A 57,671-nucleotide genomic window follows, 5' to 3' on the forward strand; every position below is an offset into this window, starting at 1 on the left:
CTACCGTATACGTTGGATTCGTTGCTTTCGTTATCACAAGCTGGGGCTTATATGTTGCATGTGTACTAGAAGCATAATATAAGAGATTTCCCGAATCGTTTCCGTTACTTGTTGTATTTCCTGTTAATACAAAAGTTGCTTCTTTATTCCCCAACATTTTTTGTTGAATAAAACTAGTAACATCAAACTCTACCCAACTATCATCAGGTAAATTAGTAATATCTCCTGACAATTCCTCATCTTGACTAGGAATTGCCGTAGTCGTACTAAGCCAATTGTCATCATCTGAACCCCATAATTTTATAAATAACGGACTAGGATCTGCTTCGAATTTTGCCGCAACGAATATCCTAAATTTCGCGTCAACTACATTTCCTGTTACACCCGATAGATCAAATTTAGTAGCAGATTTAGTAAGACCAAAAGAAGATTGTGGGGGGTGTTCATATTTATAAAAGCCAACAATCATAACCGGTCCCTCTCCAGCTAAACCCGTGTCACTCCCATATAATCTTCCACCTGGAAAATGACCATCCAGGTTAATAAAAGTATCCATTTCAGGATAAAGTGTTACTGGGCCGTTCGCCATTACTGGATGGAATACACTAAACGGAAAAATATTTAAAAACAAAATAATCACTAAAAACAAAGATGTTTTTCTTACCATTCATCTCACCTCAAGAAGCGTATCACTGTCGACCTAACAATAAATATTTAATCGGGGATACTCTATCAATCTTGTTTAATTGGGTAAACTCCTTCTAAAGAAATAATAAAACGCAAACTTAAATAAGGTTGCATATTATTATGTGGTCTCCCACCTCCATTAGTACTAATGGCATTCAAACTCATTAATGCGTTTTCAGTATTAGAATATATTGAAGGTGCTGATGGTGCTGGCAGTGGTGGTGGTGGCGGTGGTGGTGCTGGTGAACTTGCCCACACCGCATTGACTGGATTGATTTGATTTTGATTTACTGTTTTCTGACAATTCACAGCATGATTATGGCTAGGCATTTGTAATTCGTTAAGAGTTACTGTAGCATCTCCACCTTTTTCAGCAAAAGTTCTTGGAGTTAAACCTTCTCCAGTCCCTTGATGCATAGGGATTCTGCCTTTAAAATCAGGCAGTGCAAATGTGCCTTTTTTTAGATCTCCACCAAATTGATTTCCTATAACCGTATAGAGTGCTTGATACTGTTGAATTAAATATATTGAGCCATCACATAAAGCCCAGCCAGCAGGAACAAATCCCCCAGCAAATAATCGGATTTCACCTATATAAGGATCCATGTTTTTATCCCTCTTTTCTTTTATTGTCTTGGAGGCCAGTATCCAGTAGTAGCAATACAGTAATTTAAAACTAAGTATGGCTGCATATTGGAGTGTGCTTGACTTTTTCCACTTACCTCTAAAGAAGATTGGCTCATTTGACTATTTGGAGTAGGTGAATATGCCTTAACATTAGATAGTCCCCATACATTCCCGACTGGAGTTGCAGCTGTAGCATTAGTTCCCCCAACTACTTGGTGCGTATGAGGAGGTATTTCACTAATCGTTAACGAATGGCTCTCTGCACCACCAGCTTGACCTACATTAAGTCCATAATCCATTTGAATAGGTACCCTTCCTCTTAAATCTGGCAATGCAAATGTTGACTTACCATCTCCACCATATACATTACCTATAAGGGCAAATAAAGCTTGATTTTGACTTACGTTTAACATTTGTCCGTTGCATTGAGCCCACCCTTTTGGAACTCTTCCAAAAGAAAATAAACGAATTTCAGCTAAAAATGGTTCTGCCATTAAATAAACCTCCATTTCATTATTTTTTATCATGTAAGTGATTAATTAAAATCTGGATACATACCTTGCAATGCAATAATATACGTAAGGGTTAAATAAGGCATCATATTTTCATGAGCTTGATTACCACCTACAGCAGAAACCGCCGAACTTTTCATCTTTGCATCAGGGTTAGCTAGCGAATATTGCTGAACAGAACTTTTAGCCCAAACATTATCTTGAGGGCTATTACTTGTTCCTCCATCAGATGCACACTGAATCCCATGGCTATGATTTGCAAGCTGGTCAAGAGTTAATGTTACTTTTTCAGTACCATCCTTTTGACCTAATGAATAATTCGTCTTGGTCGTAGAAATTTCACCTTGATGAATTGGTATACGTCCTTTTAAATCTGGTAACGCAAATGTAGAAACACCATCCCCGCCATATGTTGTTCCAATTAAAGAATAAAGCGCCTCATTATTGCTAATCTTCATTTCTCTTCCATCACAAAATGCCCAACCTTGCGGAGCATAGTTTCCTGAAAACATTCGAATTTCCCCCAGATATTGATCACTCATTTAATCAACTCCTTTTTCTTTTATAAAATATTTTTGTTGTAAATATAATTATCCAGACTCTTGATCTATTATTTTTCTTCCTATTTATTAAATCTTTACTGCCAATCCACTCCATAACAGCATAGAATGTTTCTCCCTCTTAACAACAAACCCACATCTCTCATACAACCTCTGTGCAGGATTCCCCATCAACACAGTTAATTCTATTGGCAATCTAGATTCAGCAGCTACATGCTGAAATTCCCTCAATAGCACTGTACAGATTCCTCTACCTCTATATTCAGGAAGTATGAAAATATCAATCAGACGTATTGCTTCTTGCTGTACCTCGGTTATTAATCTACCAATACCTACACCTTCATACATTATGATTTCATATTTAGCATTAGGAAATTGTTGCTGATAAGAAGCTTTTTGAGCATCGTATTGCATACGTAATAAACCTTCTATTTGTTGCTCATCCAATTCTAATATGGCAAATTCATTTTTTCTTGTAGATACAAATAATGAATAAAGGGTATCTTCCTCTTCACTTAATGCCACTCGCAATTTCACTTTATCTTTCATTTTTGCTTTGCCACTCACCTCTTTCCTGAAATTTCAAACAATATTAAGCAACACTCGCTAAAATATCCTTATTTTCTTCTTGTATAGCTTCGATTTCTTGAATTTCCATTTCTAAAACTCTTGCTATCTCGGATGGTGTATGCTTTGTAAATAACATATACATAGCTTTTATTTTCTTTGCTTGATCTCCAGAGACTTTTAAAATATTGGAGATTTCAGCTAAATCCGTATGGTTCTCAATCAAATACGAACCTAATAAAGTATTAGTGACTTTTTGTAACTCATTTTGGTCCACAACGTTTTTACATAATGCTTCTGCAGCTATACTCGCTGCTACGGATAAATCCATCCCTTTTTCATGCATCCGTTTCATAGCATTAAATTGATCCGCCCATTTGCGTAATGTATAGTTTTGTTCCTTTACTAGGAAAACAAGCTCTCGATGATTTACATCCGTATCGTGTAAAAGTCCCGTCTCCTTAAAAGTCTTTGCAAGATCCTTAAAGAAAGCATTAACTTGACTTTGGCCACGATTAATCTCTTCTTTTGTCTTAGTTAAATCCTCTTTTGCCTTATTCGTTTCTGCTTGAATATTTTCAAAATACTCTTTGCGTAATTCCCCTTGAATAATTCCTGTAATAAGATAAAGGACAGCTGCTATTGCGCCAAGCGTACCAAGTTTTGCTACTAAGCTATCCAGCACTTTTATTTTTCCAATCCATTGATTAACAACAAATAATGTAAGCGCGACATATTTATCTAAAGTGATTTTTTTATAAGAAGGCACAACGATTGATAAAGAAATCAATGGCAACGTATTTTTAAAGCACTTTCTCCATTCTAGGAATTCCATTAGCAAACTATTTAAATCATCTTGGATATCATGCTTTAAAATATTTAAGTCAATTGATGTTCCACTTAACTCACTTTTCAGCCCTTTTAAAAGCTTAATTGCTTGTGCCTTTCGCTCTGGGTTATCTGTACGAAATACATTGTCCCCAAGCCATGCACTAATTTCTAAATCCTCGTCCAATAGCTTAGAAATGATACTATCAATTCCCTCTTTACATTCAGCCAGCTTGTCTTCTACCTCATAAATATTTTTTAGAGTAGGCTGTAATTCTTCTACATAGGTTGCTAATGTCGCTTCTGTAATCGCCATATTATCCATCCATTCTAAAATTATTTTTTAGCTAACAATTGCTATTAAATCGCTATTTGTCTCTTGAATTGTCATGACCTCGTTTACATCCATTTCCAAGACTTGTGCAATTTCATCTGGTGTATGCATTTTAAATAACATGTAGGTTGCTTTTACTTTTTTAATTCTTTCTAGGGACATATCAAGCTTTTGAGAAACTACACTATTTTGCTCTCCCATTTCAATAAGGTAGGCACCCATTAACAGTTTGCTGTAATTGTCTAATTCATTTTCATCATCTTGTTTATTTACTAGATTTGCAGCAACAACTTCTGCTGAAAATTCAATATCTAAGCCTTTATTAATCATTCGCTTCATCGAATCATATTGATCCGACCAACGTCTTAATGTGCCAGCCTGTTGTTTAACGAACGATACTAGCTCCTGATGGTTTGTATATGGCTTTGTTAACAAGCCTGTTTCTTGAAAGCTCTTTGCCACATCTTCAAAAAAGGCATTTACTTGCACCTGCACATCATTGATATCCTGTCTTAACTTTTTAACATCCTCCATCGCAGCCTTTGTTTCTTTTTGGATATTTTCAAATAGCTCCATTCTTTTTTCGCCTTGAATTATTCCATCTATTAACACCACCACAACAATAAGACCTACGACACCTAACCCTAATACCTCAAATATTGGTAGTAATATATCTTTCAATACGACGGTTAATACAAACCCTAGCATTAATCGATGAAAGGGATTAAAAGCCTGGAATTTAGGTACAGCTATGGAAAACGCAATAAATGGTAATCTATTATCAAAGTAAGTTTTCCATTCCCCATACTCTTTTAATAAAGTATTTAATTCATCTTGGATATCATGCTTTAAAATATTTAAATCAATTTTTGCATTACTTAATTCATTGTTTAAGTCATTTAACAGTTGAATAGCTGTTTCTTTCCTTTTCGGGTTATCTGTCCGAAATAGATTGTCACCAAGCCATGCACCTAGGTCAAATCCTTCATCTTTTAATTTAGATAAAATACTGTCTATATCTCCACCGGCTTTTCCAAGCTTGTCTTCTAGTTCAATTATATTTTTAATACTGGGTTGAAGTTCCTTTACATAGTTGTCTAATTGATATTCCGAAATTGGCATAGCATTTTCTCCTTTCTGATTAGGAAATAATTAAAGAAAATAATTCTTTATTTTCTTTATAAAAAGCTTCAATCTCCATAAATTCTAAATTCACTTGTTCAGCAACTACTGCTATGCTCTCTTGGTTAAGCAATAAGTATGCTGCTACTAACAGCTTTGCCTGTTGTTCTGATAGCTTTACATCTTGTGCTAATGTCATATAGTTCGCACCTGTTTCGAGTAGATAAGCTCCTTGTAAAACTCTCTGGTTTTGATAGATTTGTGCTGGTTCCTCTAAACTTTCGCTTAATACTTTTGCCGTTAAATGTATAGCTTCTTGGAATTCCATATCTTTTTCAAACATTGTATGAAGCATTTGATAATGGTCCGCCCATATTTTCAACTGCTCTCCCTTGCTCTTAATCTCAGTAATGACATCCTGTTGCGTATAGGGCGATTCTGACAACTTATCACTTTGATTTAAATTAGAGACGACATCGCCAAATAGTTTGTCCAATTCATTTTCAGTATCCATTATGATTGACATTAATTTAGCAACACTGCTTTTTGCTTCATTTATTTGCTCTTTTATGTTCACATCAAACTTGTCTAGGGTTACTATTATTTCATTTACTTGACTCGATTCAATTGTTGCAGTTAGAAGGGGTAATTTTGTTACTATCTCTTTTTCAATTAAGAGGGACAGCAATATGTTGAATTGAACATTTGAAGAAAAACTTGTCTCAAAAGGGATGCTTGATACTGCAAATGGAAGTAGGGGAAGCATTTCCTTAAAAGTTTGCTGTAATTCTCTGTTATTTTTTTGCAAAGTGTTTATTTCATTGACAAGTAGCTGTTTAATATGTGCCATACCAATTAAAGATTTTTGTAAATCCGATTGTAGTATTCTTACTTCTTCGAGATGTTTTTCTTTCTTTTTACTTGCTAATAAAAATCTCCTTTCTTTTTTTTGAATATAGTTTTTGATACTGCTGTCAATGTGTACAATGACACTTTCGATTTGTCCCTCTAAATTAAAAAAGTACTGAATCGTTTGCCGTAAATTTTCTTCATATGTCTGTAAAGCCGAATTTGATATTGGCACTTCACATTCACCTCTCTTTAGTCTTTCATAATGGACGGGAATCAGCTTTAAAAGACTTGATACGTTTATTGCCACCTCATTTTTAAATAGAGTTCATCAGTTGACACTACATGAAATCCTAGTCTCTCATATAGATTTCTTGCAGGATTTGTATGAAGAACTTGTAATATCACTGGTTTATTTTCTTCTTTTGCCTTTTGCTGAAGATTGCTAATGAGATAAGATCCTACTCCATTACCTTGAAAACTTGGCAAAATAGAAATATCAATTATATGTAGTCGCTCAGGTAAATCTTCTGTTAACAATCTCCCCACATATTGCTCATCTGAAGTAATAATACAATGGCTTGCATGTGGAAATTGTTGTCTATATGAGGTTTGCTGTGCGCACCACTGCATTTCTAAAAAGTGCTGTATTTGTTCAGCAGACCATCCCCATGAATCTATTTCTTTCCTACGAGAAGAAGCATAGACTTCGTAAAGGAATGGCTCGTCGTCTTTCGTAATAGCCTTAAGCTCTACTTCCATCCTCTCGCCCCCTTCTTTTCTTGAATAGCTTACTAATTATAGAGTCATATCATATATCTCCTATACTTCATTTATCACAAAATTCAGATTTTTAAAATCCTAGTAATAAATAATACTTAATACCCAAATAAAAAGTCTATCATTGCATTTATTTTGTGGCTTTTAGCCTTTTTTTCATTATATTATAGGTCAATAGATTTCACTATGAATTTATTCCATTTTTTAGGTTAATTTTTCTTAACCTTTTATTATGATTAGTGATACTAGTAGCTAAAGTATAGTTATTGGCTTCTTTTTAACTATCAAATGGATTTAATTCCATTATACTTACTTTCCTGTAGGTGAGCGCTGATCCGCTTCCATTCCATGCAGGGTTCGCCTGTCTCGCTATCCCACCGGAGTCAAGTAGCCTTCCAATCCGCCCCACAAAAGTGTTACCTTTTTAGCAAAAGGTTTTCAAATAAGGTGGAGGTCTTCACTACTCTTTATGAAGAGGTGTTGTCACCCATCACTTCTCTGCAATGAAAAAAAGCCTATTCTTTCTCTAGTAATACAAATAATGGGCTATTTGTTCACTACAGCTAAGTATGAAAGATAAGGAAAAGTTGACATCATCTTTTTTCAACAACATGAAGAATCTGCTAGAAAGCTAGCAGATTCGTTAGTTCAACTTATTAATCTAATTGGAATCGGGAAAAGATCTTCCATACTAGCTCATTCCGATTCGAGACATTTACTTTTTGAAAAATTACCTTTAAATGATCTTGTACTGTGTAAGTTGAAATATCAAGATTATGAGCAATTTCTTTTGTAGGAATCCCTTTAATAATTTCAAACACTACTTCCTTTTCTCTAGGGGTAAGATTATAGGCCGTTATTAAAAAATTGAGCATTTCTCTTGATGATGCTTCATTTATTAATAAAGCAATTTGCTTTTCTTGTTGGCTTGTCAGCAAAAGTGATGCCCGAATAGCAATATAGCCTGTATCTTTGATAGGTACTATTAAAGAAGTATTTGAATTGTAATTGTCAGCTAGTAGCTTTGCGCATATAGCTTGAATAGGCTTAGGTACTTGTATATCGGCTAAACTTTCATACTTTCTTAAAATAGAGAGCAATTCACAAGCTTTGGTATTACTTGAAAGAATTTTTAAACTTTTATCAAAAATAACAATGCCTTGTTCTCCTTCTACAGCTGGAATCCTCTCCTCAATAATATAATGATGGAACTCCTTTAACGATTGCCCCATAATTGGCATCAGTATTTTTATAAGCACTAGATCTTGATCTTGAAATAAAGGCTGCTCATTTTCAGCTCTTTTGAAAAGTGTTAAAAACCCATAGCATTGTCCTTGATAGGTTAATGCAGCTCTTATTTCATCACTAAAACCATTGGGCATAAACACTTTTTTATAACGGAAGCTTTGACTTGACGAATCGCTTAACCTACCTATGTTTTGACCACTTTGAACTAAGAATCCATATTTATTTACATCTTCTGTCGTATATTCCAACTCCATAATCTTCTGATGAATCGCCTCTATTGATTTTTCTGTGACTGCTCCTACTGAAAAAAGTGTATGTGCATCCGTTAATGTACAGCAATACGCATCAAAATTTATATGTGTTCTTAGAGCTTCTATCATCAATTGACGATATTCAAATGAATTTTTGCTGTGCTTGAAGCATTGGTCAGATTTTCGTTGCCAATATTGTGCTTCCTTCATAAACACCTACCTCCCCCCAGAAATATGGGATAGTTCTTTTTTTCCGAAAGTTTATAATTGAGAATAATTCTTAATTGAATTGTACAGAAGTTCAACAAGTAGGAATACTATTTTGAAGAAAATTTTTACTTTTTATTTTCTTGCTAGCTACTTCCGTTATTAGTGGCTGCTCAGAGAAATCGTCTCAAGCAATTGTGGGTGGTGAGAATTCAGATTAAAGCTACTATTAGTGCCCCTAACTCGCCTGCTATTTTTCCAAGCATCCTGTTGGCAGAACAAAAGAGGATATTGAACTTATTACCTGGGAAACAGTAGATACCCTTTTAGCTCAAATACAAAAAAACCCAGCACAATTTATGGTACTTCCTCTTAATATGGGAGCTAATCTATATGCAAAAAGAGTGCCATTACAACTTATAGGAGGTCTAGCACATCAAACTATTTTCATGCCTACTTAAGGTGGTCCACCAGATATTTTTAGGGAATAGTCCTACACAGATACTAGGTGACTTCACTAAACAGTCATCAGCCTTTCATCAGAATGATTGCTTAAAGATGAAGGAATTGCTCTCGAAATTTTAACGTATAAAAATAAATTGCTTTGGAGGTATTTTAATGAATAGATCTATACATAGCTGGGACAGTCCTTCTGTCAACAATTATCAACAGTCCATTCGACAAAAAATCATAGGCTATGATCTTATTTATGACATGATGGTCAATATACTTCAGAATTTCACTCCTGCAAATAAATTTTTAGTGGTAGGTGCTGGAGGTGGACAGGAATTACTCACTTTAGGCAAATCATTTCCTTCTGCCCATTTCACAGCAGTCGATTCCTCAAAGGAAATGCTGGAGCTGGCTGCTAAACAAATTGAATCGCTACCACATCGACCTACTATTATGTGGGTTGAGAAGGATCTACTATCCTTAAGTGTAAATGAGGTTTTCGATGTAGTTAGTTGTCATTTGGTTTTGCATTTCATAAAAAGCCTTGATCAAAAGAGAACAATGCTTCAAAAGATTGCGGATAGCTTAAAAGAAAATGGAGTGTTATTTATTTCATCGATAAATGCTGATTTAACTTCACAAACGTTCAAACATGAGCTTTGTTATTGGCGAAGCTCCATGCTTCATAACGGAATAGGTGAGGATCATTGGCAACGCTTTGAGCAATCCTTTAGCGTCACAACCCATCCGATTAATCTTGAATTGCTTATTAATTTACTGAAAGAGGCTGGCTTTACAACAATCCTTCCCTATTTTAAAACACATATGATTGACGCTTTAGTCGCTATTAAGGGAGAAACTACTATATGAAAAATGGGAATATCTTAATCATCGGAGGCTATGGTGAAGTGGGAGGGAAAATTGCAAAATTATTGTTGCAAAGCTATCCCAACAGAATATGGATTGCCGGAAGAAATATAGAAAAGGCTAAGGATTTCTGTGTCGAGCACAAAAACTTAGTAAGACCTCTTCAATTGGATGTGTCAGAAAAAGTGCATCCAGAGCAATTAGAAAATGTAGCACTGGTTATTATGTGTCTAGAGCAAAAGGATACTGCATTTGCACAGCTCTGCTTAAATGAAGGGATTATCTATATCGATATTACTGCAAGCTATACCTTCCTTAAAAAGTTAGAGGCACTCCACTCACTAGCTGTACAAAAACATTCTACAGCCATTTTTAGTGTTGGTATGGCTCCAGGATTGACCAACTTAATGGCCATGCATGCTGCAAGGCAGTTATCCTCCCTCGAGAAGATGCATATTTCCATCTTACTTGGGGCAGGCGATACACATGGCACCGCGGCAATTCTTTGGATATTGAAACAATTAAATAAACCCTTTAGTAGCTACAACAATCAGAAGGTTGCTAATTTTACTAATAAGAGAACAGTGAAATTTAAAAAGATTGGGAAACGAAGTGTGTATCAATTTAATTTCTCTGACCAGCATACATTAACAAAGCATTTCCCTTCAATTCCTATCGTCACAAGATTAGGCTTTGATGTTGAGCCACTCAATAAATTTGTATCCTTTTTACAAAAGAGTAGAATTGCTTGCCTATTAAAATTTAACGGAATACAAATCTTGCTCGCTTCACTTATTCAAAAAATTAAAATTGGTTCTGATGTGTGTGGCATACAAATAGAAGCCATTGGGACAAAACATCACAAAGAAGTAAGCTTCACATTAGACTTTCTTAATCGCGATGAATCACTTGTAACAGCGAAAGTTGCAGCATTTATAGCTAACGAGTTTCTTAACAATAAACATCCAGCAGGAGCCTATCATATTGAGGAATTATTTACATTAGACACCTTACAGACTCAATTTGATATGTCCCTTCAATAAAAATGGCATTTAGCTCTCATCTAACGGAGAAGCTAAATGCCTGTTGTTTTATTATAAAACCTTCTCTAAAAAATCCTTTGCACGCTGTGTTGATGGCGCTGAAAAAAACTGTTCTGGAGGAGCATCCTCAATGAGCTTGCCGCCATCAAGGAAAAGAATACGATCAGCAACCTCACGAGCAAAGCCCATCTCATGTGTCACAATCAACATGGTCATCCCAGAATCTGCGAGGTTTTTCATAACAGCCAATACCTCTTTAACCATTTCAGGGTCAAGTGCCGATGTAGGCTCATCAAATAATATAACTTTAGGGTCCATGGCAAGTGCTCGCGCAATAGCAACACGTTGCTTTTGTCCTCCCGATAAACGATTTGGATATTCTAGACGCTTCTCAAACAGACCTACTTTCTTTAGTAACTCTTCTGCTTTGTTGATAGCTGTAGCCTTATCCAAACCCTTCACATTGATTGTCGCATATGTTAAATTTTCAAGCACAGTTTTATGAGGGAAAAGATGAAAATGCTGAAATACCATACCTACTTCTTCACGTATTTTCATTATATTTGTCCCTTTATCTGTCAGGACATCCCCTGCAATCGTTACCTTCCCACTTGTCGGAGTTTCTAATAAATTTAAGCAACGAAGAAATGTCGATTTACCTGATCCTGAAGGTCCAATAATAGCAATTACTTCTTTTTCTTTAACTTCAGTTGATATACCCTTTAATACTTCATTCTGCCCATAAGATTTGTGTAAATCTTCAATTTTAATCACTTTTTCTCATTCCTTTCTCGATTCGTTTACCAAGGAACGTTAAAACAAGCGTCATGATGTAATAGATTACCCCTGCAAAAAGTAATGGCTCAAGATAACGGTATGTCGAACCTCCTACAATGTAGGCACGACGCATAATATCTAATGCACTGATTACTGTCACAACTGCTGTTTCTTTATTTAATGTAATAAATTCATTTACTAAGGATGGTAAAATATTTTTTACTGCTTGCGGAATAATAATATCCTTCATCATTTTTGCATATGGAATCCCCAATGCTTGTGCAGCTTCCATTTGTCCTTTATCAACTGCATTGATACCAGCACGGATAATCTCTGAAATATATGCACCTGAGTTTAAACCAAAAGCAATAATAGCTGTTGGAATAGGCTCAATTTGTATATCTAGTAATTGCGGTACTGCATAATAAATAATTAGTAATTGTAATACAAGAGGTGTACCGCGGAAAATCGACGTATAGAAATCAGCAAACCAACGTAAAAAATTCACTTTACCAATTTTACATAATGCTAAAAGTATACCTACGATAAAACCAATGATGGATGCACCGATTGCAATTTGAAGTGTAACACCTATCCCTTTTAAAATATAAGGAATAGAGGGAACGATAGCTGTAAAATCTAAATTCACAGCGCTCCCTCCTTTCTTTTTCATCATGATGTAGCTTTGTTTTTTGTACCAAACACAAATTTAGAAGAGGCTTAAAGGATAATAATGAAAAGCACAAGCGATAGCCCAAAAGTAGAGCTATCGCACGCAATTATTATTCAACTTTTTCTAACCATTTTTCTTCTAACTCTTTGATTTTGCCTTCTTCAGCTAGCTCTTTTAAAGCTTTATTAATTTTATCTTTTAAATCGCTTCCTTTTGGAACAGCGATTGCTTTGAAATCTTCAGGCTGTTCTTCCACTGGGAAAGCCTCTAATTGATCATTCGTTTTTAAATAGCCTTTCGCAACGCCACCCTCTAAAATACCTGCGTCTAAACGTTTAGACATCATATCTTGCACAATCTCAGGGATTCGCGTACGTCCTTCTACTGTTACATCAACCTTTTTCGCAATTTCATTACCTAAGTTTTCCTGAATAGATGCAGTTTGTACACCTATTTTTTTACCAGCTAAGTCAGCTTCTTTTTTAATACCGCTATCCTTTTTAACAAGGATTACTTGCTCTGTTTCATTATATTTATCTGAGAAATCTACCACTTTTTCACGCTCTGGATTCGGTGTCATACCAGAAATAACGACATCAATTTTCCCTGCTTGAAGTGCTGGCACTAAACTGTTAAAGTCCATATCTTGCACTTGCATATCAACGCCTATTTTTTCTCCAACTAATTTGATTAGATCAATATCAAATCCAATAATTTCTTCGCCTTTTGCTGCATCCACATATTCAAATGGCGCATAGTCAGCTGATGTACCAACTTTTAATACTTGCTTACCATCTGTATCCGTAGTAGATCCTGTATCGCTTGCATTATTGTCTTTAGTGCCACATGCTGCAAGTACACCTATTACTAGTACCAGCATCATGATAAATAACTTGTTCTTCATAAATTGTAACTCCTTTTATTTATAATTTATTGTGTATGAGAATACATTTCTCGAATATAGTTGATTGGATATTTATTCATGTTGAAGAATAAAAAATCTATCTGCTAATTAAGATATACTCTTTTGAAATAATAATCAAGATAAACTAAAAAAATTTTAGCTAAATATTATATGCATAATTTTCTGATAAGTCAATTTATTTTTGTTTTCATTCATTTTACAAAGTAACTTTACTATTTTCCGTTTTAGCATTATTTATTCCTCCATCATAAAAACAACTTAATTTCAACAGTTCAGAGATAGAGATTATCGCCATCCTTTAAGCTCGCAATATTTAGATTTCATCGCTAGTAGGAATTTTGTATTAATGCCGTAAGTTATCTTGTATAATCCAAATAAATCATTTGAAAGGGATTTTTACGATGAAAAAATTATCGTTATTGTTCGCAATTATTATTGGCTCAGTGCTGATAGCAGGCATTACCTTTTTCTTAACTCAACCTAAGTCGCATGGGCCGCAAGCGATTGAAGGTGTGATGGATTTACGTCATCATTCATTTCACGATAATACGCCTATCAAATTAGATGGGGAGTGGGAATTTATCCCGAATCATTTAGTGGACGGTGAAGCCTTTGATTCCTATCAAAGCTATCTTGTTAATGTCCCTTCAGCTTGGACAAAATATACAATTGATGGGCAACAAATACCTGTATTTGAAAGTGGGACTTATCGTCTCAAGGTTTTAATCGATGATACCGAAGATATTTTAGGAATTAAAACGAGTAACATTCGAATGTCGAACGCATTGTATATTAACGGAAAGCGAGTTGGACATAGTGGAGAGCCCGCTGAGGATAGCAGCTATATACCCCACAATACCCCATATACCGCTTATTTTTCGCCTGATAAAAAAGAACTTGAATTGATTGTTCATGTAGCCAATTTTGATTATGCACCAGGAGGAGGAATTATTAGCTCCATTTTTTTGGGGGATCAATCTAGTATTGCAAAGCTTCGAGAGGGTGCCATATTCTACGATTTAATTACCTTAGCAGGTTTTTTAACAATGTTTATCTACTTTTTTGGCTCATATCTTTATTCAAAATTTGGTATAGAACAGCTTTACTTCTCTATATTTTGTTTCGCAAGTGGGGTTTACACCCTTACTCATGGCGAAAAGTTATTACTAGACTTTATAAATATTTCCTATGCTCCATTTCAGAAAATGCAAATGATCTCTAGTATAGCTGTAGGCCTTTTTATATTGTTGTATTTTTATCGTGCTCTAATAAAACATATGAATCGTTTAGTTGTGAAAGTGTTTTGTGCAATAGGTACCCTTCTAATGCTGGTTGCATTGCTTCCAACATCCATTAATTCACTATTTCAGAATATCAACTCATTGTATGTATTCGCAAATATTGTTTATATCTTCTATGTACAAATTATAGCAATTTACAAACGTGCTACTGGAGTAATGTATTTAACGTTAAGCTCTCTAGCCATTTTGCTTTATTTTATCGTTGCTACTTTAAATACAAATATTAATCTTGAACTGAGTGCTCTACCACCATTGTTGCCATTTATTTGCCTGACAATGCTTTCCCTATATATTTCTCATCGTTTTGCAGATTCTTATTTAGAAAAAGGCAAGCTAACGGAGGCACTGATACGTGTAGATAAATTAAAGGATGAGTTTCTCGCTAAAACATCTCATGAATTCCAAACGCCCTTACATGGCATTATAGGCATTTCACAATCTATGCTGAAGGATAATAGTTTACCTATCTCAGCGGACGAACAAAAAGAAAAAGTATCACTTATTTTCAATATTGCAGAACGTCTATCCTATTTAGTCAATGATTTACTTGATTTTTCAAAGCTGAAGGAGAATGAATTAACATTGCGGATGGCATCTGTTGATTTATATGCCATTACACATATGACTGTAGAAGTGCTTTCCTACACGATTAGCAAGAATGTCAAAATTTATAATCATATAGAACGGGGAACCTTTGTCCAAGCTGATGAAAACCGTCTTCGCCAAATTTTATATAATTTAATTCATAACGCAGTGAAGTATACAAATGAAGGAAAAATTGATATAACTTGTTATGAGAAACAGTCATTCCTTGTGATTGAAGTTAAGGATACTGGGTGTGGGATAGCACCAGAAAATTTAAAAACCATTTTTAACCCGTTCCAACAATTCAATTATTCAATTGGTGGCAGTGGATTAGGTTTACATATTACAAAGGAGCTTGTCGAGCGGCAGGGTGGGAAAATATTTGTTGATTCTATTGTCGGACAAGGCGCTACCTTTTCATTCAAATTACGAAAAGGTCAGCCGACAAATGAGGAATTACCATCCATGCCAATCCAAACATACCAGCATCCTTTCCTAACATTCCCACATATTGTTGAGAAAATAGGAAAGAAAAAAATTCTTATTGTAGATGACGATGCTGTTAATTTAAAAGTACTAATAGATATATTGACACAAGAAAACTATTCCATTATAGCAATTGATAATGGACACCATGTTTTTGAGTACCTTACACAACAACCTAGTATTGATTTATTAATTTTAGATATAATGATGCCCACAATTTCTGGCTATGAGATTTGTCAACAGGTTAGGCAACATTACACGTCTACAGAGCTACCTATTCTAATGTTGACTGCGGCGGTTCGCCCAGAGGATATGATTGCAGCCTTTCAATCTGGAGCAAATGATTTTTTACATAAACCTTTAGATGCTACCGAGCTAATGACAAGGGTTCGCAATCTTCTTTTATTGAAGGAGTCTGCAGAAACAGCTGTGAAAATGGAAACTGCGTTTTTACAAGCACAAATAAAACCGCATTTTATTTATAATGTCTTAAATTCCATTCTGTCCCTAAGCTATTTAGACTTAGATAAATCACGGGCAATGATTACAGATTTTGCTACATTTTTACGTAACAGTTTTGCCTTTGAAAATGCCAACAGTCTTGTCCCTTTGGAAAAGGAGCTTAGTCTTATTGAGGCATATGTAAATATTCATCGTACTAGATATCCTGAGCAATTAGAATTTAATATTTGCATGGATGAGCCTATCCAATGTCTTATTCCTCCTTTACTGCTTCAGCCTTTAGTAGAGAATGCCCTTCTTCATGGTTTGAAAGTCAGAAAAGAGGTTAGCGAGCTACTATTAGTTATAAGGCAGGAAGAGCATATGGTGATTTTCCAACTGATTGACAACGGCATTGGGATATCTTCAGAGCTTTTAAGGCAAATTCAAAATGGTGAGAAAACAGCTAGTCAAGGCATTGGTATCTTAAATATTTCCAAAAGATTAAAAAAATTCGACAACGCTACTATCCATTTTGATAGCCACGAAAACAAAGGAACGACTGTTGAAATAAGATTTCCAATAATTACTTTATAGAGGATGTGAGCAGCTTGTTAAAAGCAGTTATTATAGATGATGAAATTTTAGCCATTCGTTTATTAGAATCCATGCTAAAGGCAAGTGGCTCTATTGAGATTATTGGAACCTTCCAGAATCCAAAAGATGGTTTAGTAAATATTGATATGCTAAAACCTGATATATTGTTTTTAGACATTGAAATGACTGAAATGACTGGACTTGAATTTGCTTCTAAAATAGAAGATGTCTCAAGCTATATAGATATTGTCTTTGTTACAGCTTACGAAAATTATGCTTTAGAGGCCTTTAATGTACAGGCTATAGATTATATTTTAAAGCCCATTGACCACAACCGACTCTTAAAAACAATTGAGCGGCTACTTGAACGAAGGCAACATAAAAAGTTGATGCAACCAATTGAACATACTTCCGTAAATGAGGGAATCAAAATTATTCATACATTACACTTCCATATACACTCAGGAAAAGTTTCAATTGGTGATACTGTATTAACTTTATCAACAAAGGAATTCCAAATTTTATTCTTTTTAGCACAGCATTGCAATCAAGCTTTTCCAGCTGCTGAGCTGTACCGACTTATTTGGGACGAGGATAGCTTTGGACAAACACAAGCCTTACGAGTTCATATCAGCAATTTAAGAAAAAAACTTGAAACGATTCCAGGTCATACAGCTAAAATCGTTATGGTAAGAGGCTCTGGGTATCAATTAGTTTTTCAAGAATAATTTGAAAGGGAAGTTGATTAAGCCAATCAACTTCCCTTTCACTTATTTAGAATCCACTTGAATGTTAAGAAATGTCCAATGTTTGCTATCTTAAGCCAGTGCTCTCTTATCTTTTGTGCAGGGATTTCGCCACTCTCTTTGAACAATCTATTCATCAATTTTGCAGTTCTACTATTTTCATTATTTTGCACTAAAAAGACTGTTTGCTTTAGGGCAAACAGTCCTCCTTCTATTTTATCGTATGCTCTTCAGGGAACAATTTTGACTTTAATTCATCTTCACCAGAGTCCTTTGCTAATGGAACGCGAGAACGATAGGCAGCACGACAAATTAAATGCCCTGCAACGGGTGCTGTCACAAAGACGAAAAGAATACCTAAAATGAGCCGTACACTAACAAAACCGTCATGCACCCAGAAATAGATAAACGCTCCTAACAAACAGGTTAAAACCGATAATGTAGAGCTTTTCGTAGCAGCATGTGATCGTGTATAGACATCTGGTAGGCGAATCATCCCAAATGCGCTAATAACACTCACAATGGAACCTATAAGAATAAGGATAACTGCTGCCCATTCAATCATTTGATTTACGTTCAACAATCACACCTCTTTCTATATATTTTGTAAATGCAATCGTTCCGATAAACGCTAAAATGCCCAAAATAAGAATAGCTTCTAAATATGCTTTAGTCTTCAATATAATAGAGACAATCGCAATAGCCGATAATAAATTAACACCAATTGTATCGAGAGCTATCGCTCGATCAGGCATTGACGGACCACGGATAACACGATATAACGACAGCGCAATGGAAATACTGAAGAAAGCAAGTGCAAGAAGTAATATATTGTTAATCATTAGCGTGTCACCTCCATTATTGCTTGTTCGAATTTTCCAATTGATCGTATAACAGCATCCTTTGACTGTTCGATGTCCATAGCATGAATATAAAAGACATCTCCCTCTTCCGATACCTCCATGACGACAGAGCCAGGTGTTAACGTCAACAGTAAGGCAAGAGCTGTAATCTCCCAATCACCCTCTAATACAGTTTTATATGTGAAAATACCCGGTGTAATATTTAGCTTAGGTGTAGTGATTTGTCTTAATACACTATAGCTTGATAAAAATAGCTCCCAGTTAAACAGCCATAATAACTTGATAATGGAAAAGACTCTCCTCATGTAAAATTGAGTACCATAAAAGCGATGCATCGCATATAGAATACCCATACCTACAACAAAACCCATTAAAAATGTTGAAAATTGTGGTGTCACTTCATCCTGTAAAAGTAACCAAAGTGTTGCGATAAATAAATTTAAAATAAACTGCATCGCCATTATTTATTCACCTCACCTTGCCATTGTTCGCCATCTAAAACTGCATCGATATAGATAGATGGTGTATAAAGTGTTTCAGCTGCATCTGTGACAAATGGTGCCAGTTTTTCTGCCCCAATACCTAACCCAAATGTGCAAACAGCTAGTAATGTTAATGGCAACAATATACGTTTAGGTAAAGGTTTTTCATCCTCTAAGCTAATAATGGTTTCGCCGAAAAAGGAAGAAAGAAATATCCTTAACAATGAATATAAAACAATTAAACTAGAGAAAAACCCTAGACCTAATAGAACGAAATGGCCACCTTCTATCGCACCTTGTCCAATTAAAACCTTTCCTAAAAAACCACTCAGTGGGGGTATACCAGCTAGTGAACACATTGCTATAAAGAACAACCATCCAAAAAAGGGGTAGTTACGAATAAGTCCACTCATCTTATCAATTACTGTTTCCCCAGTGAGATATATCATCATGCCAACAGCTAAGAACAACATAGCCTTAGCTATCATATCGTGCATTAAATAGTAGATAACACCTTGTAAGGCTGACTCTGTGCCTACAGCTAGCCCAATTATTATAAAACCAACGCCAATTAGTACATTGTAAGAGGCTATTGTTCTAACATCACGACCTGAAAGTGCACCGATACAGCCTGCTATAATTGTGAGGCCAGCCATGATGCCAAGAGCTGTGTGTGTGACTTCAGGATTGTTAGGGAACAGCAATGTAAAGGAACGTACAAGTGCATACATCCCTACCTTTGTTAATAAAGCAGCAAATAAAGCAGCAATGGCAGTTGGTGGTACACTATAAGATCCTGGCAACCAGAAGAATAATAAAAGTCCAGCCTTCAAGCTAAAGACGATTAAGAAAATAAGCGCTACTGTTGTAATAAGAGGATTAGCTCCTGCCTCCATTACACGAACTGAAATATGTGCCATATTTAATGTGCCTACGGTTCCATACAGAAAAGCTAGTGCCACTAAGAAAATCCAAGAGGCAACAATGTTGATTAGCACATATTTCAATGCTTCACGTAGCTGAATTTTTTCGCCACCTAAGCTAATCAATGCATAGGAAGCGAGCAACATTACTTCAAAACACACAAATAAGTTAAAAATATCGCCCGTCAAAAATGAGCCATTGACACCTGCTATCATCAGCAAGGTAAATGGATAAAAATACATTTTTTCATATCTTAGCTCCATTGTAAAAATTGCATATAGCATACAAATGAGGGCTACAATATTTGCAACTAACAATAATAGTGTCGCAAATGAATCGGCTACAAATGAGATTCCAAATGGTGGTGCCCATCCACTAAAATCAATGCGCATCACACCCTGTTCTTGAATCTCTACTAATAAAATGACGCTAATGATAATAATAAAGCTCAATGTCAATAAGCTGATGATACGTTGTAGCGTCACATGCTCTTTTAAATACACCAGTAAAATAGCCGTAATTACTGGTACAATTAATGGTAAAACAATCATATTACTCATCAGGCGTACCTCTCAATTCATCAAAATTCCCTGAACCATTTGTTTTGTACGCGCGATACCCTAAAACGAGAACAAAAGCAGTGACAGCAAAGCTAATCACAATCGCTGTTAATATTAATGCTTGAGGTAATGCATCTGTATATGGTCCCTCTGATTCTCCTAATAACGGGACATCCCCTTTTTTTAAACCTCCCATAGTCAAAATCAGTAAGTGGGCAGCATGAGATAAAACAGCGGTGCCTAAAATAACACGCAATAACTGCTTCGAGAGGATTAAGTACGTCGCAACAGCTACTAATATACCTACTAAAACAAGTATTAAAGACTCCATTGGCTACTCATCCTCACTTATACTTAAAATAATTGTTACAACAACCCCCACCACTGTTAAAGCCACACCTGCTTCAAAAATAGTGACAGTTGAAAAGCCCATTTTCCCAAAGATAGGAACATCTATATACGTATGTGCTTGTGTTAAAAATGGGACATCAAAAAACAACGAACCTATTGCTGTTCCAGTTGCAAGCAATACACCAAGAGCTGCAACTTTTTTGAAGTCGAAAGGCATCCCTTTATGAACAGTTTCAATATCATAGGCTAGATATAACAAAACAATGCCTGAGGCTAACACCAGACCACCTATAAAGCCACCGCCAGGAGCATGATGCCCAGCAAAGAATAAATACACGCCGAGTGTTAAAATAATGAACACAACGGCTTTGGTAACGGTTCTTAAAATCACATCATTAATTTTCATGATCTGCTTCCTCCTTTCGTGGCTTAAGCTTTGTCAGAGCATAGACCCCTAAGCCAGCAATTAGAAGAACAACAACCTCTAGCATCGTATCAAAAGCACGGAAATCCCCTAGTATTGTATTAACGATGTTGGAACCGCCAGCCAATTCATAGGCATCATTGAAGTAAGTAGCCACTGGTTCAAAGCGATCATAGTGTACGACGGCTAAGCCAACAATTGTTACGGTTGCACCAACAAAAATAGAAATCAATGCTTTTGACCATTGAACCCTTTTACGTGGTAGCTCTGGCATTAAATCTGGCAAATATTTAAAACATAAAAGGAATAAAGCTGTTGTGACTGATTCAACAACTAATTGTGTTAAAGCTAGGTCTGGTGCACGGAAAATAACAAAGAAGAAGGCAATAGAATAGCCTAGTACACCATTTAGCAACATGGCTGTCACCCGACCCTTTGCGAAAATCATCCAAACAGCAGCAAAAATCATGACAAACACAAGGATTAACTCGTAGGATTCTATAGCGGAATCTTTGTCAAAATTAAAGGTCATGGCATCTGACCAAACAAAATAACCTGCGATAAGTGCAACAAAAAATACATATATATAGACAAAATAATGTGTTAAATTACCTGTCATATATTTATTGGTAAGCTTCTGTGAGCCATTTTCACTCATCTCTATCATTCGATTGTAATACGTATTAAACGTATACTTTTGTGAAAATAGACGATAAAGTGGCTTCCAGCTTTTTAATGTTTTAAATAAGATAATTCCAATAATAATGACACCTACTGTCATCAATAACTCTGCATTGATGCCATGCCATGCATGAATATGTGGTGTTAACTCACTTGTAGTTGGGAATGTTGGATAAATACTAGCCATAGCAGGCTCCAAAATATAATGACCTAATATATTAGGGAAGAAAAAGATACCAACTACCAACAAGCATAAAATAATTGGCGATATTAACATGCCAAGTGGAGCTTCGTGTGGTTTTTTATCAATCTTCTCTGGCTGTAGTTTACCCAAAAATGTACGACTAATTAAAATCAAACTATAGACAAAGGTAAAGATACTTGCCACCCATGCTATTATAGGGAAAAACAGCCCTATATCAGCAATAGAGAATGCTTCTACATCACGAATAGCCAATACTGCTGCAAAAAACATTTCCTTACTTAAAAAGCCATTAAATGGTGGCAGTCCTGCCATTGAGAAGCTACCAATCACAGCAATTGTAAAAGTGATAGGCATGAAAGACATTAAGCCACCTAAACGACGAATATCACGAGTACCTACTTCATGATCGACAATTCCAACCATCATGAATAAAGCTCCTTTAAAGGTCGAATGATTCACAAGGTGAAATAGCGCTGCAAAGCTTGCTTGGGTGTAAAGAATTGAGTTTTCCTCATAGCCATAATAATGACCAACAGACCCAAGACCAAAGAGACTCATAATTAAACCAAGCTGACTCACTGTTGAAAAGGCTAATAATGCTTTTAAATCCGTCTGACGGACAGCATTAAAGGAGCCCCAGAATAATGTAACTAGGCCGATAACACTAACTAGCCAGAACCATACTGCCTCTCCTCCAAAAACCGGTGAAAAACGAGCAACTAAATAAATGCCTGCCTTCACCATTGTTGCGGAATGTAAGTAAGCACTAACAGGTGTTGGGGCCTCCATAGCATCAGGCAACCAAATGTGGAATGGAAATTGTGCTGATTTTGTAAAAGCCCCTAGTAAAATTAGAATAAGCGCTGGCGTAAATAAGGTATGATCTCGTATAACCTCTACATTAGCTACAATTTCACGAATACTAAATGTATGAGAAGCTACATAGAGCATTAAGAAACCCGCAAGCATTGAGAGTCCGCCAAAGACGGTAATCATCATCGCTTTTTTAGCACCTGCCCGTGAAGCCTTTCTATGATGCCAAAATGCGATTAATAGGAATGATGACACACTTGTTAATTCCCAAAATGTGTATAATACCATTAGGTTATCTGAAAAAACAACGCCAAGCATAGCGCCCATGAATAGTAATAAATAGCAGTAAAAATGATGAAGAGATTCTTTCGTTGATAAATAAAAAATAGAATATAAAATGACTAAACTACCTACACCTGTAATCAGCAGACCAAAAATCATACTGAGTCCATCTAGGTAAGTTGTGAAATTTATATTAAAAGAGGGAATCCACTCATATGTATGAATAAAGGTTTTACCCTCGGCTAATTGAGGAATATAGCGAGCGAGTAAAAGAAACAAGATGAATGGAACAGATAAAACAAACCAGCCAAGATGTGTGACACGCCTTAGTCGCCTGTAAAGCAATGGAATTAGAGCAGCACAAACAAATGGCAAAAGTATCGCAATGAGAACTGTGACCAAATGAAAACCTCCTACTATCTAAATCATCTAGCAAATTTTTGTGGTGATGGGCATGTAAAGTGCTAAGACCTTAGAAATTTGTTCAAGCTAAGGAACATATTAGATGTATTCTTGAAATTTTTTAATGGAATGTGGTGGGGTATTAAAGTGCCTAATTGTTTATAAAAACGGTTATTTTAGTTATTTAGTCACTTCTAACCCGATGCAAGCCTAAATAACTTGTGGAAAATCAGATAATTTATACAGTTACAACTCAGTTAATATCAGCATAATGAAGAAACTTGACTATCTATTTAACTCACTGCATAATAGTGTGGCATATGAAAGCAAATTAGCATAGATGCACAGAATGCATAAATTAAATAATCTCTAATTATCGATTTAAGCTTAATCCTTCAAGGGTTTTCCAATACATTTTCGTTAACTTTTATACATTTTTAAGTATACAATATAAATGAGCATAATGCACTGTAACAGCATCGATTTTAGCTGTTTTAGGATAATTTTTTCAAATCAACAGTGAAATTAACAAAATACCAACAGATAAGAGGTGTACATTTTTTATGAAGCATGTAAAAGGGCGTTTGGATGAAAGTATATTAGTTTGTGTTTATTACGGCTTAAATGGCGAACGTTTGATTCGTCGTGGTCATAAGATGGCCACAATGCTTGATTGCCCACTCTATATTCTTTCAGTCGATTCGCAACCCCTTGATGCATTTGACGCAGAGAAATCTAGTTATATAGAGCAATGGAAAAAGTTATCAGATGAACTTGAGGTTGAAAAATTTATTTTGCAAGATAATGAAAAACGCCCCATACAAAAGGTTATTGCAGAGGTCGCGAAGAATTATAGTATTTCACAAATTATCGTAGGGCAAAGCGCACAAAGCCGTTGGGAGGAAATCACTAAAGGTTCGTTCTTAAACGTACTGTTAAAGGAAGTTCCTTTTGTTGATTTTCATATCGTAGCTGTTCAACGCCCAACCGATGATGATGCAAATGAAACATATGAAAAAGGAGTACGTGCTTACTTAATTAAAGAACAGGAGAACTTTAAAGTAGCATTTACATGTCCTAAGTATGTATCGATTGAAGGTATATTCTTCAAAGAAATTGGCACAGATTTTGACAATGGCATCTTTAAATTTACTTACAACGATAAAATGCATGAAGTTCATATTTCAGAGGGCTATGTAATTGATCAGGAAAAATTGCCAGCAGAATTTTTAGCTCCATTAAGACAATAAAAAAAACGCGTAGATACGCGTTTTTTTTATTAGACAGCAGCTGAAGCAGGTTTATCTTTCGGTAAGAAGAAGGCAACTAGTAATAATAAAGGTAATAATGAAACAACAATCATTGTAAAATCAATGCCTTTATGATCCATTAAAACGCCGATAACCATTGCCCCTATTGCGCCCATTCCAAAAGCAAATCCTGTTGTTAAACCTGCCATGGTGCCAATTTTTGTTGGGACTAACTCTTGCGCATAGACCACCGTTACGGAGAAGCTAATCATAATCAACGTACCAATAATAACTAAAAATATCATAGCCGCCCATAATGGTACATATGGCAATGCTAAACAAAATGGCATAGGGCCAACTACAGAAAGGATAATGACATTTTTCCTACCAATACGGTCTGATAAAGAACCTCCGAAAAAGGTACCTACTACACCAAATGCCATGAAGGTGAATATTAATATTTGCCCTAGTCGAAGGCTGACCTCATAGTGATCCATTAGATAAAACACATAAAAACTTGTTATATTTGTTGTATAAAATGATCGTGCAAAAATAATTGTAAATAATAATGTTAATGCGATTCCTACTTGTTTCTTTGTTAATGGAGGCAATGTTGAGACGAGTACACGCTTTTTCTTAGTTGCACGCTCCTGCTCCAATTGTTTTTTATACCATGTAGCAATTTTACTTAATAAAATGATACCAAACGTTGCAATTACTAATATGATCGCAGCCCCACGTTGCCCTAAAATATCAAAGATGTAAGCACTAATTAATGGTGCTAGTGCTTGCCCTGAATTTCCCCCCACTTGATAAATAGACTGCGCAAGTCCTCGTTTAGATCCAGCTGCCATAAAGGAAACTCTCGATCCCTCAGGGTGAAAAATAGCTGACCCGAAGCCTATAAATAATACCGCAATAATAATAATCCAATACTGCGTTGTGAATGCTATAATAGCAATCCCTATAAATGAACTAATCATACCGATAGGTAAAGCATAAGGCATTGGTTTTTTATCACTGATAAAGCCTACCGCAGGCTGCAATGCAGAAGCAAATATGTTTAATACAAAAGAAATCATTCCAATTTGTGTAAAGGTCAATCCTAATTCACTCTTAAATATCGGAAACATCGCTGGGATAACAGCTTGCATCGTATCATTTATTAGGTGAGCAACACCGATTGCAATCATTATTGGATAGATTGGATTGGTTACATTTAATTGTTTATTCATGTTGCCACCTCACTCTTATTTTGTTTAAACATGATTGTCGCATACTATCGACCATTTTGCACAAGCTATAGTTCGACAGCTGTAAAAGGAGTTGATGTATGCATGGAAAGCTTTATTCATGCTCACTTTTGGGAAATGATTCTACGAACAACACTTTCGTTTTTTGCCTTACTAATTCTGGCACGTCTACTTGGTAAAAAACAATTAGGCCAGTTAACGTTTTTCCATTACATTACAGGTATTACATTTGGGTCGATCGCTTCAGAAATTGCCTCTCAGGAAGAAACACCTTTTTTAGATGGTTTGATTTCTCTCGTTTGGTGGAGTGCTTTAACGTATTTGATGACCGTTATTACGATTAAATCTAAAAAAGCTCGCGTTCTCATTGATGATAAACCAACAATTGTTATTCAAAAGGGTCTTATTTTAGAATCAGCACTACAAAAAAACCGTCTTCATCTAGATGAGCTTACCATGATGTTACGTGAACAAGCCATTTTCTCCGTACAGGACGTTGAGTATGCTTTACTAGAAACGAATGGAAAGCTCAGTGTGCTACAAAAAACCTCTGAACAAGTGGCTACAAAGCAGGATGTTAAAGCCGACGTATCACCACCTACCTACCTTCCTACAGAAGTTATTTCTGATGGTCAACTTATTACCGAGAATATTGTTGAACTTGAGCTGACAGAAGACTGGGTAATAAAGAAATTGAAAAAGCAAAATGTGCATTCTGTAGAAGAAGTTTATTTTGCTCAAATCCAAACAAATGGTTCCTTGTACATCAGCTTAAAAGATAAAGCGAGACATTCAAGCCCTTAATTGCTTGTCTAGTCTCGTTTTTTGTTAATCAATTTTGACAATATCTAAGGGCGTAATAATACCGAGTAATCTTTGATGTGGTTGACCATGCTCCGTTATTAATAATGCCTCAAAGCGTCTCCCTCTTTCGACTCCTTGTTTAAATATTTCCTCAGCCTCATAGATGGATATCGTTCTACTGACAAATTTGTAATTCACTCTATTTTTCTCATGCAATAAGATATCATGCAGTGTTGGTATTCTTTTCGGTAAATGATCACCACCCATCTTTGACGCAAGCCAATTTGTGATTCCTACTGTTGTGATGAGCCCCTTAAACTGCTTATTATAATAAACAGGAAATTGTGTATATTTGCGCTGACGTATCACTTTTAAAACATGTTTTAAAGAATCATTTTCTTGAAAAATCAATACTCTTTTACGGAACATTTGCCCCACAAGCGTTGGCTTAGCAAGGGTAGCATCTATGTATTCAATTCGTTCTACAACATCAGTATGTGGCTCTGCAATCACATAATGTAATGATGTACGATGATGAACAATCGCATTTCGTAAGTCCGCATATGAGCGGAGATCATCTTCATATTTCTTCACCAAGACATCCTTTTTCTTTGCTTGATCAATCAGCCGATAAAAAGGCATAAAATCCTTCGCACCTACAATATCTCTCAGTCTATGATCTATTCGATTAAACGCTGTCAGGAAACGATCGGAATTTTCAGTTCCCACTTTTCATGTCCCTTCTTTCTATAGTAGTCTATATATTTTCCGAGTTATTTGACAAATTTCGAGTTACACACCCATTATATTCCTAAGTTATAGAGATTCCAAGAAAGGAGTTTTACAATCCCTCTTGAAAGTGACGTTACGTCATTTTATATAATGTCATTAACAGAGAGGAGGAGTGATTACCTTGCTTACGATTCACAATGTATCAAAACAAACTGGCATTTCTGTTCGAACGTTACGTTACTATGAGGAGATCGGCTTGTTACTTCCTATAGCAAAGACTGAGGGGGGACATAGGATTTACGGAGAGAACGAGCTCAAAACGTTACAACAGATTGTATTTTTAAAGGCATTGGGCTTCAAGTTGAAAGAAATTCAGACACTTATCAATAATTCATGGAACTGGGAAGCAAGTTTAGACCATCAGTTAGCTTTTGTAGCAGAAGAGCAAAAGAAACTACAGCAAATGAAGAACACTATTCTTGGATTAAAGAATGCTTCGTCTATCGAAGGTGGGTTGACAGAGTCCCTTATCCAAAAGTACATTAAGCTTTCAAATCAAGAACGAGATAATAAGCAAGACTTCCGCCAGCAGATTTTTGCAGCTACAGAAATGGAACTACTTAGAAAATTACCCAATTTAAATAAAAATGATCCTAATTCTTTAGAGTGGATTGGTTTATTAGGTCAATTAAAGCAGCTTCATAAGGAAAGTCCTGAAGCCGATTCCGTTCAGTTTATAATTAAACGAATGATGGAAAAAGCCGAGGTAGAATATAACGGAAATGATGAATTTTTAGAGAAGATGTGGACCATAAGAAAATCTACTTATAAATCTGAACAAATTGGATTATATCCTTTAGAGGAAGAATTTCTACATTTTATAGAGCAGGCTTTTCATGTTTATGAAACAAAAAAACAGGCGTTAGGAAAATCACAATCATGAACATAGAAATGTTGCTACTGATTGGTACCTTAGCTTTGTTAGACATGTTTAGTCCTTCTATAATTGGTGTATCAGTCTATGTATTGCTTGTGGCTAAAAAACAGCAGATCCGCCTTTTATTAACCTATTTAATGACTGTTGGTTTGTTTTACTTTAGTACTGGGATTTTTTTAATGCTAGGTCTAGGTGTCATATTCAACCCTATTTCTAATTTGCTAGATAGTTACTCAGCTCGATTAATCATGAGCATGGTAGGGGGAATTTTATTTATTGGCAGTTGGTTAGTTCCAAAAAGAAAGGCAAATGGATCCCCTAAACCAAAATCTTTACATGTGAGCTCTATGGTAGCTTTAGGTTTCACAACTTCTATTTTAGAAGTTGCAACCGCTCTTCCTTATTTCGCGGCAATAGGTATTTTAACGAGTAATCAAATAGTGTTTTATGAATGGTTACCTTTATTGGCAGGATACAATTTAGTAATGATTACACCAGGGATCATCCTACTATGCTTTCATCTATTATTCCGCCGATTTATGAATAAACCTTTAAGAAAAATTCAAACGCTTTTTGATCAAAGAACAAGCTCGACCCTTTCTTGGATTATGTTCTTTGTAGGATTGATTTTGCTTATAAATGGTAGGATGATTTAAAATAAAAAACGGTAAAAATGGATTTTTACCGTTTTCTCTTCAGATTTTTGTCATAGACGCATTTCTTTTCATCATCACGATACCAATGCCGATGCAGATAATTGTCAATGCTAGCGTAATGACTAAGCTCCACCAGTAATCTGACATCTCTATTGTTCCTCGAAATTTTGCAATTCCGTAGCTTGCTAGTTTCCACGGAGATATTGTCCAAAAGATTCCTATAATCATATCGATAATTTGCCCAACAAAGATCACTGTAAATGCACATGTTGTAGCAATAACTGTTTTAAAGCTGGCACTCATCATTAACGTAACAGCTATCACAAATAGCAACCAAATATAGTACGTAGAAAAGCTTACTAACAGTGCACCCACGTCCAACGTTCCATATAGAATAGTTGTATAATAGACACTTGCACCAAACCCAGCTAAAATACTAACAAAACAAATGGTGCTCATAACAACAAATTTACTCAAAAAATATGCGCCAAATGATATAGGCCTAGCATATAGTAATGTTGCCATACCATTAGCACGTTCCTTACTAATAGCTCCTACAAACGAAGCCATCATCACCAATAAGCCAATTGTTTGAAATTGCCCGATAGAAGCTTGAATTAAATCCAGTGGCATTAATTCTGGCATCAACATTTCAAAGCCCTCTGGAACATTTCCAACAGCATTTAAAATATCCATCATATAATAGTTTGTTAGTGGATCACTCATTCCAAGCAGAGCAAACACTAGAGGAATCCATAGAAACTTCCAACTCCGCCATGCTTCTCTAAATTCCTTTTGCAGAAGTACATTGAATCCTCTCATGCCTTTTTCGCCACCTTCATGAAAATTTCTTCCAAAGATGCTGTCTGTCGCTCTACCTTTCTAATTGTATAAGGACATTCACTTAACCGTTGAAGCAACATTTTCATCGTCGGCTCTTCATTCACGATCTCAATATACACATTACAACCTATTACATGATTAGAGGAATTTGCAAAAAGCTTAGCCTCTTCTTCACTGCCAAATTCAATGACATAATTTTGCTCATCAAAACGTTGCCGTACTTCACGTAATGTTCCCTGCTCTACTAGTTTTCCATTTTGCAAGAATAATAGTTGATCTGTCATTTCTTCAGCATCATTTAAAATATGCGTTGAGTATAAAATAGTCGTCTCTTGCTGTAGTCCTTTTAATAAATCAAGTACTTCTCTACGGCCAACTGGATCTAATGCTGAAACAGGTTCGTCTAATAGCAGTAATTTAGGCTTATGCACTATTGCTTGGGAAATACCTAGTCGCTGCTTCATTCCACCTGAAAAAGAGGCTATTTTTTTATGTTGGACGTCCCCTAACCCTACAAATTCTAAGGTTTTTTGTGCTTCTAATTTAGCCTTTTTGGCTGCTACACCATTCAATTTTGCAGCCATTTCTGTAAACTCTAACGCAGTTAACCAAGGATGAAATTGTGGATATTGGGGTAAAAAACCTATATTCGAACGTAAATCATTACCTAGCATCTTTACATTTCCAGCAGTCGGTCTTAAAAGCCCCGTTAACATAGATAAAGTGGTTGTCTTGCCAGCTCCATTTGGACCAATTAAAGCCGTAGAAGTTTTTTCCTCTAAGTTAAAATGAATAGCATCTACAACTTTGTGCTCTGCAAATTGCTTGGTCAAACCTATAACTTGAAGTAAAGTTGTCATGACTGCTTTCTCCCCACTATAAAGTACGCAATTGATCCAAATAGATTAGCAAAAAGAATAATAAACACCCAAAGAATTTTAGGGCCGTTTGTTGCATGAATTTTTCGTAAATCAATAAGTGCTACAATCATCAAAATAATTTGAACGATGATGAGCGGTGCTATTACTGCCCATGGAACTTTTGCTAATTCCTCCATCATACAGATCACCTCATTATTTGTTATACATTAACTATAACAACTTTGTTCTAATATGTATAGAACAAAGTATCTCTTACATCATAAAAAAAGATGTACCTTAATTAGTACATCTTCTCAATTATTTATAAAGTTTTTGCAGCGCGTCTTCCATTTTAGGGCGTATCGTCACCAATGGACGAGCTTTTTTGACAGCTGCCTGTGCTGCTTCTAATGAATCAGCCATTCCCAACTCCATTAATATAGCTGTAGCTGCAACACCTGCACGTCCACCACCACTTCCACAGTGAACATATACTTTTTGCCCTGTCTCAAAGGCTATAGCAACTTCTTGCGCGACTTGTTGGATGGATGATGCTACCTCACTATCTTCATCTGCTATAGGCATATGTTTATAAGAATAAGGAACTGTCTCCTGGTCTTGAGGGGATAGCCCTTGAACACGAACATCTATCACAACATCAACGGATTCTTGTGTAAATGCAGCCTCTGCATCTTTTGCACCGCCAAAGAACAGTTGATCCTTTACTAAAACATCGTAGTCTTTCCCCATATTCTCCACGCCTCACATGTTTATTTTAGTAAATGCTTAATATCCTCATAATATGGTAGAGCCGTTAAAGCACCTGCTTTTGTTGCGGCAAACGCTCCTAATTTGTTGCCAAAGCTTGTACAACGCACTAGTTCTTCTTTTGTTGTAGGTAAACCATTGTAATGGACATCACGTAGGACACCTGCCATAAATGCATCTCCCGCACCTGTTGTATCCACAGGCACTACTTTCTCAGTCGGTACATGGATAACTTCACCATTAAGGACTGCATAAGTCCCGTTTTCTCCTACGGTAATTAAAATAATAGGCACTAAATAGCTATTTAATTGCTCGATACCGTCTTCTAAGCTACTTGTCTCTGTCAGGAAGAATAGCTCATCATCCGTCACCTTTAAAATATCGACATCCTCAAAAAATGATGTAATCGTATCTCGACAAATTTCTTCACTGCTCCAACGTAAAGGACGAATATTTGCATCCATTGCAATAATCGCACCCTTGTCCTTAGCCATTTCTACTGCAGCTCGTGTTGTAGCAAGAGCTGTTGGATGGAACATTGTGCCTGAACACACCGTTAAAGCAGAGGCATGCTTAAAAGCTGCTTCATTTAGCTGTGATGGTTCAACTTGTAAATCAGGTGTTTCATCAACATAATCCTTAAAAATTCGCTCACATGCTTCTGTTAGATGCACATATACACCACTTACTCGTTTTGCTGGATCAAATACGGCATAATCCAGTTTCACACCCTCTTGGGCAAGCCCATCTCGCACAAATTGCGAGCCCTCGTCATCCCCCGTAATTGTAATTAATGCGGAAGGCGCACCAATGCGGCTAATACCCGCTGCAACATTGACCGTTGCGCCACCCATATATTTAGTAAATGATGTGTTTGTTACATCATCAGCAATATAGTCAATAAAAGCATCTCCATAGACTAATATAAAATCCTTCTCTTCCTTTGTCATGATAGTCCTCCTGAAAGTCTAGTCATTATAGATTAACACGAAAATTGTCATTCTATAAAGGTTTTTACTTTTGGCATTTCTTTATGAGAGGATGGATAACTTGAGTCATCCCCTATCTTTGTTATACTTGCCTATAGAAAGGTAGGGATTATCAAAATGAGTATTACAATTCGACAAGCGCAACCACAAGATGCCCATGCCGTTGTGCCTTTAATTATCGACGCCATTGGCGATATTGCTAATCGCTTAACTGGTGAGCAATCAACGGAGGCTGTTATACGAGAGCTGACTGTTCTTTTTCACCAAGAAGACAATCGACATTCTTATTTAAATACTTTTGTTGCTACTGAAAGTGAACAGATTTTGGGGATTCTCGTTTATTATCACGGCGAACAAGCCGTTCACATGGACGCTAACCTTGTTAAATGGCTTGAAGCAAAAAATGCGCCATCCATTGTTATTGACCAAGAAGCCCATGAAGATGAGGCTTACATTGATACAGTTTGTGTTGCACCAGCTGCACGTGGTAAAGGAATCGGAACATTGCTATTACAATTTGCCGAAGAGCTGACAAAGCAGCGTGGCTATACAAAATTATCATTAAATGTTGAAACCCAAAAAGAAAAAGCTCGCCGTCTTTATGAACGACTAGGCTTTGTTATTACGGAGCCTTGGTCAATTATTGATGAGCCTTTTCACCATATGGTTAAACAGTTTTAGGAAGTGAATAACTAATATATGAAAAACAATTTGATTTATCCTCTTTTGATTGTTATTGCATCTAGTAGTTACGGGATCTTGTCGACTATTGTCAAAGTAGCTATGCAGCATGGCTTTACATCAGCGGAGGCTGTATCAAGCCAATATATTATTGGCTTTTTACTCGTAATATCCATCTTTATTTTTACTGACAGAAAATTACCAAGACCGTCCAAGAAGGGCTTACTTATTTTAATATGCGCGGGAATTTTTACAGGGACAACAGGAATCGTGTACGGAGAATCTTTAAAGTATCTTCCTGCTTCTCTTGCAGTAGTCATGTTATTCCAATTTACATGGATTGGTCTACTGATTGATTGTGCCCTCCATAAAAGATTACCAAGTAGACCTGAAGTAATTTCAATCGTTATCTTATTTATAGGAACGATTCTAGCTGCAGGTGTATTAAATGTAGATTTAAGTGACATTCCTATTCAAGGATGGCTATTCGGTTTTACAGCAGCCGTTACTTTTGCATGTTTTATTCAATTTAATTCTCGACCCGTCGAGGGCGTGACTACCACATCAAGGGTATTAATCGTTTCCTCTGTAGCCCTTATTTTGATCAGTATTTTCCTAAGCCCCGAGGTTATTTGGAACGGTAAACTATTCATGCAAGGCCTGTGGAAATACGGACTAGCACTAGGTCTTTTCGGTATCATTTTACCGATTTATCTATTTTCAATTGCTATCCCTAAAATCGGTGGTGCGCTTGCTTCTATTTTAAGTGCCATTGAATTACCAGTGGCTGTTACTGTTTCCGTTATTGTTTTGCATGAACCTTTAACTGCTGTACAAATTATCGGGATTGTACTGGTGATTGCTGGTATGATGCTGCCAACCATTGTTACACAACGTCAACAAAAGGATAGCTTATTAGAAGCACATTCATAAAACGACAAAAAACTCCTTAAAAATGGAATGATTCCTTTTTAAGGAGTTTTTTTGAACTTTAATGAAATGCCATTGCTTACCATTATGCACTTCGCTATGATGAATGCAAATGTAATTTTTTAATAATTCTAACATTAATGTTCCCCTTCGGTATTATACTGCAATATGCAAGTAACTTACTTTAAGAAAGGGGAAGTTGATGAAAAAAGCCTATATTCTTGGTTTTTTCCTTATGTTAATGCTTTTCGTTTTAGCTGCTTGTAATGGCAAAGATCAGCAAAATTCTACAAATGATGCAGCAAATAATGACGAGGCATCGGATGGTAAAAAAACAGAAGTAGCAGCAACGTCGCCTTCAGGCAAGCTAGTAATTTACACTGGACGTGACGAAGAAATGGTGCAAAATGTGATCGATCAGTTTAATGAAAAATATCCAGACATTGAAGTAGAATTTCTAACGATGGGTGCTCAACAAATTTTAGAACGTCTTCGTGGAGAGAAAGCCAATCCTCAAGCAGATTTTTGGTGGGGCGGAACCCAATCAGCGCTCATTGTTGGCGCCAATGAAGACTTACTACATGCTTGGCAGCCAAGCTTTATTGACTCTATTGATACCACACACAAAGATGTTGAAGGACGATGGTTCGGCGAGATGCTGTTACCAGAAGTAATTATGATTAATAGTGATTTACTAACAAAAGAAACTGGTCCACAGGACTGGGATGACTTATTAGATCCTAAATGGAAGGATCAAATTTTAATCAGAGGTGTACTGGCGTCAGGCACAATGCGTACGATTTATTCTTCCATGATTGTACGGCAAGATGTAGATTCACCAGATAAAGGCTATGAATGGTTACTACAATTAGATGCCAATACAAAGGAGTACACACAAGACCCTAATGCCTTGTATTTAAAGCTAACACGTCAAGAAGGCAGTGTCTCCCTATGGAATCTACAAGATATTTTGTTAAAAAAATATACGACAGATTATCCTTTTGATTATATTTATCCTAAAAGTGGAGCACCTATTTTAGTAGACGGTGTAGCAGTTGTAAACAATGCGAAAAACCTAGAAAATGCAAAACTATTTGTAGAGTTTTTATTTGAAAAAGAGATGGTAACACAATTAGCTAATGATTACTATCAAATTCCTACACGTTCTGATATCGACAAAGCCTCCATGCCAGAATGGTATCAGGAATTAGATTTAAAAACATTTGATATTGATTGGCAGCTAATGTCTGACAAAGAAGCAGAATGGATGGAATACTGGGATAACAATATTAAAGGGCGCGGTAAATAGTAGAACGGGTAAAAATTCGGCTTATACAGCGAATTTTTACCTTCCTGTATCATCTAGATTCTTTGTTAGAGAGGAGCTAATGATTGAGAAGTGTCAGAATTGAAAATGTCTCGAAGCAATTTGGTCAAGTGTATGGCGTGAAAGACTTAAATCTTGAAATAAAAGCTGGTGAATTTTTTACCTTTCTCGGTCCTAGCGGCTGTGGCAAAACAACCACTTTAAGGATGCTTGCAGGCTTTTATTACCCTACTAAAGGCAAAATTCTTTTTGATGAGCGAGATGTCACTCGACTTCAGCCCAATAAGCGCAATATCGGCATGGTATTTCAAAATTATGCCCTTTTCCCCCATATGACAGTTGATGAGAATATTGCATTTGGTTTACAAGTTCGAAAATTTTCAAAAGCTGAGATTCAGCACAAGGTTGATCGAATTAGAGGCCAAGTGCATCTTGCTGCTTACGGCAACAGAAAAATAAATGAGCTATCTGGTGGACAGCAGCAACGTGTTGCTTTAGCTAGAGCACTCGTGATAGAGCCAGATATTTTATTGCTTGATGAACCTCTATCCAATCTAGATGCAAAATTGCGTGAGGAAACACGTATTGAAATCAAACGAATCCAATCTGAGCTTGGAGTCACAACGATATACGTTACTCACGATCAAATGGAGGCCATGTCTATGTCGGATCGAATTATGGTCATGGAAAATGGCTATATCAAACAAATTGGTACTCCTCAGGAAATTTATCATCAACCCAAGGATCATTTTGTGGCAAATTTTATTGGTGAAACTAATTTAATTGAATGCTCAATCCAAGCTATTGATGGGGAAAATGTACAAGTACGAACAGTGAATGGACATAATTTAACTGGGCGAAAGCAACAAAGCTCTCCCTCCTTAACGCATATGATTGGAGACAAAGTATTTATTTCTATTCGTCCAGAATCGATTCAACTTGGTACTGGTGAAAACACATTAACAGGAAAAATTACATTTGTTGAATTCACAGGCATTAGCGTTAATTACATTGTAGATTTTACTGCGTTCTCACTTAAAGTAATGCTTATTAATTCTTATGACCAAATCAAAAAGATCGGTGAAGATATTACAATCCATATGGCACAAGATTCACTATACTTTTTAGGGGAATAGGAGGAAGCCAATATGGAGAAACAGTCTGAAAGTACGTGGACGCGAATTTTTCATGCTAATTGGTTTGTCTATGTTTTAATATCGCCATTATTTTTAGTGTTATTCGCCTATGTGGTTTACCCCTTCTATCAAACTTTCATCCAAAGCTTTGCTGGCGATGAAGCATTCTTGCACTATAAGAAATTTTTTGATATAGCTAGTCCAGCAAATTTAGAGGCCTTGTGGACCAGTATTTATATTTCATTCATCAGTGTTATTTGCTGTGCACTTGTTGGGGTAACAATGGCCTTTTTACTAGAACGCTATAATTTCCCTGGGAGACGGATATTGTCTGTTTTAGTTTTGGTTCCAATGGCACTTCCTCCTCTAGTAGGTGTTTTGTCCTTTTCATTTTTATATGGTGATAGCGGGATTTTCCCACGAATTTTTCAGCATCTATTTGGGTTGGATCACGTTCCTTTTGCCTTGAAGGGAATATGGGGTGTCATCGTTGTTCATACATTCACAATGTATACGTACTTCTATTTGACTGCCTCTGCTGCCATTAAGGGGCTTGATCCTGCTCTTGAAGAGGCAGCTACTAGTCTGGGTGCAGGGCGTATTCGCGTATGGACAAAGGTTATTTTACCAATGCTCACACCTTCTATTGTTGCCTCATCCTTATTGGTGTTTATGATTTCTATGGCTTCTTATACTGCACCTTTGATGTTTGGTGTAGAGCGTACTATGACGATGCAAATTTATTTATCACGTACAAATGGGAATCTTGAGATGGCTGCAACACAGTCGATGATATTATCTTTTGTATCTATCACTTTTTTAATCATTATGCGCTGGTATCAAAATCGCAGAAATTATCAAAATCTAAGTAAGGGAATTAGTGTTCATCGTTCAGAGGTATCCTCAAAAAAGGTAAAAATTATAGCAACAATTGCTTCTTTTGTTGGCACATTAATATTGATACTGCCTATTTTAGTGCTGATATTGATCTCTTTTTCTGTGGATGGCGCTTGGAAAACGCAAATTCTCCCGACCGACTATACAATTGATCATTATATTGCCCTTTTTACCGATGAGCGCACATGGCGGCCTATTTGGAACTCCATTCAAATGGGTGTCATTGCAACACTGGGCAATATCATCTTTGGTGTCGCGGCTGCTTATGCTATGGTGCGCTTAAATTTTAAAGGGAAAACCTTGCTCGATATTTTGATAATGGTACCTTGGGCTTTGCCAGGAACAGTTGTTGCTGTTAATTTAATTGCTGCTTTTAGTACAGAAAGTATCTTTAGTTTTAATCAAGTATTGATCGGGACATTTTGGATTTTGCCATTAGCCTACTTTATTCGACATTTACCACTTGTTTTTCGATCAACATCCGCCTCTCTTGTACAGCTAGATCAATCGATTGAAGAGGCATCACGTGGCTTAGGAGCCAACTGGTGGTATACATTTAGACGTATTGTCGTGCCTTTAACATTCACCGGGATTTTAGCAGGGACACTCTTAGCCCTCGTGCAAAGCTTTGGTGAATTTGTTGCATCCATTCTAATTTACAGTACATCCACTATTCCATTGTCTGTAGCGATATTCCAAAAATTATATGCATTTAAATTTGGGACCGCCTGTGCTTATGGTGTCTTACAAATTTGTTTAATTTTAGTTGTCCTTATTATTTCTGAAAAACTATCAAAAGGCAGTGCTGGTACAGCCATTTAGCTGCCAATCTATTAGGGGGCCATGACAATGTTTGAAGATTTTCGCAATAAAACACAGCTGGAAGATGGGATGATATTCCCTTCTAACATCTATCGAAAAATCGTTTTACAGCCAGCTTATGATGAGGCAAAGAAAAATTTTTTAACAATTATGCTACAAATCAATATTGCTCATTTAAAAATGTTAGAAGAACAAGGACTTGTAAAAAAAGATGAAGCAAAGCAAATTGGGATAGCTCTAAAAAAAATTGACTTAAATTATTATCGTTTAGAGGATTACAGTCCCCAATATGAGGATTTATTTTTCCGCATTGAAAATAAATTAATAGAGCTTGCTGGAGATGTTGCTGGAAATCTTCACATTGGCAGAAGCCGAAATGATATGGGTATTGCCATCTATCGAATGACATTAAGAAAAAAATTATTACTATTAATGCGCGAGTTACTAACATTACGTGATGATTTAATCGCTGCTGCAGAGGAACATATCGATACCATTATGATTGGCTACACACATACACAGCAGGCCCAGCCTACAACCTTCGCCCATTATTTAAAGGCCGTGATCGATCAGCTAGAGCGTGATTTTGAACGAATGCAGCATGTCTATAAAACCGTCAATCGTAGCAGTATGGGAGCCGCTGCCTTAACAACGACAGGCTTTAATATTAGTAGAGAACGTATGCGTGATCTACTAGCCTTTGATGATATTATCGAAAATGCATGGGATGCGGTTGCAGGAGCAGATTATATAGCTGAGGCTGCAAGTATTGTACAGCTTGCAGCACTCAATCTTGGCCGTACTTCTCAAGATTTTTTATTATGGGCTACTCAGGAGTTTAATGCGTTTACACTCGCAAGTCCATATGTTCAAATAAGCTCTATTATGCCTCAAAAGCGTAATCCTGTTTCTATAGAACATACACGCTCATTACTATCTGCGGTTGTAGGAGATGCAAGTACAGTATTACAGATGGTACATAATACACCTTTTGGCGATATCGTAGACACTGAGGATGATATGCAGCCTTATTTATGGCGTGCCATTGACCGCTTAATTGGTATTTATAAGTTGTTTGGTTCGCTTGTTGTTACAATGGATGTCAATAAGAAGAAGTTAAAAAATCGCGCTGAAAATAGCTTTGCGAATGTCACTGAGCTCGCTGATACATTAGTCCGTTCAGAGGGCATTTCCTTCCGTCAAGCACATAGTATTGTTAGTAAATGTATTAAGGTTCTACTTGCTCATGGAGAGGAATCATTAGCTAGTCTTACATGGGGACTTGCAAATACACAATCGAAATTGATCACGGGCAAGGAATTAACTATTTCAGAAGAGGATTTCTATAAGACATTAAAACCAGAATCTTTTGTTGGTGTACGAACATTACTAGGTGGACCCGCTCCAGCCACTATGAAAGCTGCCCTTGAACGCTCCAAACTGAATGCCCATGATTTTTATGAATGGATTCGCTTAAAGGAAAGTTCCATTATTGAAGCAGAAAAAGAACTAACAGCCTTTCTAGAGGAATGGAATCAATGAAGCAATGGTTATTAATTATTGATGGTGGGGCGACAAAAACAGCATGTGCAGTTGTTCATGCTGAATCTGGTGACATTGAATATTCTATATCCGCTAAAGGCTCTAATTATCAGGCCATTGGTGTTGAATCAGCTACAGCAATTTTACAAGAGCTTTTAGCAAATGTTGAAACATTTTTGCAAAAGTATCCTAATTCTCAAATCGCTGTAGCTACCTTTGCTTTAGCTGGCATTGATTCTCCGAAGGATCATGCAATCGTCGTGGCCATTGTTCAAAATGCTCTTCAGACCACACAGCTACAAATCGATACACTGATTATTGAAAATGATGCGGAGGCCACACTATTAGGTGTGACTGCTGGACAGGCAGGTGCACTACTCATAGCTGGAACAGGAGCTATTGCCTATGCCTTTGATGGGCAACGAATTGTACGTGTAGGGGGTTGGGGACATCGGGCTGGCGATGAGGGAAGTGGGTATTGGTTAGGGCAGGAAGTCGTAAGAGCTATATTTAAAATGGAGGATGGTCGTGGGAAACCAACAATCTTAAAGGAAGCCGTCTTTCAATCTTTAGGTATACAAGATGTTACAGAGCTCGCTGAATGGCTCTTCCGCCCTTCCTATACCAATGCACAACTGGCCAAGATGGGTTCCTTTGTGGCAAAGGCAGTCGAGCAAGAAGATGCTTGTGCCATCGAAATATCTCAACAAGCTGCCCACGAACTAGCTATTCTAGCTAACGCTGTATTGAAAAAAATTAACTATCAGAATACACCATTTACTCTATATTGTAATGGTGGTGCCATCAAACATAATCCACTCATTTTAAAGATCTTTACAGAGGAAATAACCTTCATGTATCCTCAAGTGGACATTATCCTTTGTCAGCATCAGCCTATTACTTATTTAATTGAACGAACAAAAAGGGCATATGACTGTTTATAAGTCATTGCCCTTTTCTTGCTTTTAAAGTGCCAGTCTCTTCAATTCATTCGTCGTAAAATAGAGATACCCATCCTTTATAAATAAATCCTTCGAATCCTCCCTATTTAGTACCTCTTCTCCACTACCATCTGGACGAATCTTTGTTAAATACGCCCCTCGGGAATAATTACTAAAGTAGAGCCAACCATCCGAATAAACGATATATTGTGCCCGTGAATTTGTGACACGCTTCGTTTTACCAGTTTTCATATCTAGTACATATAACTTATTGTCATCTGCAATATTACTATAAAACAATTGGTCTCCAACCTGTGCTGGGAAGTCTATATCATGATAATAACTATACAGTGTGCTTGTTGCTTTTGGATAGTCTTCAGCAATCCACGTGTGATCCTTCGCCATTGTACGGTCATCTACTAAAAAGTATTGGTAGCGTATTGCGCCCTTACGATCTGGTACTGGATCATTCCATGTCGTATCGAGATGATACCATTGTCCATCCAGCTTGACTAGATTCCACGCATGTCCCTCTTGACCTACATAGCCTACGATATATTTTGTTTCAATACCCAATTTTTGAAGCATAGAGTGGGCAAGTAAAGCATAGCCCTGACATACTCCCCCGTGCTCGGCAAGAACGGTATAAGCGCTGTGTGGGCTAGAATTCGTTTGTTCTGTATAGGAAGTATTGGCAACAATATAGTCATTGACAGCTCGTACCTTTTCTACATCCGTCATAGATTTTTTACTAATCTTAGCAATAATTTCTTGAACATTCATCTCTACATATGCCGCCTGCTCTGGCGTCATTAAATAGCTCTGTTCTCCAAAAATAGTTGCTTTATTTCGCCCATATTCATATCGAATTGAATGTTTACTTACATGGCCGTAAACATAGTCATCGCGTTTGATAGCATTGTTATAGGCCTCTTCTACAATTTGTTCAATTCGCTGTGTATTTCCTTTATATTGAATTTCAAACTTTGGTGAAAAGCTATTATAGTACGCATACATCGCATCAGCCAGTTCCTTGGCATTTGTCACGACTAACTTTGTTTCAGGTTTCTGAATAGGTGGAGCTGTAGGGGCTACCTCCGCTTCATGGACATCTTCTATAGGTAGGGCTGTTTCAATTGAGGCATTATCTGAAAGTCTTGCAGTAACATCTACGATCTTCTCTTTTGTTGAAAGTAGCATAGTTTCTATGTCATCATTATTTGTCCAATCGACCACCTGCTGAACAACAGCCTTACCAGCCGTATAAATAGGATCAATAAAAATAATAATAATGGCAATTATAGCTAATTTCTTCCACAAACTCCTCACCTCCAACCGTCTTCCTTACATTATATACAAAAAAAGCACAAAGAACTCACTTAAGGGTCCATTTGTGCCTGTTAATATTTGTTTGTTGACTTAATTAATTTTAAGTTTATGTTCTTTTGTCTGGACATTATACAGTAAATAATTGTCACTAACCTTTAAATTTGTTACTGGCTGCTTCACTAGCACCTCAGCTTTTAACGTTTTTAAATCTAGCTTTGTCAAATACCCACCGTTACTATAATCACTATAATATAGGTTTTGATTAGTCCCTGTAATATACAACGCACGTTTATCTAATACCTTTGACTTGCTACCACTAGTCATATCAAGCTTATACAGTTTATCGTTATCTGCAGTATTACTAAAATAAACAATATTATTTAACTGATGTGCGAAATGAACATTAAGCAAATAACTGTATTTAGTGCTTGTAGCAGGAGGATAATTTCCTTTAATCCAAGTGTGATCTTTGCTAATTTGATTGTCCGACACTAAAAAATAGTCATAGGACGCCGCACCAACGCGATTTGGCAAAGGATCGTTCCATGTTGTATCCAAATGATACCATTTCCCATCAACCTTTACTAAATTCCAAGCATGTGCCTCATTCCCATTTACAAAACCTACAACATATTTTGTCTCTATCCCAGACTGCTCTAACATAGCATGTGCTGCCAATGCATAACCCTGGCATACAGCCTGTCCTTCAAAAAACAAAGCATAAGCACTATGTGGACTTGCCTTAGTTTTAGTCCCGTACATAGTATTGGATACAATATAATCGTTAATAGCTTTTACTTTTTGGAAATCTGTCATAGAAGGTTTGATAATATTTTTCAATATTAGATTAATCTTTTTTTGTACAGCTACTTCTTGAGTTTGATTTGTCAGGTACTTCATTTTATACGTTACATTCCCTAGAGAATCTGCGGAAACCATGGTACTTTCTATATGTCCACTTGCATAAACGGCTTGTTGCTTAGCTTTTTCAAGTGCGTCCATCATTTCTTTTTTGAGGTCGCCTATTTTGCCTGTATACGTAATTTTTATATCGGTCTCAAAGTTTTGTATTTGCTTTGCAAGTTCTTCTGTTAATTGATCCCAATTTGCTACTGTTGAGTTAGCAACCATAGGATAAATTTGGGAGGTATTTTCTGTTTGTTTTGCATAGACTGCAGTTGGACTTAATATCAATAAAGCCGCACCACATAACAATAATTTTTTCATCACTCATCACCTTCCCTTTGATTCTTTCTTCACTATTTAGCATAGCAAAGAATGTACCTACTAAGCTATCATACAAGTTCACTAACTAAGACTTTTAACTAAAAATATATTAAATTTTATATAATATAAAATACCTAATAATAAAATATAATTAGCGAATATAACTATTTTTTTGCAAAATAATAAAACTCACCTAATTAATAGTGAGTTTTATTTCGATTTAGATTCTGTAATTGTTCAGGAGTTTAGAAAATTATCTACTTTTCACCACTAAATTAACTGCTTCCTGAATGGCTTCGTTCATTTTTTCGCCATCCCCTTCAGCATTCTGTACACATTCCAATAGGTTTGTACTAACAATAACCCCAACTGTACGGTCTACAGCAGAGCGTACTGCTGATAATTGTGTAATGACTGCCTTACAGTCTTTTTCCTCCTCCATCATTTTCAAAATGCCACGTAGCTGTCCTTCCATCCGTTTCACACGATTTTTCACTTGATCTGAATATTCCATATACATTGCTCCTTCTCTTATACTCGCTACGCTCTAATGAGTGATCGTTATTCTTTATCCTAGCTCATTATTTTAAATTTAAACCTAGCCATTACTATTCCTTGGCTTTAGATAATTTATGAGCATTCTCGTAATAATGGTACCAGCGTTTGTTATTTCATCGTACTGAATTATTGAATTCTTCTTTATACGTAATTGCCCAATTTCAACTTCGAAAACTGGACACTTTCTTTTAAGTGCAGCAACTAACATGTTTGTATCATAATCATAGCGTTCACCTTTTACTTTCATTAACCAAGGCAACTCATTGATGGAAATATAACGTAAACCTGTTTGTGTATCCATTAATTTCTTATGATACAGTATCTCGAAAAATAAGCTTGTTGCACGATTTCCCCAGTAAGAAAGAAATGTACTATCAGTTGAACGAAAGTTACGTACACCTAGCACAATCCCTTCAGAAAACACCTTTGTCATCGTTAAAACAAGCTTCACATCTTGTAAAGTATGTTGCCCATGGGCCCCAACTGTAAGGATACCATGGCACCTCGCTTGTTGTTCTCGTATATATGCAAAGGCGGTCTTAAGTGCGCCACCCTTACCAATATTGCAATCATGCTGTAGTACTTGGCAGCGTTCAATTTTATCTAGGTTTTCAAAAATATCTTTATATTTTTGATCACTCCCATCATTGACAATGATGATTTGTGTAATAGTCGTTGCTAACAATTGATGTACATAGGTAATGAGTGATTGTTGTGGATTATATGCTGGTATAATAGCTGCAATATTTTTCATTTCGATCCCCCACCTAAAGGCTGACAGGTTCTCCGTAGCTACGAATCTCCCTTATATCAAATAGTATCATGTAACAGCAACAATTCAACTGATGAATCCCATGAAAACATATCAATAATATCGATTTTTCTCCGATATATGAACAAAGAGATGAAGAGGCGCTTTGTAAAAAGGTTGAATAAGAAATTGCTTGCAACGACGCCAAGGTAATTAACTGAAAGAGGTGAGTACTTTCGTCATGCATTATGAAAATCTTGAAGAACAATGTCAAAAATTAAGACAGCTGTCCTTCACAATATTAGCTAAAAATTTACAGGATGCTAGTTTGCTCGCCATTTCAACCCCAGCAGAATCCTTACAGAAGTCACTTCTTGTATTAGAGGAAATTTTATATGAGATTTACCGATTGGAAATGCATACCGAACCTAAACTCAAAAATGTCCGAATGCTATTAAATAATCGAAGTTTTGTGGCGCAAATTCATCCTCGTCGGATTTATTTATTGATGAATCTAATTCATAAAATGACAAGCCATACTAGTAATGACATTGTAGAAGCCAAAGCAGCTAAAATTGTTTTAGATTATCTTAGCGATATTGTTGAATGGTTTATGAAGCGCTATGATCGTAGTTTCAAATCGAACCACATGTCTTCTCATGTCACAGAACTTCCTTCAATATTTGATAAAAATATACTTCAGCATGAGCAGTCTCAAGAGGCTTACGAACATGCTGTCAAATGGTTTGAAGTAGCTGCCCAGAACGGAGATGCAAGTGCTCAATATAACTTAGGTGCTCTTTACAATCATGGTCGAGGGGTAGAAAGGGACTATCGGCTTGCAAAAATGTGGTATGAACGAGCTGCCGCACAAAATGACGCAAATGCTCACTATAGCCTCGGTGTACTTTATCATCTAGGCCAAGGTGTTATACAGGATTATCTAGAGGCTGCACGACATTACCAAATAGCTGCTGATTTAGAGAATGCTGACGCTCAATACAATTTAGGTGTACTCTATAATCAAGGCTTAGGCCTATCTCAAAATTTTAACGAAGCTGCCAAGTGGTATACCTTAGCAGCCAATAAAGGTAATACAAGTGCCCAAAACAATCTAGGCTTCCTTTATCATAATGGCACGGGTGTGGAGCAAAGCTATGATAAAGCCGTTGCTTATTTCAAAATGGCTGCCTTAACTGGAGATGCAAGTGCTCAATACAATCTCGGCTATATGCATCTAAAAGGGCGTGGTATTCCCCAAAACCAAGAAGAAGCGGCAAAATGGTTTCATATGGCTGCTTTACAGGACCATGTGAACGCAGAGTTTCAACTGGCCATGCTCTATAATACTGGGCAAGGAATGATAGAAGATCATATAGAAGCTTTAAAATGGTTCAAGCTAGCGGCACATAAAGGACATTTAAATGCTCAATACTGTCTTGGCCTGCTGTATGAAAAAGAACAGAATCTTGTGTCAGCAGAAAAGTGGCTACTGCTAGCTGCTGACAATGGCCATATCAGCGCTGGCTTCGAGCTAGGACGTCTATATGTATATCAGCTTCAAGATCCAGCCAAAGCAATGTCATATTTTAGGTCAGCGGCAGAAAAAGGCTATGCAGATGCTCAGTATGAGCTTGGCCTATTACTGACATCTGGAAATGGTGTTCCTATAAATTATAAGGAGGCCGTGATATGGTGGCGAGCAGCAACTGATCAATCACATATTCAAGCTGAATATCAATTAGGTCTACTATATGAACAGGGATTAGGGGTAGCCTTAAATCTTGAAGAGGCGCGCAGATGTTATCGCCTAGCAGCCATTCAAGGCCATGCAGGTGCGCAGTATCAACTAGGCAATATATTTGATAAAGGTAAAGGGGTAGAGCAGGATTACACAGAGGCAGCTAAATGGATTGAACAGGCTGCGTCACAAGGACATATGAAAGCACAATACCAATTAGCCCAAATGCACATTCATGGACAGGGTGTACCAAAGGACTTTGCAAAGGCAGCCCAGCTTTATCGACTATCTGCTAATCAAGGGCATCAAAAAGCCCAATTCCAGCTTGGTATGCTATATAAAAAAGGGCATGGTGTTGCACAAGACTATCAAGAGGCGACAAGATGGCTGAAAAAGTCACTTGAAGAAATTAAATAAATATTTTAAAACCTACCGCATCACGAATGACACGGTAGGTTTTATTAAAGACTGCTATTATCCTTTTGTTGTTGAATCATAAATGTTACAACAATAAATAAAGCAAAGCTAATTAATAGTGTAGTTCCTCCTACAATAAAGAAGACTAATGTAAAAGTGCTACCAAAATTAAATGGATTTATATTGTAAAACCACATGCCTAACGTTAAGCCCAGAACACCCACAATAGCTGTCCAACCATGAATGGTTACTAATTTTTGAGATTTCACTTTGAAGGCCCTATAAAAAATACCCCAGGCAAACATACTAAGCCACCCGACCAGTAAAATATGTGCATGTATCGGTCTATATTCATAGCTACCTGATCCCGACATATGTGAACCTAAATATGTGCCGATTAAAGCAAAGATTGCCGCTAATCGAATAAGACGTATGCTCCACTTTTGTTCCATACGATAACTCCCCCTAGTTGTGTTTCAACTAAGTAGCAGTTTATCGTGTGAACATGAACTTTATATGAACTCCTTATGACAAAATTGGTAGATGGATATAAACCTTTGTGCCCGCATGCATCGTACTTTGCATCTGTACGGTCCCTCCATGTAGCTCAACAATTTGTTTGACAATCGCTAAGCCTAGCCCTGTCCCTTGCTTGGTTCTAGACGCATCGGCGCGATAGAAACGGTCATATGCTTTTGCTAATTGATCCTCAGTCATTCCTATCCCACTGTCCTCAACAAGAATTTCAAGTGAGGCAGATCTTTTTTGTAAATGTAGATGTATTTGCCCACCCTCTACATTATATTTAATGGCATTTGTCAGTAAATTATCCCATACATTTTGTAAAAGCCCTGCATCGCCATCAAAAATAATTTGCTCAAGCTTATATGATATTTGAAGCTGTGACTCTTCCATTTGCCAGCGATACTTTCGTACGGTTTCCTTCAACTGCTCATCTAAACGATAAGACTCACGTTTTACAATTCTTGTCGATTGATCAAGGGAAGTTAATAATAATAACTGTTTCGTTAATGTAGATAGGCGTTTTGTTTCTAGCTCTATGATTGCTGCATATTCCTGTCTTTCCTGTTCAGTAAGGGAAGGATTTTTCAGTAAATCTACATACCCTTGAATATTTAATAAAGGCGACTGAAAATCATGTGATACATTACTAATAAATTCCTTCCGTGTACGATCATTTTCCTGTAATCTCTCGGTCATTCTATTAAAGCTTGATGCTAATTGACCAATTTCATCTGCACGATCAATATCTAGAACTGTATCAAATTTTTCATGCGCTAGCTGTTGAGTAGCTGCTGTTAACTTCGTAATGGGGCGAATTAATGCTTTAGCAAATAGTAGCATGGCAAGAAGACTCAGTACTGTCATAACCAACATTAATCCTGCGAGTATTGTATGCACCTCAGAAAACAATAAACGAATATCTGGTCTTATGAATAGTGCATAGGACTTGCTTTCATAGGTAAATGGCACACCAATTGTATTATTCAGTTCGTTAGCAAAAAATCCTGTTACAAAGGTTTCTTTAGGAAAATCTCGCATACCATGATAGGTTTCCCCATTTAAAACATGCTCCACAACAGATGTTGACAATGTTTTATCACGATATGGACCGCCAAAAAAATGCCCCTCCTCACCCGTTGTCACATATATTTGATAGCCGATTTCACCCAAGGTTGTCAGATAGCTATTTAAATCTTCTGGTTCGTCTGTCTCAATATAATGCACAATATCCTGTGCTATGCTAACGTTTTTCGCATCATTTTTTTCTTTTACAACTTGATGGTAATAGGTATTCGTTACCAAAAAGCCCATACATAAGCTTCCAATCATTACTAGCATTGTTGTTACAACAAATTTACTATATAACGTTTTCATGTTGTTTCCTCTAGCTTATAGCCAACACCTCTTACTGTTGTAATTTCAACAGCCGTGTCATATCGGTTTAATCTTTCACGAATCCGCTTCACATGCGTATTTAACGTTTGCTCATCTCCATCATAGTCATAGCCCCATACTTGTTCCATAATATAGCTGCGAGTAAATACTTGATGGGGGCGTGATGCTAACAAAGCCAGTAATTCAAATTCCTTTAAAGGTAATATAAGTGTATTTTCCCCTATTACAACCTCAAAGCTTCGTCGGTCAATTACTAGTTTACCTACTTGAATAGTTACTTGATTTTTTTTATCAAATCTCCTCAAAATTGCAGCTATACGAAATAATAATTCCTTTGGTTCAAAGGGCTTTACAACATAATCGTCAGATCCTGCTAAAAAGCCACGTTCTTTATCCTCTAGCTCACCTTTTGCTGTTAATAATAAAACAGGAATATCATAATCTTGAGTTAAATACTCTGTTAGTGTAAAACCATCCATTCCTGGCATCATCACATCGACAACAGCTAAATCAGGCAGATTCCCTTCGAGTAAGGCTAGTGCCTGCTTTGCATTTTCAGCAAGTAGCACTTGGTAGCCTTCCTTTGTAAGATAAATATTGACTAGTTGTAAAATATGAACGTCATCATCGACAACAAGGATCTTCATCTGCCCACCTCCAGTTAATAAGAAAAATTTCGATCATATAGAACGAATTTTTTCATCACAAATTACTATTATTTTATAACGAAAATATAGAAATCAACAGCAATAAGACAAAAGGTAAACCAATCACAATATAGCCTCTAGGATTGGCAAGGTTCATGGTCCATCCTACCCCGAAGCGTTTCTCCACAAAAACGGATGGGTCTTGTCGATTCATATAAATTAAGCCGCCCTTCCAATAACGATCCTCATCCACGTCCATTACCTTGGAATCTATATTTGCTTCATAGCGTACTTTATGTTTATACTTTTTCACCACATATATCAGTAATGAACCCAGCAAAACAACTAAGAACAAAATAAATACTGGTAATAGCTTATAGCCTACTGTCATAGAAGGATAGATGTTGCTTAATTGTAAAATTGTTAATAAAGCTGTTAACGCAGAACTTATCAGTAGTATTTGCCAACTCATGTATTTTCGTGTTTTTAGCTGATCCTCCAACGATTCCTCTTTGCGATTTACAGCTAATTTAATTGCAGAACGTTTAATGGAGTCGGTAATTCCCCACATCATACATTGCATCATTAGCATTACCAGTGGCAGTGAAATAGCCGTAAAATAGGTCTTGTTTCTCCATGCATCCGCTTCACCACTCGGCCCCCAATGTACTGCTATATCATTTGGCATGAGATCGTAATGAAGGTATGTGTAAATGATCAAAAATACGGATATTCCTAATGGTACAGCAAAAAAAGACCAAGGAAGCATTTCATCACGACTTCTTGCAGTTAAATCCACTGCCCGTACTTGTTTAATATTTGCACCCCACTGCTCTTGTTTTTTCAACTTCGATACCTTTTGATGATTTATCCAATACAACGCCATACTTACTGTAAGCATACTAAACAAACAGCTTAATAAAACAATACTTTGAATAGCTTCAGAAGGAGCAAATTGATTGTAACTTATAATCATGATGATTAGAAAAACTATCCCTGTTCCCCCTACGAACCGCACATACTGTTTTTTCAACTGAGCTAAGATGGGATGCTTAATAATTTGATCAGGCACTGTGACTCCAAAAACGATAGTCTCTCTTACAATATAGGGAACAACTATTTGCAAAGCTAATGTCATGATGTAAATGGTTATAAAAACGCCAAGTAGCATTTTGCTACACTCCCTCTGCTGGAATTTGCAAATCAGCAAATACTTTTTTCATCATGTGCTCAATTTGTTCAGCTGTTGCACCGAGCACCATTCCTTCTGCCACAACAGGTTTTAAATTCTTTTCGATTTGTCGTAGTTGCTCAGGTGATAAAGCTCTCTCCTCTGCTGAACTTATAATAGCTCCAGATTTTGGCCGAATGGTAATAATCCCTTTCGCCTCTAATTCGTGATAACTCTTATTAACAGTATGCATATTAACACCTAAATCGGCAGCTAAACTCCGCACAGATGGCAAAGTATCACCTGGCTTCATTTCTCCTCTAGCAATTCCTTCAATAATTTGACGTGTTACCTGCTCATAAATAGGTACGTCTGATTGAAATTCTATTTGAATAAACATGTTTATCAGCTCCACATTTGTTATACAACTAATATAACAAATTTCTCTCCACCTTGCATGAGATTCAAATGTTTAAATGGGGGAATTTTTTATGGTTTCAATAAACCTTTGCACAAGTAAATTCTGCTTCTCATTATTCCTTGTACAAATTGCAATTTTATGTTTAATGGCATGTATATCCTTCACATAAACTCTCGCCAATTGCCCACTCTCTACATACTCTCTAACCGCAAGAGAAGAAATAAAATTTGCACCATAGCCCGCCATGACTGAGCGAATGGTTTCATGAATACCATTAAATTGGAGTGCGATATTTGGTGGTCTCACTTGGTATGTTTGACATAATGAGAAAAGATGCTCCCTCATTTTAAAATGCTTTCAAAATTCACATGTTGCGCAGCTATAATGACACGACACCCACTATCAGTCTTTCTGATTTGTTTCTGGAAAGGATAAATAGCTCTTAGATTGCTCCATATACTTAAAAGCTGTTGAAATTGTATTTAATCCTACCTCTAATTTGTTACTCAAATGCTCTCGGCTTACTTTGATAATGCCATTGTATGTAAAATCATAAATCAATTTTTCTAGCACCCTATGTACTTTCTCACCAGGATAAATACCTTGTGCTGCTAAAGTTTCTTCTAGTTGCTGCAGGCGTTCTTCTTTGAGTTGCTGATCTCCTTTTTGATTGCCGTATGTAATAAATGTTTAGACTGCTTGGTTTGGTGTAGTTTTTAGTTTATTTTTCATGATAGTTGCTCCTTTTTTGAAGCAAAAAAGCGTTTTATATCGCTGTAGTAACGATGCAAAACGCTTTCGATGACGGAAACTTTTTAATAAATTTACGCCTTTGGCGAATAACCGTTCAATGATCTCGATGCCTTCTTTAGTGTTTCGAGCCAATCGATCCAATCTGGTTACAACAAGCCTGTCACCTTTATTTAATTTAGACAGCAGCTCATTTAATTGTGGTCGGTCTGTTTTCGTTCCTGTGAATTTCTCTTTATAAATAACAGTCGCTCCTTCACTCTCCAACGCTTGAAGCTGAACCTCTAATTCCTGTGATACAGTCGATACCCTTGCATAACCGTAAATCATAGAAAAATACCTCATTTCTGCACTACATTTATCGACCTAAGTTATGACACCTTTTTACACCTTGATATTACTGCAACAACACACTGGTGTCAAAACTATTAAGTTTTGGCACTGTATAAATAAAAAAGACCACCTCGTATGAGATGGATACATCATTCTATCTATTCAATTAAAGCACCACGCTTGTTGAACAAGGAATTTTGTTTACCCTTCAACAATTGCAAGATATTTTTTGATTTCTCCTTCAGATTCAACAATTAAAATATCTCCCCGTTCTTTGGTGGAAAAAATCTTTGTACCAACAGGAAGTTTATTCGACATCTCATCTCTAAAATCTGTATTAGCATCATTTCTTGTTTTTATTTCACCGATTTGAACATCTTTTGTTAAAGATAATTCTTCAACCCAATCAATATTAGTTTTGTAGATAACTCCATCATACTGAAAAATATCAGCATCCGAATCTAATGTTAAAACTTCTTCGGCATCTATACTGTCAATTGATACTGTTGTAGTTCCCCCTTGAATATTGCATCCTGTTATCATGAAAAAAGCTAATGCGATCAAACCATAGAATAATTTTTTTATTTTCAATTTACCCACCTCTTTTATATAGACACCTATTATCTCCTAAAAGTTACATATTCAACTAAATTTCTTCGTTAGTTGAACAAGAATCCGTTCCGCAACTCTTTAAGTTTTGATATCAAGGCTGATGGGAAAGTATGGGTATTCGCCCCATACATTCGTAAACATGGCAGAGTTATTTATAAAAAAAAAAAAATATTTTGCTTTTGAGCCAAGACTTTTGAATTACCTTAATTTACTAAAATTAACTAATTTATAAAAAACTATTTATATATTTTAATTATTGGTATAAAATGGTGTTGTTTGAAAAATACCTAGGGGGTTTTAACTTGAAATCAAAATCGAAACTTGCTGTTATGCTTCTGTCTTTTGTTTTATTATTTTCTATATTTCAAAACACAGCTTCAGCATACTCTTTAACTGGTTGGCGTTTTACTAGTACGAACTTTATTTCGTATAAATGGGGAGATAGCCTCAATAATGGCGTTATAAAAACCGGATGGATAGACGGAGCATCATCGTGGAGAACATCAACATCGGAGAACGTACGATTTTTTAATGATTCAAAATCAGTAAATTTCTTAACTAGATTCACCGATGCAGATACTGGGTTTTTTGGAAAAATGGTAACAACTGCTCCTAATAACAGGGTAACTTTATTCAAAGGTTATTTAAATGATAATGCAGTAGCATCTGCTTCTGTCGCAAAAAGTACAGCGGTACATGAATTAGGACATGCTCTAGGTTTAGACCACAATTCATCAGGAAAGTCTATTATGGATAGCAGCAGAGATAGAACTAAAATGACAACTCCCCAAACTGATGATTTAAATGGCATAAAAGCTATTTATGGGTTTAAATTCTAATATTAGATATAGAAGGAAGAGGGAGAATAATGAAAAAAAAGAACAAATTATTGATTTTAACAACTTTTTTAATAATAGGTGGCAGTGCTTACTTATATCAAAATAATCTAAACGATGAGGAAATGGCTAATTCTTCAAATGCAAAATCTATACAAAACCACAATCAAAAGAAAAGTCTATTAGTATCGCATGATTTTGCGATAGCAAGTGATTTTTCCGATATGGTTGAACAATCTGATGTAGTTGTTTTAGGTACATATAAAAGTTTTGATTCTTCATGGAATATGGCTCGTAATTCTGATGATCTATACAAAGAAGCTACGGATCATTATATCGAAGGAAAATTATATAACTTTACAGTTGATGAAGTATTAGCAGGAGATTTGCAAACTAAAGAAATAAGAGTTAATCATAGATATTCAGAAATAATTGACTATGAAGAAACATCTGGTGATGAAATCATTTCTCCAGAAGGTATTTTAATAAAGGAACCGTCAGAAGTGACCATTCATAAATTAGAAAATAAGGATCCTTCATTCATAGAACCAGAATATGACAAAAAATACATTGTATTCTTAAAGAAAAGTTTTGATACCAACAATAATATCTACTTAAGAGCAATTGAACCTTATTTAATTAGTATTGATACCAATACAGTTAATAAAGCTGCTACATTAAATAGTAATCTAATTGATTATAATCCAGACGATTTTACAGATGATATAAATATAAGTGATACAACAACTCTCTCTATTTCAAATGAAGTTAATGGGCAAATAACTGATTTTATAGCAGGCAAGACACTAGAAGATTTAAAGAAAGAGATTAATTTTTTAAAGAGTAAATAATAAACAAAACACTAATGCCTTCCGTTTAGAATTGGAAGGCATTAGTGTTTTTTAAAGGTTCAATTATTATCCCTCTGAAACAGAAAAAGATCTGTAAAATCAAATCCGTAAAAAAATTTACGGATGATCCTTAATTAAAAATACTTCTGGAAATCCCCAGGAAAAGTTAGAAAGAGCATAAGGAAAAAGTGCCCCCAACCTAGTCGGGGGGCTAGGCAGGGCAAAGCTTTTTCGTGATATCAATGAAATGAAGAAAGATATACATTTTATATACATTCATATCCATTTATCAGGAAGTATATATACAAAATATATACAGCTAATATGTCTAAAATTCACTTTTATTCTCTTTCAATCTTCTCCGAATGGTAGCTTCCGAAACGCCAAATAATCGTGCAATTTCTCGATTACTTTTCCCAGCATCTTTTAAATGCAGCAACGTGACATTAGAAATTAATGAAGAGTACGCCAAAGTTGCCAAGCAAAATATAGCGAATGCAGGGTATGGACCAAAGGTTGAGGTCATTGTAGGAAATGCCCTAGATACATTACCAAACTTAAAAAACGCTGGACTATTATTTGACTTTATCTTTATTGATGCTGATAAACCTAATAACCCCGCTTACTTGAAGTGGGCTTTAAAATTAGCAAAATCTGGCGCTCTTATCATTGCAGATAATGTTGTACGTAATGGTGAGGTAACTAATGAAAATAGTGAGGATGAACGTGTTAGAGGCGTACAAGAATTTATAGATTTAGTAAAAGCAAACCCAAGAATTGAAGCAACGGCTATACAAACAGTGGGTGTCAAAGGGTATGACGGCTTTGTACTAGCCGTAGTAAATTAGCATAGAAAAACCGCGTAACTAAAAAAGTAGTTACGCGGATGTACTATATAAAAGATGCCTTACTGCTCCCCATCTAAGCTAGTAAGACATCTTTACCCCTTAAAATCTCTTAACTTTTATTTATAGACCCCTTTTAATTCAATCGTGCTCATCTCTCTAAACGGGGGAACAGACCCCGTCACGTTATGTTAGTGGAATAGGCTGGATTGTACTCGAGTGCAATCCTTAGATAGTTATTAGGAAAGTTTGATATGTTGGATAGTAGACTTGTATTTTACGCTAATTTTTCATACCCTGGAAGTGTCAAGAATTCCGCAAATTCATCTTGTTCAATTAAGGATTTAAACAGTTCAGCAGCTTCTTCATAGCGACCACTGTTATATGCTTGTTCCCCAACAGCCTCTTTAATTTTCACAAGTTCTTCTTCCAATATTTCTAAAACAAATGCTAGTGTAATACCACGTCCATCATCTAAGATTCCTTTCGGATGACGGATCCATTGCCATACTTGTGTACGAGAGATTTCTGCTGTTGCAGCATCCTCCATCAAGTTATTAATTGGTGCAGCTCCGTTACCTCGAAGCCATGAAGCAATATATTGTACACCAACACTACAGTTAATACGTAGACCTTCAATTGTTATTGTTCCTTCTGGTACAGCTACTAAATCTTCGGCAGATACTTGTACATCCTCACGCTTTTTATGAATTTGGTTAGGCGTTGTCATAATTGCATCAAATTGCTCCATCGCTGTTGCAACCATACCAGGATGTGCTACCCATGTACCGTCGTGCCCCTCTGTTGCCTCACGACGTTTATCTTCTGCCACCTTTGCAAATGCCACTGCATTCGCCTCATCGTCATTTTTAACTGGAATTTGAGCTGCCATTCCGCCCATTGCTGGTGCATTTCGCTTGTGACATGTTTGAATACATAAAGATGTATAGGCTTTCATAAAAGGTACTGTCATCGTTACTTGCCCACGGTCTGGCAAAATAACATCAGCTTGATTGCGTAGACGCTTAATATAGCTGAAAATATAATCCCAACGACCGCAATTCAAACCAGCTGAATGTTCACGTAGCTCATATAAAATTTCATCCATCTCAAACGCTGCTAAAATCGTTTCGATTAATACAGTAGCTTTTATTGTCCCCTGTGGAATACCAATATAATCTTGAGCAAACACAAAGACATCATTCCATAGCCGAGCCTCTAAATGACTTTCAAGTTTTGGTAGATAGAAATATGGCCCTGTACCTTGTGCAAGTGCGTTTTTGGCATTATGGAATAGATATAAACCGAAGTCAAAGAAACTGCCAGAAATCGGCTCTCCATCCACCAGGACATGCTTCTCAAGCAAGTGTAGACCTCGTGGACGAACTAACAGCACTGCTGTCTCATCATTTAATTTATATGTTTTACCATTGGATTCTTGTGTAAACTCAATCGTCTTATTAATAGCATCACGCATATTAATTTGACCGCCAATCATATTTTCCCATGTCGGAGAAGATGCATCTTCAAAGCATGCCATGAACATTTTTGCTCCAGAATTTAACGCATTAATAACCATTTTCCGATCAACTGGCCCTGTAATTTCAACACGGCGATCTTGTAAGTCGTTTGGAAGTGGTGCGATTACCCAATCACCTTCCCGAATATGCTTTGTCTCTGGTAGGAAATCCAGCTTCTCTCCCGCATCAAGTCGTTTTTGGCGATCTTGTCGAGCCTCCAACAGCTCCTTGCGACGAGCATCAAATTTTTCGTGCAGAGCAAGAACAAATTCAAGAGCTTCAGGTGTCAAAATTTCATTAGTTTGCTCATTTTGTTCTCCAACAATTTTAAGCTTACCTGTCGTTGCTTGTTCCATTAGCTGTTTACCCACCTTTGCCATTTTAGTTTCGTCATCCTCCGCTTTAGGAGGAGCGGAGGAGACTATTCTATGATTATGAATTTAGGAAAACACGTATTTAAACTACGACTTATACAAACTGTTCTGTTTCAGTAGAACCTGCCATTGCTGTTGTAGAAGAAGTACCACCAGAGATAACTTGAGAGATTTCATCAAAGTATCCAGTACCTACTTCGCGTTGGTGACGTGTAGCTGTATAGCCTTTAGACTCAGAAGCAAATTCTGCCTGCTGTAGCTTAGAATATGCAGCCATACCATTATCTTTATAGTCATGAGCAAGCTCAAACATAGAGTGGTTAAGTGCATGGAAACCTGCTAAAGTAACGAATTGGAATTTGTAACCCAACTTACCAAGTTCACGTTGATACTCTGCGATTTCTTCTTCTGAAAGATTTGCCTTCCAGTTGAATGAAGGTGAGCAGTTGTATGCAAGCATTTTACCTGGGAACTCAGCATGAATAGCTTCAGCAAATTCTCTAGCTTCTTCAAGTGATGGTTTAGAAGTTTCACACCAAATTAAATC

The 57,671-nt window shown here is 36.5% G+C and carries 60 protein-coding genes and 1 pseudogene (1 of these 61 running past the window's edge); 19 read left to right on the forward strand and 42 right to left on the reverse strand.

The features are described 5' to 3' along the window. The 10 genes from B3D98_RS00005 to B3D98_RS00050 form a co-directional block, all read right to left on the reverse strand. The coding region (locus B3D98_RS00005) for a DNRLRE domain-containing protein (protein WP_288579619.1) at positions 1-667 on the reverse strand (667 nt) is incomplete at its 3' end. 65 nt (positions 668-732) lie between these two features. Continuing rightward, positions 733-1,293, reverse strand: a complete 561-nt coding sequence (locus B3D98_RS00010) for a phage tail protein (protein ID WP_288579620.1) — start codon at positions 1,291-1,293, stop codon at positions 733-735. Positions 1,294-1,313: 20 nt separating this feature from the next. After that, the gene (locus B3D98_RS00015; protein WP_288579621.1) at positions 1,314-1,808 is read right to left on the reverse strand and encodes a phage tail protein; all 495 of its coding nucleotides are present in this window, start codon (positions 1,806-1,808) and stop codon (positions 1,314-1,316) included. Between the two features lie 41 nt (positions 1,809-1,849). Continuing rightward, the gene (locus B3D98_RS00020) at positions 1,850-2,368 is read right to left on the reverse strand and encodes a phage tail protein (RefSeq protein ID WP_288579623.1); all 519 of its coding nucleotides are present in this window, start codon (positions 2,366-2,368) and stop codon (positions 1,850-1,852) included. An 87-nt stretch (positions 2,369-2,455) separates the two neighbouring features. Further along, positions 2,456-2,935 carry a GNAT family N-acetyltransferase gene (locus B3D98_RS00025; protein ID WP_288579625.1) on the reverse strand — a complete coding sequence of 160 codons (480 nt, stop codon included), beginning with the start codon at positions 2,933-2,935 and terminating at the stop codon, positions 2,456-2,458. 43 nt (positions 2,936-2,978) lie between these two features. Further along, on the reverse strand, positions 2,979-4,097 hold the full coding sequence (locus tag B3D98_RS00030; RefSeq protein ID WP_288579626.1) for a hypothetical protein: 1,119 nt from the start codon (positions 4,095-4,097) through the stop codon (positions 2,979-2,981). Positions 4,098-4,124: 27 nt separating this feature from the next. Next, positions 4,125-5,237, reverse strand: coding sequence for a hypothetical protein (locus tag B3D98_RS00035; protein WP_288579627.1), 1,113 nt, complete (start codon positions 5,235-5,237; stop codon positions 4,125-4,127). Between the two features lie 19 nt (positions 5,238-5,256). Then, the gene (locus B3D98_RS00040) at positions 5,257-6,321 is read right to left on the reverse strand and encodes a hypothetical protein (protein ID WP_288579629.1); all 1,065 of its coding nucleotides are present in this window, start codon (positions 6,319-6,321) and stop codon (positions 5,257-5,259) included. A 65-nt stretch (positions 6,322-6,386) separates the two neighbouring features. Continuing rightward, positions 6,387-6,848 (reverse strand): GNAT family N-acetyltransferase, encoded by a 462-nt coding sequence (locus B3D98_RS00045; protein WP_288579631.1) that lies wholly within the window; start codon positions 6,846-6,848, stop codon positions 6,387-6,389. Positions 6,849-7,522: 674 nt separating this feature from the next. After that, entirely contained in the window at positions 7,523-8,575 is a 1,053-nt protein-coding gene (locus B3D98_RS00050; RefSeq protein WP_288579633.1) for a helix-turn-helix transcriptional regulator, read from the reverse strand. A gap of 615 nt (positions 8,576-9,190) precedes the next feature. Between B3D98_RS00050 and B3D98_RS00055 the strand changes: the two genes are divergently transcribed. Together B3D98_RS00055 and B3D98_RS00060 are read left to right on the forward strand one after the other, a co-directional pair. Then, positions 9,191-9,895: a class I SAM-dependent methyltransferase gene (locus B3D98_RS00055; RefSeq protein WP_288579634.1), complete on the forward strand. Its 705-nt coding sequence runs from the start codon at positions 9,191-9,193 to the stop codon at positions 9,893-9,895. Continuing rightward, entirely contained in the window at positions 9,892-10,935 is a 1,044-nt protein-coding gene (locus B3D98_RS00060; RefSeq protein ID WP_288579635.1) for a saccharopine dehydrogenase family protein, read from the forward strand. The genes B3D98_RS00055 and B3D98_RS00060 overlap by 4 nt, the downstream gene beginning before the upstream one ends. Positions 10,936-10,986: 51 nt before the next feature. On the opposite strand, the gene B3D98_RS00065 is transcribed toward B3D98_RS00060, so the two are convergent. From B3D98_RS00065 to B3D98_RS00075, 3 genes are all read right to left on the reverse strand, one after another. Further along, the gene (locus tag B3D98_RS00065; RefSeq protein ID WP_288579637.1) at positions 10,987-11,709 is read right to left on the reverse strand and encodes an amino acid ABC transporter ATP-binding protein; all 723 of its coding nucleotides are present in this window, start codon (positions 11,707-11,709) and stop codon (positions 10,987-10,989) included. After that, positions 11,702-12,361 carry an amino acid ABC transporter permease gene (locus B3D98_RS00070; protein WP_036075291.1) on the reverse strand — a complete coding sequence of 220 codons (660 nt, stop codon included), beginning with the start codon at positions 12,359-12,361 and terminating at the stop codon, positions 11,702-11,704. Before B3D98_RS00070 ends, B3D98_RS00065 begins: the two co-directional genes overlap by 8 nt. Positions 12,362-12,494: 133 nt before the next feature. Then, complete coding sequence (locus B3D98_RS00075; protein WP_288579647.1) at positions 12,495-13,289, reverse strand: transporter substrate-binding domain-containing protein; 795 nt, start codon at positions 13,287-13,289, stop codon at positions 12,495-12,497. Positions 13,290-13,711: 422 nt separating this feature from the next. Between B3D98_RS00075 and B3D98_RS00080 the strand changes: the two genes are divergently transcribed. Further along, entirely contained in the window at positions 13,712-16,720 is a 3,009-nt protein-coding gene (locus B3D98_RS00080) for an ATP-binding protein (protein ID WP_048395756.1), read from the forward strand. 5 nt (positions 16,721-16,725) lie between these two features. Beyond that, positions 16,726-17,448 carry a DNA-binding response regulator gene (locus B3D98_RS00085; protein WP_231595762.1) on the forward strand — a complete coding sequence of 241 codons (723 nt, stop codon included), beginning with the start codon at positions 16,726-16,728 and terminating at the stop codon, positions 17,446-17,448. Between the two features lie 229 nt (positions 17,449-17,677). Here B3D98_RS00085 and B3D98_RS00090 read toward each other — a convergent pair whose 3' ends face one another. The 7 genes from B3D98_RS00090 to B3D98_RS00120 are packed head-to-tail and all read right to left on the reverse strand — an operon-like array spanning position 17,678 to position 23,453. After that, positions 17,678-18,046, reverse strand: a complete 369-nt coding sequence (locus tag B3D98_RS00090) for a Na+/H+ antiporter subunit G (RefSeq protein ID WP_048395761.1) — start codon at positions 18,044-18,046, stop codon at positions 17,678-17,680. Beyond that, entirely contained in the window at positions 18,024-18,308 is a 285-nt protein-coding gene (locus tag B3D98_RS00095; protein WP_004233151.1) for a Na(+)/H(+) antiporter subunit F1, read from the reverse strand. Before B3D98_RS00095 ends, B3D98_RS00090 begins: the two co-directional genes overlap by 23 nt. Further along, positions 18,308-18,790: a Na+/H+ antiporter subunit E gene (locus B3D98_RS00100; protein WP_048395764.1), complete on the reverse strand. Its 483-nt coding sequence runs from the start codon at positions 18,788-18,790 to the stop codon at positions 18,308-18,310. The genes B3D98_RS00095 and B3D98_RS00100 overlap by 1 nt, the downstream gene beginning before the upstream one ends. Then, positions 18,790-20,295, reverse strand: a complete 1,506-nt coding sequence (locus B3D98_RS00105) for a Na+/H+ antiporter subunit D (RefSeq protein ID WP_288579655.1) — start codon at positions 20,293-20,295, stop codon at positions 18,790-18,792. Before B3D98_RS00105 ends, B3D98_RS00100 begins: the two co-directional genes overlap by 1 nt. Beyond that, on the reverse strand, positions 20,288-20,626 hold the full coding sequence (locus tag B3D98_RS00110) for a Na(+)/H(+) antiporter subunit C (RefSeq protein ID WP_004233143.1): 339 nt from the start codon (positions 20,624-20,626) through the stop codon (positions 20,288-20,290). Before B3D98_RS00110 ends, B3D98_RS00105 begins: the two co-directional genes overlap by 8 nt. A 3-nt stretch (positions 20,627-20,629) precedes the next feature. Continuing rightward, complete coding sequence (locus B3D98_RS00115; RefSeq protein ID WP_004233141.1) at positions 20,630-21,052, reverse strand: Na(+)/H(+) antiporter subunit B; 423 nt, start codon at positions 21,050-21,052, stop codon at positions 20,630-20,632. Next, positions 21,042-23,453: a Na+/H+ antiporter subunit A gene (locus tag B3D98_RS00120; RefSeq protein WP_288579662.1), complete on the reverse strand. Its 2,412-nt coding sequence runs from the start codon at positions 23,451-23,453 to the stop codon at positions 21,042-21,044. The genes B3D98_RS00115 and B3D98_RS00120 overlap by 11 nt, the downstream gene beginning before the upstream one ends. Positions 23,454-24,016: 563 nt before the next feature. On the opposite strand from B3D98_RS00120, the gene B3D98_RS00125 reads away from it, so the two are divergent. Next, a complete protein-coding gene (locus tag B3D98_RS00125) occupies positions 24,017-24,703 on the forward strand; it encodes a histidine kinase (RefSeq protein WP_036075307.1) in 687 nt (228 codons plus the stop codon). A 29-nt stretch (positions 24,704-24,732) separates the two neighbouring features. On the opposite strand, the gene B3D98_RS00130 is transcribed toward B3D98_RS00125, so the two are convergent. After that, positions 24,733-25,938, reverse strand: a complete 1,206-nt coding sequence (locus B3D98_RS00130) for an MFS transporter (protein WP_048395769.1) — start codon at positions 25,936-25,938, stop codon at positions 24,733-24,735. 102 nt (positions 25,939-26,040) lie between these two features. On the opposite strand from B3D98_RS00130, the gene B3D98_RS00135 reads away from it, so the two are divergent. After that, the gene (locus B3D98_RS00135; protein ID WP_288579667.1) at positions 26,041-26,760 is read left to right on the forward strand and encodes a DUF421 domain-containing protein; all 720 of its coding nucleotides are present in this window, start codon (positions 26,041-26,043) and stop codon (positions 26,758-26,760) included. Positions 26,761-26,784: 24 nt separating this feature from the next. Here B3D98_RS00135 and B3D98_RS00140 read toward each other — a convergent pair whose 3' ends face one another. Continuing rightward, entirely contained in the window at positions 26,785-27,489 is a 705-nt protein-coding gene (locus B3D98_RS00140) for a CBS domain-containing protein (RefSeq protein WP_048395772.1), read from the reverse strand. Positions 27,490-27,664: 175 nt separating this feature from the next. On the opposite strand from B3D98_RS00140, the gene B3D98_RS00145 reads away from it, so the two are divergent. Beyond that, complete coding sequence (locus B3D98_RS00145) at positions 27,665-28,435, forward strand: MerR family transcriptional regulator (protein ID WP_288579670.1); 771 nt, start codon at positions 27,665-27,667, stop codon at positions 28,433-28,435. After that, complete coding sequence (locus B3D98_RS00150) at positions 28,432-29,085, forward strand: GAP family protein (RefSeq protein ID WP_288579672.1); 654 nt, start codon at positions 28,432-28,434, stop codon at positions 29,083-29,085. The genes B3D98_RS00145 and B3D98_RS00150 overlap by 4 nt, the downstream gene beginning before the upstream one ends. Positions 29,086-29,124: 39 nt before the next feature. On the opposite strand, the gene B3D98_RS00155 is transcribed toward B3D98_RS00150, so the two are convergent. The 5 genes from B3D98_RS00155 to B3D98_RS00175 form a co-directional block, all read right to left on the reverse strand. Continuing rightward, positions 29,125-29,907 (reverse strand): ABC transporter permease, encoded by a 783-nt coding sequence (locus B3D98_RS00155; protein ID WP_103117267.1) that lies wholly within the window; start codon positions 29,905-29,907, stop codon positions 29,125-29,127. Beyond that, positions 29,904-30,788 (reverse strand): ABC transporter ATP-binding protein, encoded by an 885-nt coding sequence (locus tag B3D98_RS00160; protein ID WP_288579678.1) that lies wholly within the window; start codon positions 30,786-30,788, stop codon positions 29,904-29,906. Before B3D98_RS00160 ends, B3D98_RS00155 begins: the two co-directional genes overlap by 4 nt. After that, on the reverse strand, positions 30,785-30,988 hold the full coding sequence (locus B3D98_RS00165) for a PLDc N-terminal domain-containing protein (RefSeq protein WP_081010918.1): 204 nt from the start codon (positions 30,986-30,988) through the stop codon (positions 30,785-30,787). Before B3D98_RS00165 ends, B3D98_RS00160 begins: the two co-directional genes overlap by 4 nt. 118 nt (positions 30,989-31,106) lie before the next feature. After that, entirely contained in the window at positions 31,107-31,538 is a 432-nt protein-coding gene (locus B3D98_RS00170; RefSeq protein ID WP_048395783.1) for a protein-tyrosine phosphatase family protein, read from the reverse strand. Between the two features lie 20 nt (positions 31,539-31,558). Then, on the reverse strand, positions 31,559-32,506 hold the full coding sequence (locus B3D98_RS00175) for a carbohydrate kinase family protein (protein WP_288579683.1): 948 nt from the start codon (positions 32,504-32,506) through the stop codon (positions 31,559-31,561). A gap of 156 nt (positions 32,507-32,662) precedes the next feature. Between B3D98_RS00175 and B3D98_RS00180 the strand changes: the two genes are divergently transcribed. From B3D98_RS00180 to B3D98_RS00210, 7 genes are all read left to right on the forward strand, one after another. Beyond that, the gene (locus B3D98_RS00180) at positions 32,663-33,226 is read left to right on the forward strand and encodes a GNAT family N-acetyltransferase (RefSeq protein ID WP_288579685.1); all 564 of its coding nucleotides are present in this window, start codon (positions 32,663-32,665) and stop codon (positions 33,224-33,226) included. A gap of 18 nt (positions 33,227-33,244) precedes the next feature. Further along, a complete protein-coding gene (locus B3D98_RS00185; RefSeq protein ID WP_054548553.1) occupies positions 33,245-34,159 on the forward strand; it encodes an EamA family transporter in 915 nt (304 codons plus the stop codon). A 199-nt stretch (positions 34,160-34,358) separates the two neighbouring features. Continuing rightward, positions 34,359-35,465, forward strand: a complete 1,107-nt coding sequence (locus B3D98_RS00190) for an extracellular solute-binding protein (RefSeq protein ID WP_054548554.1) — start codon at positions 34,359-34,361, stop codon at positions 35,463-35,465. An 83-nt stretch (positions 35,466-35,548) separates the two neighbouring features. Further along, positions 35,549-36,619 (forward strand): ABC transporter ATP-binding protein, encoded by a 1,071-nt coding sequence (locus B3D98_RS00195; protein WP_288579689.1) that lies wholly within the window; start codon positions 35,549-35,551, stop codon positions 36,617-36,619. Positions 36,620-36,631: 12 nt separating this feature from the next. After that, positions 36,632-38,338, forward strand: coding sequence for an ABC transporter permease (locus B3D98_RS00200; protein WP_115673079.1), 1,707 nt, complete (start codon positions 36,632-36,634; stop codon positions 38,336-38,338). 27 nt (positions 38,339-38,365) lie between these two features. Then, a complete protein-coding gene (argH, locus tag B3D98_RS00205; protein WP_054548557.1) occupies positions 38,366-39,880 on the forward strand; it encodes an argininosuccinate lyase in 1,515 nt (504 codons plus the stop codon). Further along, positions 39,877-40,824, forward strand: coding sequence for an N-acetylglucosamine kinase (locus B3D98_RS00210; RefSeq protein ID WP_054548558.1), 948 nt, complete (start codon positions 39,877-39,879; stop codon positions 40,822-40,824). Before argH ends, B3D98_RS00210 begins: the two co-directional genes overlap by 4 nt. Positions 40,825-40,845: 21 nt before the next feature. Here the strand turns inward: B3D98_RS00210 and B3D98_RS00215 are convergent, their stop codons facing one another. From B3D98_RS00215 to B3D98_RS00230, 4 genes are all read right to left on the reverse strand, one after another. Further along, on the reverse strand, positions 40,846-42,141 hold the full coding sequence (locus tag B3D98_RS00215) for a transglutaminase domain-containing protein (RefSeq protein WP_269897512.1): 1,296 nt from the start codon (positions 42,139-42,141) through the stop codon (positions 40,846-40,848). Between the two features lie 99 nt (positions 42,142-42,240). Beyond that, positions 42,241-43,377: a transglutaminase domain-containing protein gene (locus B3D98_RS00220; RefSeq protein WP_288579695.1), complete on the reverse strand. Its 1,137-nt coding sequence runs from the start codon at positions 43,375-43,377 to the stop codon at positions 42,241-42,243. A 253-nt stretch (positions 43,378-43,630) separates the two neighbouring features. Further along, positions 43,631-43,891 carry a metal-sensitive transcriptional regulator gene (locus B3D98_RS00225; protein ID WP_004233098.1) on the reverse strand — a complete coding sequence of 87 codons (261 nt, stop codon included), beginning with the start codon at positions 43,889-43,891 and terminating at the stop codon, positions 43,631-43,633. Positions 43,892-43,975: 84 nt separating this feature from the next. Further along, a complete protein-coding gene (locus B3D98_RS00230; RefSeq protein ID WP_048395935.1) occupies positions 43,976-44,689 on the reverse strand; it encodes a glycosyltransferase family 2 protein in 714 nt (237 codons plus the stop codon). 238 nt (positions 44,690-44,927) lie between these two features. Between B3D98_RS00230 and B3D98_RS00235 the strand changes: the two genes are divergently transcribed. Then, positions 44,928-46,844, forward strand: coding sequence for an SEL1-like repeat protein (locus tag B3D98_RS00235; RefSeq protein WP_288579712.1), 1,917 nt, complete (start codon positions 44,928-44,930; stop codon positions 46,842-46,844). Positions 46,845-46,888: 44 nt separating this feature from the next. On the opposite strand, the gene B3D98_RS00240 is transcribed toward B3D98_RS00235, so the two are convergent. The 8 genes and pseudogenes from B3D98_RS00240 to B3D98_RS00275 form a co-directional block, all read right to left on the reverse strand. After that, positions 46,889-47,296 carry a hypothetical protein gene (locus B3D98_RS00240; RefSeq protein ID WP_048395933.1) on the reverse strand — a complete coding sequence of 136 codons (408 nt, stop codon included), beginning with the start codon at positions 47,294-47,296 and terminating at the stop codon, positions 46,889-46,891. 73 nt (positions 47,297-47,369) lie between these two features. Beyond that, positions 47,370-48,743 (reverse strand): HAMP domain-containing sensor histidine kinase, encoded by a 1,374-nt coding sequence (locus B3D98_RS00245; protein ID WP_054548488.1) that lies wholly within the window; start codon positions 48,741-48,743, stop codon positions 47,370-47,372. Beyond that, a complete protein-coding gene (locus tag B3D98_RS00250) occupies positions 48,740-49,411 on the reverse strand; it encodes a response regulator transcription factor (protein ID WP_048395929.1) in 672 nt (223 codons plus the stop codon). Before B3D98_RS00250 ends, B3D98_RS00245 begins: the two co-directional genes overlap by 4 nt. A 73-nt stretch (positions 49,412-49,484) precedes the next feature. Beyond that, positions 49,485-50,582, reverse strand: coding sequence for a DUF1648 domain-containing protein (locus B3D98_RS00255; RefSeq protein WP_054548489.1), 1,098 nt, complete (start codon positions 50,580-50,582; stop codon positions 49,485-49,487). Positions 50,583-50,586: 4 nt separating this feature from the next. After that, on the reverse strand, positions 50,587-50,982 hold the full coding sequence (locus B3D98_RS00260) for a GntR family transcriptional regulator (RefSeq protein WP_048395924.1): 396 nt from the start codon (positions 50,980-50,982) through the stop codon (positions 50,587-50,589). 72 nt (positions 50,983-51,054) lie between these two features. Then, positions 51,055-51,348, reverse strand: a complete 294-nt coding sequence (locus B3D98_RS00265) for a LysR substrate-binding domain-containing protein (protein ID WP_231595768.1) — start codon at positions 51,346-51,348, stop codon at positions 51,055-51,057. 474 nt (positions 51,349-51,822) lie between these two features. Further along, positions 51,823-52,083, reverse strand: a pseudogene (locus B3D98_RS00270) (recombinase family protein); the annotation flags it as partial. Between the two features lie 204 nt (positions 52,084-52,287). After that, a complete protein-coding gene (locus B3D98_RS00275; protein ID WP_288579718.1) occupies positions 52,288-52,686 on the reverse strand; it encodes a hypothetical protein in 399 nt (132 codons plus the stop codon). 314 nt (positions 52,687-53,000) lie between these two features. Here B3D98_RS00275 and B3D98_RS00280 point away from each other — a divergent pair, with 314 nt between their 5' ends. Both B3D98_RS00280 and B3D98_RS00285 read left to right on the forward strand, forming a co-directional pair. Next, on the forward strand, positions 53,001-53,537 hold the full coding sequence (locus tag B3D98_RS00280; RefSeq protein ID WP_221681313.1) for a matrixin family metalloprotease: 537 nt from the start codon (positions 53,001-53,003) through the stop codon (positions 53,535-53,537). Between the two features lie 29 nt (positions 53,538-53,566). Next, a complete protein-coding gene (locus B3D98_RS00285; protein ID WP_221681312.1) occupies positions 53,567-54,385 on the forward strand; it encodes a hypothetical protein in 819 nt (272 codons plus the stop codon). Between the two features lie 328 nt (positions 54,386-54,713). On the opposite strand, the gene B3D98_RS00290 is transcribed toward B3D98_RS00285, so the two are convergent. Beyond that, positions 54,714-54,911, reverse strand: coding sequence for a helix-turn-helix domain-containing protein (locus B3D98_RS00290; protein ID WP_221681311.1), 198 nt, complete (start codon positions 54,909-54,911; stop codon positions 54,714-54,716). Here B3D98_RS00290 and B3D98_RS00295 point away from each other — a divergent pair. Continuing rightward, positions 54,826-55,233: an O-methyltransferase gene (locus tag B3D98_RS00295; protein ID WP_288579719.1), complete on the forward strand. Its 408-nt coding sequence runs from the start codon at positions 54,826-54,828 to the stop codon at positions 55,231-55,233. The genes B3D98_RS00290 and B3D98_RS00295 overlap by 86 nt on opposite strands. A 274-nt stretch (positions 55,234-55,507) precedes the next feature. Here B3D98_RS00295 and aceB read toward each other — a convergent pair whose 3' ends face one another. Together aceB and aceA are read right to left on the reverse strand one after the other, a co-directional pair. Continuing rightward, the gene (aceB, locus tag B3D98_RS00300; RefSeq protein WP_288579720.1) at positions 55,508-57,106 is read right to left on the reverse strand and encodes a malate synthase A; all 1,599 of its coding nucleotides are present in this window, start codon (positions 57,104-57,106) and stop codon (positions 55,508-55,510) included. A gap of 112 nt (positions 57,107-57,218) precedes the next feature. Then, positions 57,219-57,671, reverse strand: partial view of an isocitrate lyase gene (aceA, locus tag B3D98_RS00305; protein ID WP_004233046.1) — the end only. 831 nt of this gene lie beyond the right edge of the window; the window shows 453 of its 1,284 coding nt (coding positions 832-1,284); its start codon lies off the right edge, out of view; its stop codon occupies positions 57,219-57,221.

Source organism: Lysinibacillus sp. UBA5994, from assembly GCF_002429725.1.
In the GTDB taxonomy this organism is placed as follows: Bacteria; Bacillota; Bacilli; order Bacillales_A; family Planococcaceae; genus Lysinibacillus; species Lysinibacillus capsici.

What these genes read in the sequence shown, in the direction of transcription:
- B3D98_RS00010 (WP_288579620.1), bottom strand. Translation starts at nt 1,293, where the DNA reads ATGGATCCTTATATAGGTGAAATCCGATTATTTGCTGGGGGATTTGTT.
- B3D98_RS00015 (WP_288579621.1), bottom strand. Translation starts at nt 1,808, where the DNA reads ATGGCAGAACCATTTTTAGCTGAAATTCGTTTATTTTCTTTTGGAAGA.
- B3D98_RS00020 (WP_288579623.1), bottom strand. Translation starts at nt 2,368, where the DNA reads ATGAGTGATCAATATCTGGGGGAAATTCGAATGTTTTCAGGAAACTAT.
- B3D98_RS00025 (WP_288579625.1), bottom strand. Translation starts at nt 2,935, where the DNA reads ATGAAAGATAAAGTGAAATTGCGAGTGGCATTAAGTGAAGAGGAAGAT.
- B3D98_RS00030 (WP_288579626.1), bottom strand. Translation starts at nt 4,097, where the DNA reads ATGGCGATTACAGAAGCGACATTAGCAACCTATGTAGAAGAATTACAG.
- B3D98_RS00035 (WP_288579627.1), bottom strand. Translation starts at nt 5,237, where the DNA reads ATGCCAATTTCGGAATATCAATTAGACAACTATGTAAAGGAACTTCAA.
- B3D98_RS00045 (WP_288579631.1), bottom strand. Translation starts at nt 6,848, where the DNA reads ATGGAAGTAGAGCTTAAGGCTATTACGAAAGACGACGAGCCATTCCTT.
- B3D98_RS00050 (WP_288579633.1), bottom strand. Translation starts at nt 8,575, where the DNA reads ATGAAGGAAGCACAATATTGGCAACGAAAATCTGACCAATGCTTCAAG.
- B3D98_RS00055 (WP_288579634.1), top strand. Translation starts at nt 9,191, where the DNA reads ATGAATAGATCTATACATAGCTGGGACAGTCCTTCTGTCAACAATTAT.
- B3D98_RS00060 (WP_288579635.1), top strand. Translation starts at nt 9,892, where the DNA reads ATGAAAAATGGGAATATCTTAATCATCGGAGGCTATGGTGAAGTGGGA.
- B3D98_RS00075 (WP_288579647.1), bottom strand. Translation starts at nt 13,289, where the DNA reads ATGAAGAACAAGTTATTTATCATGATGCTGGTACTAGTAATAGGTGTA.
- B3D98_RS00080 (WP_048395756.1), top strand. Translation starts at nt 13,712, where the DNA reads ATGAAAAAATTATCGTTATTGTTCGCAATTATTATTGGCTCAGTGCTG.
- B3D98_RS00095 (WP_004233151.1), bottom strand. Translation starts at nt 18,308, where the DNA reads ATGATTAACAATATATTACTTCTTGCACTTGCTTTCTTCAGTATTTCC.
- B3D98_RS00100 (WP_048395764.1), bottom strand. Translation starts at nt 18,790, where the DNA reads ATGGCGATGCAGTTTATTTTAAATTTATTTATCGCAACACTTTGGTTA.
- B3D98_RS00105 (WP_288579655.1), bottom strand. Translation starts at nt 20,295, where the DNA reads ATGAGTAATATGATTGTTTTACCATTAATTGTACCAGTAATTACGGCT.
- B3D98_RS00110 (WP_004233143.1), bottom strand. Translation starts at nt 20,626, where the DNA reads ATGGAGTCTTTAATACTTGTTTTAGTAGGTATATTAGTAGCTGTTGCG.
- B3D98_RS00115 (WP_004233141.1), bottom strand. Translation starts at nt 21,052, where the DNA reads ATGAAAATTAATGATGTGATTTTAAGAACCGTTACCAAAGCCGTTGTG.
- B3D98_RS00125 (WP_036075307.1), top strand. Translation starts at nt 24,017, where the DNA reads ATGAAGCATGTAAAAGGGCGTTTGGATGAAAGTATATTAGTTTGTGTT.
- B3D98_RS00130 (WP_048395769.1), bottom strand. Translation starts at nt 25,938, where the DNA reads ATGAATAAACAATTAAATGTAACCAATCCAATCTATCCAATAATGATT.
- B3D98_RS00135 (WP_288579667.1), top strand. Translation starts at nt 26,041, where the DNA reads ATGGAAAGCTTTATTCATGCTCACTTTTGGGAAATGATTCTACGAACA.
- B3D98_RS00150 (WP_288579672.1), top strand. Translation starts at nt 28,432, where the DNA reads ATGAACATAGAAATGTTGCTACTGATTGGTACCTTAGCTTTGTTAGAC.
- B3D98_RS00155 (WP_103117267.1), bottom strand. Translation starts at nt 29,907, where the DNA reads ATGAGAGGATTCAATGTACTTCTGCAAAAGGAATTTAGAGAAGCATGG.
- B3D98_RS00160 (WP_288579678.1), bottom strand. Translation starts at nt 30,788, where the DNA reads ATGACAACTTTACTTCAAGTTATAGGTTTGACCAAGCAATTTGCAGAG.
- B3D98_RS00165 (WP_081010918.1), bottom strand. Translation starts at nt 30,988, where the DNA reads ATGATGGAGGAATTAGCAAAAGTTCCATGGGCAGTAATAGCACCGCTC.
- B3D98_RS00170 (WP_048395783.1), bottom strand. Translation starts at nt 31,538, where the DNA reads ATGGGGAAAGACTACGATGTTTTAGTAAAGGATCAACTGTTCTTTGGC.
- B3D98_RS00175 (WP_288579683.1), bottom strand. Translation starts at nt 32,506, where the DNA reads ATGACAAAGGAAGAGAAGGATTTTATATTAGTCTATGGAGATGCTTTT.
- B3D98_RS00180 (WP_288579685.1), top strand. Translation starts at nt 32,663, where the DNA reads ATGAGTATTACAATTCGACAAGCGCAACCACAAGATGCCCATGCCGTT.
- B3D98_RS00185 (WP_054548553.1), top strand. Translation starts at nt 33,245, where the DNA reads ATGAAAAACAATTTGATTTATCCTCTTTTGATTGTTATTGCATCTAGT.
- B3D98_RS00190 (WP_054548554.1), top strand. Translation starts at nt 34,359, where the DNA reads ATGAAAAAAGCCTATATTCTTGGTTTTTTCCTTATGTTAATGCTTTTC.
- B3D98_RS00200 (WP_115673079.1), top strand. Translation starts at nt 36,632, where the DNA reads ATGGAGAAACAGTCTGAAAGTACGTGGACGCGAATTTTTCATGCTAAT.
- argH (WP_054548557.1), top strand. Translation starts at nt 38,366, where the DNA reads ATGTTTGAAGATTTTCGCAATAAAACACAGCTGGAAGATGGGATGATA.
- B3D98_RS00210 (WP_054548558.1), top strand. Translation starts at nt 39,877, where the DNA reads ATGAAGCAATGGTTATTAATTATTGATGGTGGGGCGACAAAAACAGCA.
- B3D98_RS00220 (WP_288579695.1), bottom strand. Translation starts at nt 43,377, where the DNA reads ATGAAAAAATTATTGTTATGTGGTGCGGCTTTATTGATATTAAGTCCA.
- B3D98_RS00225 (WP_004233098.1), bottom strand. Translation starts at nt 43,891, where the DNA reads ATGGAATATTCAGATCAAGTGAAAAATCGTGTGAAACGGATGGAAGGA.
- B3D98_RS00230 (WP_048395935.1), bottom strand. Translation starts at nt 44,689, where the DNA reads ATGAAAAATATTGCAGCTATTATACCAGCATATAATCCACAACAATCA.
- B3D98_RS00235 (WP_288579712.1), top strand. Translation starts at nt 44,928, where the DNA reads ATGCATTATGAAAATCTTGAAGAACAATGTCAAAAATTAAGACAGCTG.
- B3D98_RS00240 (WP_048395933.1), bottom strand. Translation starts at nt 47,296, where the DNA reads ATGGAACAAAAGTGGAGCATACGTCTTATTCGATTAGCGGCAATCTTT.
- B3D98_RS00245 (WP_054548488.1), bottom strand. Translation starts at nt 48,743, where the DNA reads ATGAAAACGTTATATAGTAAATTTGTTGTAACAACAATGCTAGTAATG.
- B3D98_RS00250 (WP_048395929.1), bottom strand. Translation starts at nt 49,411, where the DNA reads ATGAAGATCCTTGTTGTCGATGATGACGTTCATATTTTACAACTAGTC.
- B3D98_RS00255 (WP_054548489.1), bottom strand. Translation starts at nt 50,582, where the DNA reads ATGCTACTTGGCGTTTTTATAACCATTTACATCATGACATTAGCTTTG.
- B3D98_RS00260 (WP_048395924.1), bottom strand. Translation starts at nt 50,982, where the DNA reads ATGTTTATTCAAATAGAATTTCAATCAGACGTACCTATTTATGAGCAG.
- B3D98_RS00265 (WP_231595768.1), bottom strand. Translation starts at nt 51,348, where the DNA reads ATGAGGGAGCATCTTTTCTCATTATGTCAAACATACCAAGTGAGACCA.
- B3D98_RS00285 (WP_221681312.1), top strand. Translation starts at nt 53,567, where the DNA reads ATGAAAAAAAAGAACAAATTATTGATTTTAACAACTTTTTTAATAATA.
- B3D98_RS00290 (WP_221681311.1), bottom strand. Translation starts at nt 54,911, where the DNA reads ATGACCTCAACCTTTGGTCCATACCCTGCATTCGCTATATTTTGCTTG.
- aceB (WP_288579720.1), bottom strand. Translation starts at nt 57,106, where the DNA reads ATGGAACAAGCAACGACAGGTAAGCTTAAAATTGTTGGAGAACAAAAT.